The 44,294-nt window shown below is 74.1% G+C and carries 41 protein-coding genes and 1 pseudogene (1 of these 42 running past the window's edge); 25 read left to right on the top strand and 17 right to left on the bottom strand.

Annotated features, from left to right (window positions below; translation table 11 throughout):
- The 8 genes and pseudogenes from DAA34_RS06040 to DAA34_RS06070 all read left to right on the top strand — a co-directional run.
- On the top strand, positions 1-438 hold the 3' end of the coding sequence (locus tag DAA34_RS06040; RefSeq protein ID WP_106818046.1) for a GDP-mannose 4,6-dehydratase. Its footprint begins 522 nt before the window's first position; 438 of the gene's 960 nt are visible here — the last part of the coding sequence; its start codon lies off the left edge, out of view; the stop codon is at positions 436-438.
- Positions 435-923: pseudogene (locus DAA34_RS12665) on the top strand (glycosyltransferase); the annotation flags it as partial. The gene DAA34_RS06040 and the pseudogene DAA34_RS12665, both read left to right, overlap by 4 nt.
- A 283-nt stretch (positions 924-1,206) precedes the next feature.
- On the top strand, positions 1,207-1,539 hold the full coding sequence (locus tag DAA34_RS12670) for a glycosyltransferase (RefSeq protein ID WP_325027837.1): 333 nt from the start codon (positions 1,207-1,209) through the stop codon (positions 1,537-1,539).
- Positions 1,540-1,631: 92 nt separating this feature from the next.
- Positions 1,632-3,062, top strand: coding sequence for a sugar transferase (locus DAA34_RS06050; protein ID WP_234354135.1), 1,431 nt, complete (start codon positions 1,632-1,634; stop codon positions 3,060-3,062).
- Complete coding sequence (locus DAA34_RS06055; RefSeq protein ID WP_106818047.1) at positions 3,052-3,924, top strand: nucleotidyltransferase family protein; 873 nt, start codon at positions 3,052-3,054, stop codon at positions 3,922-3,924. The genes DAA34_RS06050 and DAA34_RS06055 overlap by 11 nt, the downstream gene beginning before the upstream one ends.
- Positions 3,917-4,237: a PqqD family peptide modification chaperone gene (locus tag DAA34_RS06060; RefSeq protein ID WP_106818048.1), complete on the top strand. Its 321-nt coding sequence runs from the start codon at positions 3,917-3,919 to the stop codon at positions 4,235-4,237. The genes DAA34_RS06055 and DAA34_RS06060 overlap by 8 nt, the downstream gene beginning before the upstream one ends.
- A gap of 4 nt (positions 4,238-4,241) precedes the next feature.
- Positions 4,242-5,267, top strand: a complete 1,026-nt coding sequence (gene trpS / locus DAA34_RS06065) for a tryptophan--tRNA ligase (RefSeq protein ID WP_106818049.1) — start codon at positions 4,242-4,244, stop codon at positions 5,265-5,267.
- A gap of 2 nt (positions 5,268-5,269) precedes the next feature.
- On the top strand, positions 5,270-5,782 hold the full coding sequence (locus DAA34_RS06070) for a 2'-5' RNA ligase family protein (RefSeq protein WP_106818050.1): 513 nt from the start codon (positions 5,270-5,272) through the stop codon (positions 5,780-5,782).
- A 43-nt stretch (positions 5,783-5,825) separates the two neighbouring features.
- Here DAA34_RS06070 and DAA34_RS06075 read toward each other — a convergent pair whose 3' ends face one another.
- On the bottom strand, positions 5,826-7,067 hold the full coding sequence (locus DAA34_RS06075) for a D-alanyl-D-alanine carboxypeptidase family protein (protein ID WP_106818051.1): 1,242 nt from the start codon (positions 7,065-7,067) through the stop codon (positions 5,826-5,828).
- Positions 7,068-7,075: 8 nt separating this feature from the next.
- Positions 7,076-8,239, bottom strand: coding sequence for a glycosyltransferase family 4 protein (locus tag DAA34_RS06080; protein ID WP_106818052.1), 1,164 nt, complete (start codon positions 8,237-8,239; stop codon positions 7,076-7,078).
- Positions 8,240-8,347: 108 nt separating this feature from the next.
- Here DAA34_RS06080 and DAA34_RS06085 point away from each other — a divergent pair, with 108 nt between their 5' ends.
- Complete coding sequence (locus tag DAA34_RS06085) at positions 8,348-9,490, top strand: mannose-1-phosphate guanylyltransferase (protein ID WP_106818053.1); 1,143 nt, start codon at positions 8,348-8,350, stop codon at positions 9,488-9,490.
- A gap of 74 nt (positions 9,491-9,564) precedes the next feature.
- On the opposite strand, the gene DAA34_RS06090 is transcribed toward DAA34_RS06085, so the two are convergent.
- Positions 9,565-9,882 (bottom strand): type II toxin-antitoxin system PemK/MazF family toxin, encoded by a 318-nt coding sequence (locus DAA34_RS06090; RefSeq protein ID WP_106818054.1) that lies wholly within the window; start codon positions 9,880-9,882, stop codon positions 9,565-9,567.
- A gap of 1 nt (position 9,883) precedes the next feature.
- Positions 9,884-10,117, bottom strand: a complete 234-nt coding sequence (locus DAA34_RS06095; RefSeq protein ID WP_106818055.1) for a YlcI/YnfO family protein — start codon at positions 10,115-10,117, stop codon at positions 9,884-9,886.
- Between the two features lie 98 nt (positions 10,118-10,215).
- Here DAA34_RS06095 and DAA34_RS06100 point away from each other — a divergent pair, with 98 nt between their 5' ends.
- From DAA34_RS06100 to DAA34_RS06155, 12 genes are all read left to right on the top strand, one after another.
- A complete protein-coding gene (locus DAA34_RS06100; RefSeq protein WP_106818056.1) occupies positions 10,216-12,141 on the top strand; it encodes a methylmalonyl-CoA mutase family protein in 1,926 nt (641 codons plus the stop codon).
- Entirely contained in the window at positions 12,138-14,330 is a 2,193-nt protein-coding gene (scpA, locus tag DAA34_RS06105; RefSeq protein WP_106818057.1) for a methylmalonyl-CoA mutase, read from the top strand. Before DAA34_RS06100 ends, scpA begins: the two co-directional genes overlap by 4 nt.
- Positions 14,330-15,334, top strand: a complete 1,005-nt coding sequence (gene meaB, locus DAA34_RS06110; protein WP_106819873.1) for a methylmalonyl Co-A mutase-associated GTPase MeaB — start codon at positions 14,330-14,332, stop codon at positions 15,332-15,334. Before scpA ends, meaB begins: the two co-directional genes overlap by 1 nt.
- A 51-nt stretch (positions 15,335-15,385) precedes the next feature.
- On the top strand, positions 15,386-16,600 hold the full coding sequence (locus DAA34_RS06115; protein WP_106818058.1) for an amidohydrolase: 1,215 nt from the start codon (positions 15,386-15,388) through the stop codon (positions 16,598-16,600).
- Between the two features lie 112 nt (positions 16,601-16,712).
- Complete coding sequence (locus tag DAA34_RS06120; RefSeq protein ID WP_199847430.1) at positions 16,713-17,741, top strand: BMP family lipoprotein; 1,029 nt, start codon at positions 16,713-16,715, stop codon at positions 17,739-17,741.
- A gap of 125 nt (positions 17,742-17,866) precedes the next feature.
- Positions 17,867-19,459: an ABC transporter ATP-binding protein gene (locus DAA34_RS06125; RefSeq protein ID WP_106818059.1), complete on the top strand. Its 1,593-nt coding sequence runs from the start codon at positions 17,867-17,869 to the stop codon at positions 19,457-19,459.
- A complete protein-coding gene (locus DAA34_RS06130; protein WP_106818060.1) occupies positions 19,456-20,571 on the top strand; it encodes an ABC transporter permease in 1,116 nt (371 codons plus the stop codon). Before DAA34_RS06125 ends, DAA34_RS06130 begins: the two co-directional genes overlap by 4 nt.
- Positions 20,568-21,887, top strand: coding sequence for an ABC transporter permease (locus DAA34_RS06135; protein ID WP_106818061.1), 1,320 nt, complete (start codon positions 20,568-20,570; stop codon positions 21,885-21,887). The genes DAA34_RS06130 and DAA34_RS06135 overlap by 4 nt, the downstream gene beginning before the upstream one ends.
- Positions 21,884-22,273: a cytidine deaminase gene (locus DAA34_RS06140; protein ID WP_106818062.1), complete on the top strand. Its 390-nt coding sequence runs from the start codon at positions 21,884-21,886 to the stop codon at positions 22,271-22,273. Before DAA34_RS06135 ends, DAA34_RS06140 begins: the two co-directional genes overlap by 4 nt.
- 167 nt (positions 22,274-22,440) lie before the next feature.
- Complete coding sequence (locus DAA34_RS06145; protein ID WP_106818063.1) at positions 22,441-23,337, top strand: PDDEXK family nuclease; 897 nt, start codon at positions 22,441-22,443, stop codon at positions 23,335-23,337.
- A 95-nt stretch (positions 23,338-23,432) separates the two neighbouring features.
- Entirely contained in the window at positions 23,433-24,746 is a 1,314-nt protein-coding gene (locus DAA34_RS06150; RefSeq protein ID WP_199847431.1) for a thymidine phosphorylase, read from the top strand.
- Positions 24,739-25,899 (top strand): adenosine deaminase, encoded by a 1,161-nt coding sequence (locus DAA34_RS06155; protein WP_106818064.1) that lies wholly within the window; start codon positions 24,739-24,741, stop codon positions 25,897-25,899. Before DAA34_RS06150 ends, DAA34_RS06155 begins: the two co-directional genes overlap by 8 nt.
- A gap of 16 nt (positions 25,900-25,915) precedes the next feature.
- On the opposite strand, the gene DAA34_RS06160 is transcribed toward DAA34_RS06155, so the two are convergent.
- Positions 25,916-26,740, bottom strand: coding sequence for an RDD family protein (locus tag DAA34_RS06160; protein WP_106818065.1), 825 nt, complete (start codon positions 26,738-26,740; stop codon positions 25,916-25,918).
- Positions 26,741-26,811: 71 nt separating this feature from the next.
- Here DAA34_RS06160 and DAA34_RS06165 point away from each other — a divergent pair, with 71 nt between their 5' ends.
- Positions 26,812-27,807, top strand: coding sequence for a stage II sporulation protein M (locus DAA34_RS06165; protein WP_106818066.1), 996 nt, complete (start codon positions 26,812-26,814; stop codon positions 27,805-27,807).
- A 12-nt stretch (positions 27,808-27,819) separates the two neighbouring features.
- Here the strand turns inward: DAA34_RS06165 and DAA34_RS06170 are convergent, their stop codons facing one another.
- Genes DAA34_RS06170 through DAA34_RS06200 form a run of 7 tightly spaced genes read right to left on the bottom strand, consistent with a single transcriptional unit; the run spans position 27,820 to position 34,548 of the window.
- Positions 27,820-29,115 carry a DUF58 domain-containing protein gene (locus DAA34_RS06170; RefSeq protein WP_106818067.1) on the bottom strand — a complete coding sequence of 432 codons (1,296 nt, stop codon included), beginning with the start codon at positions 29,113-29,115 and terminating at the stop codon, positions 27,820-27,822.
- Positions 29,115-30,146, bottom strand: coding sequence for an AAA family ATPase (locus tag DAA34_RS06175; RefSeq protein WP_106818068.1), 1,032 nt, complete (start codon positions 30,144-30,146; stop codon positions 29,115-29,117). The genes DAA34_RS06170 and DAA34_RS06175 overlap by 1 nt, the downstream gene beginning before the upstream one ends.
- On the bottom strand, positions 30,143-31,339 hold the full coding sequence (locus DAA34_RS06180) for a DUF4350 domain-containing protein (protein ID WP_106818069.1): 1,197 nt from the start codon (positions 31,337-31,339) through the stop codon (positions 30,143-30,145). The genes DAA34_RS06175 and DAA34_RS06180 overlap by 4 nt, the downstream gene beginning before the upstream one ends.
- Complete coding sequence (locus DAA34_RS06185) at positions 31,336-31,968, bottom strand: DUF4129 domain-containing protein (RefSeq protein WP_158707641.1); 633 nt, start codon at positions 31,966-31,968, stop codon at positions 31,336-31,338. Before DAA34_RS06185 ends, DAA34_RS06180 begins: the two co-directional genes overlap by 4 nt.
- The gene (locus DAA34_RS06190) at positions 31,965-33,059 is read right to left on the bottom strand and encodes a hypothetical protein (RefSeq protein ID WP_158707642.1); all 1,095 of its coding nucleotides are present in this window, start codon (positions 33,057-33,059) and stop codon (positions 31,965-31,967) included. Before DAA34_RS06190 ends, DAA34_RS06185 begins: the two co-directional genes overlap by 4 nt.
- Before the next feature lie 53 nt (positions 33,060-33,112).
- Positions 33,113-33,895, bottom strand: a complete 783-nt coding sequence (gene deoC / locus DAA34_RS06195; protein WP_106818071.1) for a deoxyribose-phosphate aldolase — start codon at positions 33,893-33,895, stop codon at positions 33,113-33,115.
- A 41-nt stretch (positions 33,896-33,936) separates the two neighbouring features.
- Positions 33,937-34,548 carry a uridine kinase family protein gene (locus tag DAA34_RS06200; protein ID WP_106818072.1) on the bottom strand — a complete coding sequence of 204 codons (612 nt, stop codon included), beginning with the start codon at positions 34,546-34,548 and terminating at the stop codon, positions 33,937-33,939.
- Positions 34,549-34,566: 18 nt separating this feature from the next.
- Between DAA34_RS06200 and DAA34_RS06205 the strand changes: the two genes are divergently transcribed.
- Entirely contained in the window at positions 34,567-35,271 is a 705-nt protein-coding gene (locus tag DAA34_RS06205) for a PH domain-containing protein (RefSeq protein ID WP_158707643.1), read from the top strand.
- Positions 35,272-35,293: 22 nt separating this feature from the next.
- On the opposite strand, the gene DAA34_RS06210 is transcribed toward DAA34_RS06205, so the two are convergent.
- Positions 35,294-37,048 carry a phospho-sugar mutase gene (locus tag DAA34_RS06210; protein WP_199847432.1) on the bottom strand — a complete coding sequence of 585 codons (1,755 nt, stop codon included), beginning with the start codon at positions 37,046-37,048 and terminating at the stop codon, positions 35,294-35,296.
- Positions 37,045-37,896: a purine-nucleoside phosphorylase gene (locus DAA34_RS06215; protein ID WP_106818074.1), complete on the bottom strand. Its 852-nt coding sequence runs from the start codon at positions 37,894-37,896 to the stop codon at positions 37,045-37,047. The genes DAA34_RS06210 and DAA34_RS06215 overlap by 4 nt, the downstream gene beginning before the upstream one ends.
- Positions 37,897-37,931: 35 nt before the next feature.
- Between DAA34_RS06215 and DAA34_RS06220 the strand changes: the two genes are divergently transcribed.
- Positions 37,932-39,410: an NAD(P)H-quinone dehydrogenase gene (locus DAA34_RS06220; RefSeq protein WP_106818075.1), complete on the top strand. Its 1,479-nt coding sequence runs from the start codon at positions 37,932-37,934 to the stop codon at positions 39,408-39,410.
- 49 nt (positions 39,411-39,459) lie between these two features.
- On the top strand, positions 39,460-39,789 hold the full coding sequence (locus tag DAA34_RS06225; RefSeq protein WP_106818076.1) for a hypothetical protein: 330 nt from the start codon (positions 39,460-39,462) through the stop codon (positions 39,787-39,789).
- Between the two features lie 79 nt (positions 39,790-39,868).
- On the opposite strand, the gene DAA34_RS06230 is transcribed toward DAA34_RS06225, so the two are convergent.
- From DAA34_RS06230 to DAA34_RS06240, 3 genes are all read right to left on the bottom strand, one after another.
- Positions 39,869-41,635, bottom strand: coding sequence for an acetyl/propionyl/methylcrotonyl-CoA carboxylase subunit alpha (locus tag DAA34_RS06230; protein WP_106818077.1), 1,767 nt, complete (start codon positions 41,633-41,635; stop codon positions 39,869-39,871).
- 60 nt (positions 41,636-41,695) lie between these two features.
- Positions 41,696-43,189: a DUF4153 domain-containing protein gene (locus tag DAA34_RS06235; protein ID WP_106818078.1), complete on the bottom strand. Its 1,494-nt coding sequence runs from the start codon at positions 43,187-43,189 to the stop codon at positions 41,696-41,698.
- Between the two features lie 110 nt (positions 43,190-43,299).
- A complete protein-coding gene (locus DAA34_RS06240) occupies positions 43,300-44,049 on the bottom strand; it encodes a VWA domain-containing protein (protein WP_234354137.1) in 750 nt (249 codons plus the stop codon).
- Positions 44,050-44,294: the final 245 nt, after the last annotated feature.

Here is a 44,294-nt window from a genome sequence, read left to right on the forward strand (position 1 = left end):
CTCGTGCTCTACAACCACGAGTCGCCGCGGCGGCCGGAGAGCTTCGTCACCCGGAAGATCACCGCGGCCGTCGCGCGGATCGCCCAGGGGTCGGACGAGGTCCTCGCGCTGGGCAACCTCGACGCCCGCCGGGACTGGGGCTGGGCGCCGGACTACGTCGACGCGATGGTCCGGGCGGCCGAGCACGAGGCCGCCGACGACTACGTCATCGGGACCGGCCGCTCGCACTCGGTGCGCGAGCTCGTCGCCGCCGCGTTCGCCCGTGTGGGGATCGAGGACTGGGACGGGCGGGTGCGCATCGACCCGCGGTTCGTCCGCCCCGTCGACGCGACCGAGCTCGTCGCCGACGCGACCCGGGCGCGCACCCGGCTCGGCTGGGCCCCGACCATGGGGTTCGTGGAGATCGTCGCCCGGATGGTCGAGGCCGACCTGCGATGAGCCGGCCCCCGGTCGCGATCGCCCACGACTACCTCACCCAGCGTGGTGGGGCCGAGCGGGTCGTCCTGGCGATCGCGCGCGCGTTCCCCGGCGCTCCCGTCCACACCTCGGTCCACGAGCCGGACGGGACCTACCCCGAGTTCGCCGAGCTCGACGTCGTCACGACCCCGCTGCAGCGGGTGGGCCCGCTGCGGCGCGACCCCCGGCGGGCGCTGCCGGTGCTCGCGCCGGTCGTCTCGCGCCACCGGATCGAGGCCGACCTCGTCGTCGCGAGCAGCAGCGGGTGGGCGCACGGGTTCGACACCGACGGCGCGGTGCTCGTCTACTGCCACGCCCCCGCGCGGTGGCTCTACCAGTCCGAGAACTATCTCGGCGGGCCCCGCTGGCGCTCCCCGAAGGGCATCGCGCTCGCGGCGCTCGACCCGTGGCTGCGCCGCTGGGACGCCGCGGCCGCGGCCCGTGCCGACCGGTACCTCGCGAACTCCCGGGTCGTCCGCGACCGGATCCGTGCGGCGTACGGCATCGACGCCGAGGTGCTGCCCCCGCCGTTCGGGGTCGACGCCGACGGGCCGCTCACGCCCGTGCCGGAGCTCTCCGGCTGGGCGGAGGAGGGGTACCTGCTCGTCGTGTCGCGCCTGCTGCCGTACAAGAACGTGGACGCGGCGATCGAGGCCGTCCGGGGCGCCGACCACCGGCTCGTCGTCGTCGGCGACGGACCGCTGCGGGAGGAGCTGGCCGCCACCGCCCCGCCGAACGTCCGGCTCGTGCGTGACCTCACCGACGCCCAGCTGCGCTGGGTGTACGCCCACGCCCGTCGCCTGCTCGCCCCCAGCCTCGAGGACTTTCGGTCTCACCCCGCTCGAGGCAGCGGCAGCCGGCGTCCCGACCGTCGCCCTGCGGGGTGGCGGGTACCTCGACACGGTGCTGGAGGGCACGACCGGGGTCTTCGTCGACGAGGTGACCCCGCGGGCGATCGCCGCCGGGATCGACACGGCCGAGCAGATCCCCTGGGATGCCCCCACGATCCGGGCTCACGCCGCCGGCTTCGGGGAGGAGCGCTTCGCCGAGCGGCTGAGGCAGATCGCCGCCGACCTCGGCTGATTTCTGGTATTGGCAGTAATCGTCAGTGCCATTGCTTACCCTGACCCGGGGCTCGTGACGACACGCACGAGGAACGACGTCGAGGAGATGGCATGAGGTTCGGCACGAGCCGACGCATCTCGCGAACCCTCCTTGCCCTCGTGGACTCCCTCCTCATCGGCCTGACGATCGTGCTCGGGATCCTCGCGCGCGGGGCGCTGCCGTTCCTCGGTCGGGCCAACGACATCGGCCAGATCGCCGCGACCGCTGCGCCCGCCCTGCTCCTGGGGTGGGCGTGCGTCATCTGGCTGCGGGGCGGGTATCCGCGCCGCAACGACGCCACCGACACCAGCGACTACACCCGGGTCGTCCTGGCGTCGCTCACCTTCGCCGCGATCGTCGGGATCGGGTGCTACGTCCTGCAGTTCCCGCTCTCGCGAGCCTTCTACGTCATCCTCTTCGGGGTCGGCACGCCGCTGCTCGTCCTCGGCCGGGTCCTGCTCAACCGGGTCGTCCACCTCGCGCGCAAGCGGGGCGTCATGCGCGAGCGGGTGCTCATCGCCGGGACCCCGATCAAGGTCGACGACATCGCCGCGGTCCTCGAGCGCGAGTCCTGGCTGGGGTATGAGGTCGCCGGGGCGCTCGTGCCCACCCGCTTCGACGGCGGGACCGGCACCGGCCGGACCGCCGGCGGCATCGAGGTCCTCGGCACCCCGGACGCGGTGCCCGACCTCGTCGCCCGCGGTGACATCGGCGCGGTGATCTTCGCCGAAGGGTCGTTCCCGTCGGCGACGGCGTTCCGGCGGATGGCCTGGGCCATGGAGCCCCACGACGTCGAGATGATCGTCGTCCCGGCCCTCACCGACGTCTCGAGCGAGCGGCTGGCGATCCGCCCGGTCGCGGGCCTGCCGCTCGTCCACGTCGAACCGCCCCAGAGCGCGCGGGCCCGTCGGATGGTCAAGCGGGTCTTCGACGTCGCCGGGGCCAGCGCGCTGATCGTGCTCCTCTCGCCGGTCCTCCTCGCCGCGGCGCTCGCCGTCCGCCTCCACGACCGTGGGCCCGCCCTGTTCCGGCAGCAGCGCGTGGGTCTCGACGGGCGCACCTTCGAGTGCCTGAAATTCCGGAGCATGGTCGTCGACGCCGACCGGGCGCTGGAGGAGCTGCGGGAGCAGAACGAGACCGACGGCGTGCTGTTCAAGATGGCCCACGACCCCCGGGTCACCCGACCCGGGCGGTTCCTGCGCCGGTACTCCCTCGACGAGCTGCCCCAGCTGTTCAACGTCGTGCGCGGGGAGATGTCCCTCGTCGGCCCGAGGCCGCCGCTGCCGAGCGAGGTCGAGGAGTACGGCGCGGACGTCCGGCGCCGGCTACGGGTCCGTCCGGGGATGACCGGCCTGTGGCAGGTGTCGGGGCGCTCGGACCTGTCGTGGGAGGACACCGTCCGCCTCGACCTCTACTACGTCGACAACTGGTCGATGCTCCAGGACCTCTCGATCCTCGCCCGGACCTTCAACGCCGTCGTCGGGGGCCGCGGTGCCTACTGACGGGGTCGACATCCCGCTGTCCGTCCGGGTCGCCGTCGCCCATGCGGTGGCGCAGCACCTGGCCGACGAGGTCGGGGCGGACGTCCTGCACGTCAAGGGCCCGGTCCTGCATCCCTCCCTCGCGGTGCACCGGGGCGGCAGCACCGACGCCGACGTCCTCGTGCGCCCGGAGCACGTCGCTTGGCTCATCGACGTCATGCGGCGCCACGGCTGGGCCGTCGTCACCGACTTCCGTACCGGGTCGGTGTTCGAGCACGCAGCGACGCTGCGTCACCGCGTCTACGGGTACGTCGACGTCCACCGGCACTTCCCCGGCTTCGGGGTCCCGCCGTCGGTCGCGTTCGACCGCCTGTGGGGCGACCGCGGCACGACGACGGTCGCCGACCGCGAGGTACCGGTCCCGTCGATCGCGGCTCAGGCGCTGCTTCTCGTCCTCCACGCCGGACGGGGGGCCGAGTGGGAGGGGCAGCAGGACGTGCGGACCGCGTGGCACGACGCCGACCCAGAGGCCCGTGCCGCGGTCGCCGCGCTGCGGGACGAGCTCGACGCCGGGATGGCGTTCGCCGTGGCGGTCGGGGACGACCCCGGCGACGCCCCCGACCTCGCGCTCTGGCAGTCCTTCGCTCCCGGAGCGACGCGTACCGAGCAGTGGCGCGCCCGGATCGCCGCAGCCCCGGACCGCCGCAGCGCCCTGCGCATCATCCTCAGCGCGGCCCTCGTGAACACCGACCATCTCGCGATGGAGCTCGGTCGCCGTCCGACGCCGCGCGACGTGCTGCAGGCCCAGGCCGGCCGGGTCCGGCGCGCGACGAGCGAGCTGCGGCAGGTCGCGGCGGCCCGCGTGCGGAGGCGCCGTGGCTGAGCCCACCACCCGCTACGCCGCCCCCGCCGACCTCGCCCGGGTCGAGAGCAGCGACCCGTCGTACGACGGCGTGCTCTTCCTCGCCCGCCTTCCCGACGGGCCGATCCACCACCTCAACGGGGCCGCCGCGATCGTCCACGACGTCGCGCCCGGACGGTCCGCCGAGGAGGTGGTGACCGCGGTCGCGCAGGCGGTCGGGCTCGACCCGGCGCGCGTCGACGCCGACGTCCGAGCGTGCCTGGCCGACCTCGAGGCCCTCGGTCTCCTCGACCGGGTGGAGACTCCGCCGGAAGAGCGCGTCACGGGCGGCTGACAGAATGGCCGGCATGGCGCAGACCCCGACCAGCCGTCCGCGCATCCTCTCGGGGATGCAACCGACGAGCGACTCCCTCCACATCGGCAACTACATCGGGGCGCTGACGAGCTGGATCGGGCTGCAGGACGACTTCGAGCCCTACTTCTTCGTCGCCGACCTGCACGCGCTCACCGTGGCGACGGACCCGGAGGTCGTCCGGCGCCGCACCCGGCTCACCGCCGCCCAGTACATCGCCGCGGGCATCGACACGGACCGGTGCGCCGTCTTCTGCCAGAGCCATGTGCGCGAGCACGCCGAAGTCATGTGGGTCCTGTCGTGCCAGACCGCGATGGGCGAGATGGAGCGGATGACGCAGTTCAAGGACAAGGTCGCCAAGGGGCAGAAGGCGAACGTCGGCCTGTTCACCTACCCCGTCCTCATGGCCGGCGACATCCTCCTCTACGACGCGCAGCGCGTGCCGGTCGGTGAGGACCAGCGCCAGCACCTCGAGATCACCCGCGACCTCGCGGTCCGCTTCAACCAGCGCTTCGGCGAGACCTTCGTCGTCCCCGAGCCGCACATCCTCAAGCAGTCCGCGAAGATCATGGACCTGCAGGAGCCGACGGCGAAGATGAGCAAGACCTCCTCGTCACCCAAGGGGATGATCGACATCCTCGACGACCCGAAGCGCATCGCGAAGAACATCCGCTCGGCGGTCACCGACGGCGAGGGCGAGGTCCGCTACGACCCCGAGGGGAAGCCGGGGGTGAGCAATCTGCTCGTCATCCACTCGGCGCTGTCCGGCACTCCCGTGGACGAGCTGGAGCGCCGGTTCGAGGGGCAGGGCTACGGGTCGTTCAAGGGTGAGGTCGCGGACGTCGTCGTCGATGCGGTGGCCCCGTTCCGGGAGCGGATCGAGGAGCTCACCTCCGACCCCGCCGAGCTGGACCGGATCCTCGCGGCGGGTGCCGAGCGCGCCCGGACCGTCGCCGCAGCGACGATGGATCGGGTGCGGGAGGCTGTCGGGCTGCTGGCGGCCGGGGTCTGACCGTGCCCGTCGTCGGCGTCGCCGTCGCCGTGCCCGAGCCGTGGGGGACGACGCTGCGGCGCAAGCGAGCCGTCTACGGCGATCCGCAGGCCCGGGCGGTGCCGCCGCACGTGACGCTGCTGCCCCCCACGGAGATCGAGGACCCGCAGCTGCCGCCCTTCCTCGAGCACCTCGACGGGGTCGGTGGGCGGCACGCGCCGTTCGTCATGACGCTGCGCGGGACGGGGACCTTCCGGCCGGTCTCGCCCGTCGTCTTCGTGCAGGTCGCACGGGGGATACCGGCGTGCGAGCAGCTCGAGCGGGACGTGCGCTCCGGCCCGGTCGCGCGGGACCTCGACTTCCCTTACCACCCGCACGTCACCGTCGGGCACCACCTCTCGGACGACCAGCTCGACATCGCCTTCGACGATCTCGCCGACTTCCTCGCGGAGTTCGAGGTCACCGCGTTCGAGGTGTACGTCCACGACGGCGACGGGGCGTGGCGCACCCATCGCCGGGTGGAGCTGCGCGGGTGACCGACGCGTGCGGCAGGGCTCAGACCCGGCCGCAGGCGCCGCCTCAGCCCCGAGCGCGGCGGTCGGTGCGGCGGCCCCGCTCGAGCGCTGCCCCGGCGAGGACGACGCCGAGGAGGGCGACGCCACCGAGCCAGGCGAAGGACCTGACCACGGGATCCCGCGACCCGGTGGGCGGGCGGTCGGCCGCGACGACCCCCGTGTGACCGCCGACGGGCGCCGCGGCGGGGCGTCCCGCCCGGGAGGCCCGGGTGGTCGGCCCGGGCGCGGGGGCGGCCGGGTCGGGCGTGCCCGGGGCGACGAGGGTGCCCACCGGCCGGAGCCGGCCGGCGTACCGGGCCGCCCACGTGTGCAGCCGAGCGGCCGGCCGCCAACCGCCCTCGAGGCCGTGCAGCTGCGCGACGAGGATCGACCGGCCGCCCCGCCGGACCACCGTGACGAGGGAGTGCTGCGCGGCGGTGGTGTAGCCGTTCTTCACGCCGTAGGTCCCCGCGTAGTTCCACAGCATCGGGTTGTGGTTGCTGATCGTGAAGCGCTCGCGTCGTCCACCCTTCCCCGGCCCGGCGGGGAAGCGGGCCGTCCGGCGCGCGACGTGGGCGCGGAACCGGGGGCTGCCCATCGCCGCCCGGGTGATGAGGGCCAGGTCGTAGACCGAGGTGCGCTGCCCCGGCGCGTCGAGCCCCGAGGGGTCGCCGGCGGCGGTGTCGAAGGCGCCGAGCTCGCGGGCCGTCTCGTTCATCGCCCGCAGGGTCTTGGCCCGCCCGCCCGCGACGCGCGCAAGCATGTACGCCGCGTCGTTGCCGGAGGACAGCAGGAGCGCGTCGTACAGCTCCCGACCCGAGTACGTCTTCCCCGGCAGGATCCCGACCCGGGTGCCCTCCGCCTGCACGTCCGAGGGCATCGCCCGGTAGCGCTTCTCCGGCGTGATCACCGGCAGCAGCGTGAGCGCCGTGAGGATCTTCAGGGTGCTCGCGGGCAGGAGCCGGGCGTGCGGCGCCTTCGCGGCGAGGACCTCCCCGGTCTCGAGATCGACGGCGATCCAGGAGACGTTCCTCACCCGTGGCGGCGCCGGCACCCCGGAGCCGCGGTAGACGACGCCCCGGGCCGACATCGCCGACCCGCCGACGCAGTGCGGGGCGCACACGATGCTCGGGCGCGGCAGCGTCGGGCGCCGGTCGGGCGTCGTCGCGGCCTGAGCGGGGGCGGGGACGGCGTGTGCCGGGGCGCTGGCCGGGACGAGGAGCAGGAGGGCGGCGAGCAGCGACAGTGGCCGGGCGGTGCGGGGCACGGGGAGGATCAGGCGGCGGTGCGGTGCTCGTCGATCGTCGTCGCGTAGTGGCCGACGAGCTGCTCGGTGAGGGCGCTCCAGGACCGGTTCCGCACCCGCTCGAGCCCCGCGGCACCCATCGACTCCCGCAGCGCGGCGTCCTCGACGAGGGCGGTGCTCCAGCGCCGCAGGTCGCCCGAACGGTCCGGGTCGAAGTGGTACCCCGTGACGCCGTGGGCGACGAGGTCCAGCGGGCCGCCGACGCCGGGGGCGACGACCGGCAGCGCCATCGCGGCGGCCTCCTGGAGGGTCTGGCCGAAGGTCTCCTTCGTCCCCGTGTGGACGAAGACGTCGAAGGCCGCGTACGCCCGGGCGAGCTCCTCCCCGCTGCGCTTGCCGAGGAAGACCGGCGGCAGGTTCGGGCGGCCGGACTGCCGGGCCACCGCCTCGGACAGCAGCGCGCCGATCTCCGTCCGGCTGGGGCCCTCGCCGACGATGACGATGCGTGAGCCCGGGATCGTGGCGAGCTCGACGAGCCGGTGCAGCTCCTTCTCGGGGGCGATCCGCCCGACGTAGCCGAGGAGGACCTCGCCGTTCGGGGCGAGGGTGCGGCGCAGGTCCTTCGTCTCCTGGTCGTCCTTCCACCTCGGGGTGAACAGGGTGGTGTCGACCCCCCGGCCCCACAGCGCGGTGCGCGGGATCCGGCGGGCGCGCAGCTCGTCGAGCGTCGGCTGGCTGGGGGCGAGCGTGCGGCCGGCCTTCTCGTGCAGGCCCCGGATCCAGCGCCACGTGATCTCCGCGGCCCCCCGACCGATGGGACCCGGACCGTGCTGCTGGACGTAGCTCGGCATGTCCGTCTGGTAGATCGCGACGCTGGGGATGTCCATGTGCTCGGCCGCCTGGAGACCACGCGCGCCGACGAGGAAGGGCGAGGCGGCGTGAAGCACGTCGGGCCTGAAGTCGCGCAGCGTGCGGGTGAGGGCGGCCGTGGGGATGCCGGCCCGGAACCCGCGGACGGTGAACCCGGGGATCGTGCGGACGAGGTGGCCGGCGAAGGAGCTCGGGCCGGGGCCGGGGGCGATGATGACCGCCTTGTGGCCCTGCTCGCGCAGGCACTCGGCGACCCGACACACGCTCGTCGTCACGCCGTTGAGCTGGGGCAGGAACGACTCCGTGACGATCGCAACGCGCATCTGATCAGCATCTCCCGGCTCGATGGCCCGCGATCGACGATGGGGTGACCCTCCGGTGAAGGTTCCGTCGCCGCGAGGTCGGACGCTGGGGACGTTACCGTCTGGGCCATGACGAACAGCGGGGTGAGCACGGGTCCGGGCGCGCCGGGGGAGGGCGTCGCGACGGGCCGAGGGGTCGAGTCGTTCTGGGCGGTCGTCCCGGCGGGGGGTGCGGGGACTCGCCTGTGGCCGGCGAGCCGGGCCTCCTCGCCGAAGTTCCTTCACGACCTCACCGGCAGCGGCCGGTCGCTCATCCAGGCCACGGTCGACCGGCTCGAGCCCGTCGTCGGCGACCGGGTCGTCGTCGTCACGGGGGCGGTCCACGAGGCGGCGGTCCGCGAGCAGCTCCCGGGGCTGGGCGATGGACAGCTGCTGTGCGAGCCGTCCCCGCGGGACTCGATGGCCGCGATCGGCTGGGCGGCCGCCGTGCTCGAGCGCCGGGACCCGGACGCGATCATCGGATCCTTCGCCGCCGACCACGTCATCGGCGACCTGCCGGTCTTCCACGACGCGGTGCGCGAGGCGGTCGACGTGGCGCGCTCCGGACGCCTGGTGACGATCGGCATCGAGCCGACCTTCCCCTCGACCGGCTTCGGGTACATCAAGATGGGCGCCCCCATCCGCGGCACCCGGATGGCCCGGAAGGTGCGCCAGTTCGTCGAGAAGCCCGACGCCGACCGAGCGGCGCGCTACCTCGCGACGGGGGAGTTCCGGTGGAACGCCGGGATGTTCGTCGTCCGGGCCAGCGCCCTGCTCGACCTGCTCGCGCAGTGGCATCCTGACCTCGCCGCGGGACTGCGGCGCCTGGCGGCCGAGCCGGACCAGCTGGAGACGGTCTGGCCCGCCCTGGAGAAGATCGCCATCGACCACGCGGTCGCCGAGCCCGCGGCCGACGAGGGGAACGTCGCCGTCGTCCGCGGCGACTTCGGCTGGGACGACATCGGCGACTTCCGGTCGCTGCGGGAGATCCTCACCGCGCAGGGGGCGAACGAGTCGCTGACGGTGGTCGGGGACGCCGAGCAGGTCGAGGCGATCGACGCGAGCGGGCTCGTCCTGCGCGGCACGGACCGGCTCGTCGCGCTCGTCGGGGTGCAGGACGTCGTCGTCGTCGACACCCCGGACGCCCTCCTCGTGACCACCCGCGACCGCGCGCAGGACGTGAAGAAGGTCGTCGCGCGTCTCAAGGAGAACGGCCGCACCGACCTCACCTGAGAGCCCGCCCGCCCCGTCCCGTCGCCGGAGCGGGTGCGAGCACGCGAGAGATGCGGACGAGCGCGACCGCCGGCTCAGTCGGCAAGGAGGTCGAGCTCGAGGTCGAACGCGAGGACGACGGCGACGGCCAGTGCGTGCTCCTGGTCGGGGCGGAGGAAGCCGATCGTCCTGCCGAGCGAGGCGGTCGGGATGGTCACCGTGTTGTCGAGCGCGGCGGCACTCCCCTCCTCCAGCCCGTTGTCGGGTCCGAGCGCGACCTCGCTCGAGAGCCCTTTCACGGTGGAGGTGATGGGCGCGACCGTGACCTTCGTCATCGATGCGCGCGCAGCCTGGCGGGTGAGGACGAGGACGGGCCGGGTCTTGTCGAGCCGCGCGAGGCAGATCTCGCGCACGTCAGCGGTCGACGTCGAGGTGGTCGATGGTCCAGCGGACGAGACCATCGAGATCGTCGTCGGGGCCGCGTCCGGCGAGGGTGCGGGCGTCGGCGAGCGCCGCCTGGAGGCGCATCTCCCGCTCGAGTGCCTGGGACACGAGAGCGGCCCGGCTCGGTGCTACCCCGGCGGCGACGCTCCGGTCCAAGAAGGCGACGACGTCATCGGGCAGGCGGACGGCGATCTGGGTGCTCACGTCCTCACCATATCGGACTGCATCCCACTTCGGGATGCAGTCGCGACCGGGTGAGACGGGCCCCCGCGGGGTGAGGGTGCCGGAATAGAGTGCGCCCCATGGCCGATCAGATCCGGCTCGCCGAGGGATTCGACCCCGCGAGCACGCAGGAGTGGCGCGAGCTCGTCGCCGCCGTCGTCAACAAGGGCCGCCCGGAGGACGCGCACCTCACCGGTGAGCAGGCCGAGGAGAAGCTCCGCAGCCATCTCGTCGGCGACCTGACGATCGACCCCCTCTACCGCCGTCCGGAGCACCCGGTCCCGCTCGGGCTGCCGGGCTCCATGCCGTTCACCCGTGGCACCGGCCCGCGGGATCCCGGCACGCCGTGGGACGTCCGGCAGCTCCACGAGGACCCCGACGCCGCCGCGACGAACGCCGCCGTGCTCGCCGACCTCGAGAACGGCGGGCACTCGGCCTGGGTGCGGACCGGGCCGGACGCGATCGACCCCGCCGACCTGCCCCGGGTCCTGGAGGGCGTCCTGCTCGACCTCGCGCCCGTCGTCGTCTCCTCGACCGACGACCAGGACGCCGCCGCGCACGCCCTGCGCGCCGTCCTCGAGAACGCGGCGATCACCCCCGACCAGGCCCGGGGCAACCTCGGGCTCGACCCCGTCGGACGCGCCGCCGCGCGCGGCGGGACCACCGATCTCGGCACGCTCGCCGAGCACGTCCGCTGGAGCCTCGACCGCTTCCCCGGGGTGCGGGCGATCACCGTCGACGCCCGCTGCTGGCACGACGCGGGCGCCGCCGAGACCGACGTCGTCGCGCTCGCCGTGTCGACCGGCGTCGCGTACGTCCGCCACCTCGTCGAGCAGGGCGTCGACGCCGCCGACGCGTTCGCCCAGATCGAGTTCCGGGTCCCCGCGACCGCCGACCAGTTCCTCACGATCGCCGTCCTGCGCGCCCTCCGCCGGGTCTGGGCCCGCGTCGGCGAGCTCGCCGGCGTCCCCGAGGACGCCCGCGGTGCCCGCATCCACGCCGTCACCGCGTGGCGGATGCTCACGACGACCGACCCGTGGGTCAACGTCCTGCGCGGCACCCTCGCGTGCTTCGGGGCGGCGGCCGGCGGGGCCGAGGCGATCACCGTCCTCCCCTACGACCACGCCATCGGCCTGCCCGAGGCCTTCTCGAGGCGCCTGGCGCGCAACACCCAGTCGCTGCTGGCCCAGGAGAGCCACGTGGGGCGCGTGGCGGACCCGGCCGGTGGCTCCTGGTACGTCGAGTCGCTCACGGACGAGCTCGCGCAGCACGCGTGGACCCGGGTCGAGGAGATCGACGCGGCCGGAGGCGTTCGTGACGCCGCCGTCCTCGCCGACGTCCGCGCCCGCATCGAGGCGACCTCCGCCGAGCGGCTCACCGCGCTGTCGACCCGCCGCCAGCCGCTCACGGGCACCTCGACCTTCCCCCTCGCGCACGAGGAGACCCCGGCCCGCCGCCCCCGTCCGCGGGCCCCTGCGGTCGGCGAGGACGCCCTGCGCCCCTGGCGCGACGGCGAGGTCTTCGAGGCCCTCCGCGCCCGCGCGGCACGGGCGAGCACCCCGCCGACGGTGCTCCTCGCGGCGCTCGGCACCAGGCGCGACTTCGGGGCCCGGGAGACCTTCGCCTCGAACCTCCTGCGCGTCGCCGGCATCGAGCCGGTGCTCGCCGAGGGCCTCGCCGGCGCCGAGCTGGGCGAGGCCTTCCGGGCCGCGGGCACGACCATCGCGATGCTGTGCTCCTCGCCCAAGGGGTACGAGGCCGGCGCGGCCGCCGCGGTGGAGACGCTGCGGGATGCCGGTGCGGCGACGGTCCTCCTCGCGGGCCGGGCCGCCGAGGCCGGGGACGCCGCGATCGACGGTTCCGTCCGCGACGGGGACGACGTCGTGGCCCTCCTCTCCGGGCTGCTCGACGAGCTCGGGGTCCCCGCCCCCGGGGCCGAGGGCGCCCCCAGCCCCGCCGACGCGGCCACCCAGACCGGACCGACCACCGAAGGAGCGCAGGCATGAGCACGATCCCGTCCCTCAGCGGTGCCGGCCTCGGCGACCCGACCCCCTCGTCCGACGCGCAGCAGCGCTGGGACGCCGCCTCCGCAGCGATCGAGGGCGCGGGCGTGGCGTGGGAGACCCCTGAGAAGATCGACGTTCCGCCGGTGCTCACCGACGCCGACACGGCCGACCTCGACTTCCTCGACACCGTCCCGGGCAAGGCCCCGTTCCTGCGTGGCCCGTACCCGACGATGTACGTCAACCAGCCGTGGACGATCCGCCAGTACGCCGGGTTCTCCACCGCCGAGGAGTCGAACGCGTTCTACCGCCGCAACCTCGCCGCGGGGCAGAAGGGCCTGTCGGTCGCCTTCGACCTCGCGACGCACCGCGGGTACGACAGCGACCATCCCCGTGTCGAGGGCGACGTCGGCATGGCGGGCGTGGCGATCGACTCGATCTACGACATGCGCACCCTCTTCGACGGCATCCCGCTGGACCAGATGAGCGTGTCGATGACGATGAACGGTGCGGTCCTGCCGGTCCTCGCGCTCTACGTCGTCGCGGCCGAGGAGCAGGGGGTGAGCCCGGAGCAGCTGAGCGGCACCATCCAGAACGACATCCTCAAGGAGTTCATGGTCCGCAACACGTACATCTACCCGCCCGAGCCGTCGATGCGGATCATCTCCGACATCTTCGCGTTCACGAGCGAGAAGATGCCGCGGTTCAACTCCATCTCCATCTCCGGCTACCACATGCAGGAGGCCGGGGCGACGCAGGACCTCGAGCTCGCGTACACCCTCGCCGACGGCGTCGAGTACATCCGCGCCGGTCAGGCGGTCGGGCTCGACGTCGACAAGTTCGCCCCGCGGCTGTCGTTCTTCTGGGCCATCGGGATGAACTTCCACATGGAGGTCGCCAAGCTGCGCGCCGCCCGCCTGCTGTGGGCGCGCCTCGTCCAGCAGTTCGAGCCGAAGAACCCCAAGTCGCAGAGCCTGCGGACGCACAGCCAGACCTCCGGCTGGTCGCTCACCGCCCAGGACGTCTTCAACAACGTCGTCCGCACCTGCGTCGAGGCGATGGCCGCGACGCAGGGCCACACGCAGAGCCTCCACACGAACGCGCTCGACGAGGCCATCGCCCTCCCGACGGACTTCTCCGCCCGGATCGCCCGGAACACCCAGCTCGTGCTCCAGCAGGAGTCGGGCACGTGCCGGGTCATCGACCCGTGGGCCGGCAGCGCGTACGTCGAGAAGCTCACCCACGACCTCGCCCAGCGCGCGTGGGAGCACATCACCGAGGTCGAGGAGGCGGGCGGGATGGCCAAGGCCATCGAGGCCGGCATCCCGAAGATGCGTATCGAGGAGGCAGCCGCCCGCACCCAGGCGCGGATCGACTCGGGGCAGCAGCCGGTCATCGGTGTCAACACGTACGTCGTCGACGAGGACGAGCCGATCGAGGTCCTCAAGGTCGACAACGCCCGCGTCCGCGCCGAGCAGATCGCCAAGCTCCAGCGGCTGCGCGCCGAGCGCGACGACGCCGAGGTGACAGCAGCCCTGCAGGCCATCACCGCCGGCGCCCGCGCCGAGGGCGGCCGGGACATGTCGAGCAACCTCCTCGCGCTGTGCATCGACGCAGCCCGAGCGAAGGCGACGGTCGGGGAGATGTCGGCCGCGATGGAGGAGGTCTTCGGTCGGTACACCGCGCAGATCCGTACGATCTCGGGCGTGTACCGCGACGAGGCCGGGCAGGATTCCGCCGTGACCGAGGCCCGCCGGGTCGTCGAGGAGTTCGAGGAGGCCGAGGGTCGGCGCCCGCGCATCCTCGTCGCGAAGATGGGCCAGGACGGCCACGACCGCGGCCAGAAGGTCATCGCCACGGCGTTCGCCGACCTCGGGTTCGACGTCGACGTGGGCCCGCTGTTCCAGACGCCGGCCGAGGTGGCGCGTCAGGCCGTCGAGGCCGACGTCCACGTCGTCGGGGTGAGCTCGCTCGCCGCGGGCCACCTCACGCTCGTGCCGGCGCTGCGCCGAGAGCTCGATGCTCTCGGCCGCGAGGACCTGATGATCGTCGTCGGTGGGGTCATCCCCGAGCAGGACTTCGACGAGCTGCGGGCCAACGGTGCCGACGACATCTACCCGCCGGGCACCGTCATCTCGCAGGCGGCCGTCCGGCTCGTGCAGGCCCTGTCGGCCCGCGCCGCGTCGGCCTGATCCCGGTGGACGTCGCCGCCCTCGCGGACGGCGTGCGGGCCGGGTCCCGCGCGCACGTGGCACGCGCGATCACGCTCGTGGAGTCGAAGCGGACCGACCACCGGGTCGCCGCGCGCGAGCTCGTGAGCGAGCTCGTCGCGGCTCCCGGGTCGACCGTCGGCAGCGGACTGCGGGTCGGGATCTCCGGCGTGCCCGGGGCGGGAAAGTCGACGGTCATCGACGCGATGGGCACCCGCCTCGTCGAGCGCGGGGAGAAGGTCGCGGTCGTCGCGGTGGACCCGAGCAGCAACCGCACGGGTGGCTCGGTCCTGGGGGATCGCACCCGGATGGCGTCCCTGACGAGCCACGAGAACGCGTTCGTGCGGCCCTCGCCGTCGGGCAACCACCTCGGCGGGGTCGCGCGGGCGACGCGGGAGTCGATGCTCGTCCTCGAGGCCGCCGGCTTCGGCGTCGTCATCGTCGAGACGGTCGGCGTCGGCCAGTCCGAGGTCGCCGTGTCGGAGATGGTCGACACCTTCCTCATGCTCGCCCTGCCCCGCAGCGGTGACCAGCTCCAGGGGATCAAGCGCGGGATCCTCGAGCTCGCCGACGTCATCGCCGTGAACAAGGCCGACGGTGAGCACGCCGGGGAGGCCAGGGTCACCGCGCGCGAGCTCAGCGGTGCGATGCGGCTGATGAACCCCTCGCCCGAGGCCCGGCGGCCCCCGGTGATCGCGTGCAGCGCCCTCACCGGCGACGGGCTCGACGAGGTGTGGCAGGCCGTCCTCGACCACCGCACCCACCTCGAGGAGAACGGCTCGCTCGAGGGACGGCGTGCGCAGCAGCAGCACGAGTGGATGTGGGCGATGGTCGACGCGGCGCTGCGCGACGACGTCCGCCGGGACGAGGCGGTGCGGGCGGTCCTGGCCGAGGTCGAGCCCGGCGTCCGCGACGGGTCCGTCTCGGCGGTCGACGCGGCCGCACGCGTCCTCGAGGCCTTCCGGCCGGGCTCGACGCTCGGCTGACCCGCCGTCGGCGCGGTGGGCGGGGCGGGTGGGCGTACCCTGCGCCCTGAGATGAACGAGATCCCCGTGCTGCCCGAGACCACCGTCGCATCGGTGATCGCGGGCGTACTCCCGGAGCTCGTCACCATCCGCCGGGACATCCACGCGCACCCCGAGCTGTCGCGCGAGGAGACCCGCACGACCGCGCTCCTGCGCGGCCGGCTCGACCGGGCGGGCACCCGCGTCACGCCGATGCCGCGCACCGGTCTCGTCGCCGACATCGGCGCGCGCGAGCCACGCCTGCGGATCGGCCTGCGCGCGGACATCGATGCCCTGCCCGTCCAGGAGCGCACCGGGCTCGACTGGGCCTCGACCGTCGACGGGGTGTGCCACGCGTGCGGCCACGACGTCCACACCACCGCGCTGCTCGGCGCCGCCCTCGTGCTCGCCGAGCTCGAGGACGTCCTCATCGACGCCGGGATCGCGGTCCGCTGCCTCTTCCAGCCTGCCGAGGAGGCCATGCCCGGCGGGGCGCACGAGGTCGTCGAGGCGGGCCACATGGGCGGGGTCGACCGGGTGTTCGCCCTGCACTGCGACCCGGGTCTCGACGTCGGCTCGATCGGGCTGCGCGAGGGGCCGATCACCGCCGCCAGCGACCTCGTCGAGGTCCGGCTCACCGGCCGCGGCGGGCACACCTCGCGGCCGCACCTGACCGAGGACCTCACGTTCGCGCTCGCCAAGATCATGACCGAGGTGCCCGCCGCGCTGTCGCGCCGCCTCGACCCCCGCTCGGGCGTCGCGCTCGTGTGGGGCGTCGTCGAGGCCGGGGTCGCGCCGAACGTCATCCCTGCCCACGGCCGGGCCCTGGGCACGCTCCGGGTGCTCGACCAGTCGGTGTGGGAGGGGATCGAACCGCTCCTGCGCGAGATCGTCACCGCCCAGAGCGCGCCGTACGGCGTCCGGGTCGACCTCCGGCACACCCGGGGCGTGCCCCCCGTCGTCAACGACGTCACCGCGATCGCCGACCTCGGTCGGGCTGCGCTCGCCGCCGGGCTGACCCCCGTGCCGACGGCGCAGTCGCTCGGTGGCGAGGACTTCTCCTGGCTGCTGGCGCAGGCGCCGGGCGCCATGGCGCGGCTGGGAACCCGGGCGCCGGGAGGCCGGACGTTCGACCTCCATCAGGGCGACCTCGTCGTCGACGAGCGCGCCCTGCCGAACGCGGTCGGCCTGCTGGTCCACCTCGCGCTGGGCGCGGCCCGCGATGCACGGCAGCCCGCGTCGCGGTAACGGTTCCGTCGCAGTCCGGCCGCCAAGGCGAACCTGGCGGCGTGAGAGCCGTACCGTGGACGGGATCGGCACCCGCCGTGCGCTGCCACCCGTTCGACCAAGGAGTACCCCTGTGCGTTCCCCGATGAAGCTCGCTGCGGCCCTGTCCGTCTCCGCGCTCGCGCTCTCCGCCTGCGGTGGCGGTGGCGAGGACACGACGGCCGGCGAGGCGACGTCCGACGTCAAGGCCTGCATGGCGTACGACGTCGGCGGTCGCGGCGACCAGTCGTTCAACGACTCCGCCGCCAAGGGCCTCGACAAGGCCAAGGACGAGCTCGGCGTCACCACCGACGAGGTCGAGGCCAAGCAGGGCGACAACGACGCCGCCCGCGAGGACCGCCTCAACACCCTCGTCGACGACGGCTGCACGAACATCATCGCGGTCGGCTTCATCTACGGCAAGGCCGTCGGCAAGGCCGCGAAGGCCAACCCGGACGTCCACTTCGCGATCATCGACGACGCCTCGAAGGACTCCGCCGGTGACAACGTCGCGCAGCTGACGTTCGCCGAGCAGGAGGGCTCCTACCTCGTCGGCGCCGCCGCCGCCCTCAAGAGCAAGACCCACAAGGTCGGCTTCGTCGGTGGCATGGACGTCCCGCTCATCAACAAGTTCGAGGCGGGCTTCGAGGCCGGCGCGAAGGCTGTCGACCCGAAGATCGACGTCCAGGTCAAGTACCTCGCCGACGACGGCTCGGGCTTCGCCGACCCGGTCAAGGGCGAGGCCGCCGCCGCGGGCATGTACGACAAGGGCGCGGACGTCGTCTACCACGCGGCCGGCGGCTCGGGCACGGGCGTGTTCAAGGCGGCCAAGAAGGCGAACAAGATGGCGATCGGCGTCGACTCCGACCAGGCCAAGACGGCCGAGGCCGGCCTGCGGAGCGTCATCCTCACGTCGATGGTCAAGAACGTCGACGTCGCCGTCTTCGACTACATCAAGGCCGCGACGACGGGTGAGAACAAGGCCGGCAACATCGTCTACGACCTCAAGCAGGACGGCGTCGGCTACTCGACGACCGGCGGCCGCGTCGACGACATCAAGGACAAGCTCGAGGGCTACAAGAAGGACATCATCGACGGCAAGGTGACCGTCCCCGAGAAGTGACGGTCCCCGCCTGACGGGAACCACCCGGACCCGCCCGACGCACCCGCGTCGGGCGGGCCCGCTTGTAGAGTCCTCCCTCGCGGCCCCTCCCGGCCCGCCCCACCCGCAGCGCTGCAGGAGCGTGGATGAGCACGAGCACCGTCGCCCCGAACGAGGCCGTCGTCCCGGAGTCGGATGTCGCCGTCGCCGTCGAGGGCATCACCAAGCGCTTCCCCGGCGTCGTGGCGAACCACGACGTCACCTTCGCCGTGCGGCGGGGCACCGTCCACGCCCTCGTCGGGGAGAACGGCGCCGGCAAGTCGACCCTCATGAAGATCCTCTACGGCATCCAGCAGCCGGACGAGGGGACGATCACGGTCGACGGACGGCGCATCACGCCGAAGAACCCCGCCGACGCGATCGCCGCCGGTGTGGGGATGGTGTTCCAGCACTTCATGCTCGCCGACAACCTCACGGTGACCGAGAACGTCGTGCTCGGGGCCGAGAAGCTGCACGGCATCGGCGGTGCGGCCCGCGCCGAGATCGTGCGGATCTCCGACCAGTACGGCCTCGGGGTGGACCCCGACGCGCTCGTCGCCGACCTGGGGGTGGGCGCCCGGCAGCGGGTCGAGATCCTCAAGGTGCTCTACCGGGGGGTGAAGGTCCTCATCCTCGACGAGCCGACCGCGGTGCTCGTCCCGCAGGAGGTCGACGCGCTCTTCGCCAACCTCGCCGAGCTCAAGCGCGAGGGTCTGACCGTCATCTTCATCAGCCACAAGCTCGACGAGGTCCTCTCGGTCGCCGACGCGATCACCGTCATCCGCCGCGGGACGACCGTCACGACGATCGACGATCCGAGCACGATCGGTTCCCGCCAGCTGGCCGAGCTCATGGTCGGCTCCGAGCTGCCGACCCCGCAGACCGAGGAGTCGACCGTCACCGACCGGGAGATGCTCCGCATCGACGGCGTGAGCCTCGCCGGCGGGGCGGAGGTCGGACGTGACCTGCTCTCCGACATCTCCTTGACGATCCACGCCGGCGAGGTCGTCGGCATCGCCGGGGTCGAGGGCAACGGGCAGCAGGAGCTCGTCGAGATCGCCATGGGGATGCGCGAGCCGACCGCCGGTCGCGTCCTCCTGGGCGAGACCGACGTCAGCGACTGGGGCGTGCGCGAGATCCGCGAGGCCGGCGTCGGCTACATCCCGGCCGACCGCCACCGCCAGGGCATGCTGCTGGACGCCCCGCTGTGGGAGAACCGGATGCTCGGGCACCAGACCCAGGAACCGAACGGCGCGCATGGGATGCTGCGCAACCGGGCCGCCCGCAAGGACACCGAACGGATCGTGCGCGAGTACGACGTCCGCACCCCGGGCGTGGACGTCACCGCGGGATCCCTGTCCGGCGGGAACCAGCAGAAGCTCATCATCGGCCGCGAGATGTCCCACGACCCCGTCGTCCTCGTCGCGAGCCACCCGACCCGCGGCGTCGACGTCGGAGCCCAGGCGGCGATCTGGGACCACCTGCGGGCCGCTCGCCGGGAAGGCCTCGGCGTCCTGCTCGTCAGCGCCGACCTCGAGGAGCTCATCGGCCTGTCCGACACGATCCACGTCATCCTCCGAGGCGCGATCACGGCGACCTTCGACGCCGACGTCGTCACGAGCGAGGACCTCGGCGCGGCGATGACGGGGGCCGGGACCGCCGCAGCCACCGACCCGACGACCACGGAGGCCGCCCGATGACCTCGATCCACCCCGCCCTGCGGAGGCTCGGGCTCTCGCTCGCGGCGCCGCTGCTCGCGCTCGTCGTCGCGATCGTCGTCACCTCCCTCGTCCTCCTCGCGGTCGGCGACCCTGTCGGCGACGTGTGGGGGACGATGTTCAGCGTTCCGAAGCCCCGGGTGCTCTCCTCGATCGTCAACAACGCGATCGTCTACTATCTCGCGGCCATCGCGGTCGCCATCGGCTTCCGGATGAACCTCTTCAACATCGGCGTGGAGGGCCAGTACCGCGTCGCGACCTTCGTCGCCGCCCTCGTCGCCGGGCAGGCGTTCCTCCCGGGGATCCTCAACGTCGTCCTCGCGATCCTCGTGGCGATGCTCGCCGGTGGGCTCTGGGCGGCGGTGCCGGCCCTGCTCAAGGTCTACAAGGGCGTGAGCGAGGTCATCGCGACGATCATGCTCAACGCGATCGCGCTCGGCGTCGTCGCGTACGGGCTCAAGCGGTTCGGCCAGCGCGAGGCGGGGTCCAACACGCGCACGACGACGACGATCCCGGAGTCGTCCCAGCTCGACGGCCTGCAGCTGATCCCCGGGTCGCCGCGGCCGGTCTACACGCTCGTCGTCCTCGCCGTGCTCGCCGGGTTGGCCTACTGGTTCGTCCTCGGCCGTACCCGGGTCGGCTTCGACCTGCGCGCGACGGGTCAGTCGGAGACGGCGGCCGTGGCCAGCGGCGTCAAGGTCCGGCGCATGGTCGTCGGTGCGATGGTGGCCTCGGGCGCGGTCGCGGGCCTCATCGGCATGCCGGCCCTCTTCGGCGCGGACCACGCGTACGGGGACAACTTCCAGGCCGGGCTCGGGTTCCTGGGCATCGGGATCGCCCTGCTCGGGCGCAACCACCCGGTCGGCATCGCGTTCGCCGCGCTGCTGTGGTCCTACCTCGACAAGCAGAGCGACAGCCTCCAGGTGAAGGACATCTCGCCCGAGATCGTCGGGATCACCACCGCGGTCATCCTCCTGGCCGTGGTCATCGCCTACGAGATCGTCCGACGCCTCGAGCGACGCCTCGAGCAGGCCGACGTGGCCCGCCAGCTGCCGGACCAGCCCGCCCCGACGAACGCAGGAGCGACCGCGTGAGCACCGCCGCGACGAGGACGTCCGACCGCGTGACGTCGAAGAGCGCCGGAGGGCGCACCCGCTCCCGCTCCCTGCCCGTGTGGGCCGTGCCCGCGGCGATCCTCGCCCTGATCGTCGTGCTGTCGGCGGTCAGGGCGCTCACCGGTGTCGAGGACGTGCTGTCCTCCGGCACGATCGCGGCGGCGATCACCTTCGCCATGCCGATCGCGCTCGCGGGCCTGGGCGGCCTGTGGTCCGAGCGCGCCGGCGTCGTCAACATCGGGCTCGAGGGAATGATGGTCCTCGGGACCTTCGGCGCGGCGTTCGGCGCCCTCCACGGCGGGCCGTGGGCCGGGGTGCTCGGGGCGATCCTCGGCGGGCTCGTCGGTGGGCTCGTCCACGCGGTCGCGACCGTCACCTTCGGGGTCGACCACATCGTCTCCGGCGTGGCGCTCAACATCCTCGCCGTCGGTGCGGCCTCCTACCTCGCGGCCCGCTTCTTCTCCGGCACCGCCGGGGGTGGCGCGACCCAGTCCCCGCCGCTGCCGCAGCTGCCGACCCTGACCGTGCCGGGGCTGTCGGCACCTCTGCTGTCGCTGGAGCAGAAGGGGGTCTTCCTCGTCTCCGACCTGGCGGCGATCCTGCGCGCGCTGACGACGGGCGTCTCCGTCCTCACCTTGCTCGGCCTGCTGATCTTCGTGGCGACGTGGTGGATCCTCTGGCGGACCCCGTTCGGCCTGCGGCTGCGCTCCTGCGGGGAGGCGCCGGCGGCGGCCGAGTCGGTCGGCGTCAACGTCTACCTCCACAAGTTCGTCGCGGTCCTCGTCTCCGGCGGGCTCGCGGGTCTCGCGGGCGGCTTCCTCGCGATGGTCGCGGCGAACCAGTTCAAGGAGGGCCAGACCGGTGGGCGCGGGTACATCGCGCTCGCGGCGATGATCTTCGGCAACTGGCGGCCGGGCGGGCTGCTCGGCGGGTCGGCGCTCTTCGGGTACACCGACGCCGTGCAGCTGCGCGGCGGGGGCACGTCCATCCACGCGCTCTTCCCCCTCCTCGCGGTCCTGCTGCTCGCGTTCGGGGTATGGCGCCTGGTGGGCGCGGCGCGGGCGCCGCGTCCGGTCGGCGGGTGGCGCGCGGCGACCCGCTTCGTCGGCGCCCTCGTCATCCTCGTGATCGGTCTGCTGTTCGCGGTGCTGTACGTCGTCACGGACTCGGTCCCCGGCGAGTTCACGAACTTCGCGCCGCACCTGATGACCCTGCTCGTGCTCGCGTTCGCCAGCCAGCGGCTGCGGATGCCCGCGGCGGACGGGCAGGTCTACCGCAAGGGTGAGGTGCGGTGACCCCCGACTGGGAGGCGCTGACCGCCGCGGCGGAGCAGGCCCGGGCGCGGGCGTACGCCCCGTACAGCGGGTTCCCGGTCGGGGTGGCGGGCCTGGTCGACGACGGCCGGGTGGTCACCGGCTGCAACGTCGAGAACGCCTCGTACGGCGTGGGGCTGTGCGCGGAGTGCGGGATGGTGAGCGCGCTCGTCGCCAGCGGCGGTGGACGGTTGGTCGCCGTGTCGTGCGTCGGGCCGGCGGGCTCGGATCCGCTCATGCCGTGCGGCCGGTGCCGCCAGCTGCTGTGGGAGCACGGCGGCCCGGACTGCCTGCTGCGCACCCCGGAGGGCATCCTGCCGATGTCACAGGTCCTCCCGCAGGCCTTCGGCCCGGCCGACCTCACCTGACGGCCGCCCCCGTCGCTCGCCGAGATACCGGTTTCGGTCGTCGTGGAGGCCGTGACAGAGCCTTAATCCGTATCTCGGTGGTGCACAGGGGTGCCGTCGATCGAGCTCGGGTCCACAGCGGCCGGTCAGCGGTGGGACGCCGGGGTCGCTCCGGGCACCGTCGACCCGTGCCTGCTCGACCCACACCGCTCCCGCCCGAGCTCGCAGACCGCGCGTTCACCCTCGCAGAGGGCCTGGACGCGGGCGTCGGCATCGGCCGCATGCGAGGATCCGATCTCTTCCGCCCGACCGCCGGGGTCAGGTCGGCCTCCCCGTGCCCGGACCTGCGGTCGCTCGCCGCTGCGACCGCCCTCGGGCTGCCCCGTGGGACCGCCTTCTCCCACGCCACCGCCGCACTGCTGCTCGGGCTGCCCGTCCCGTGGGCGGTGGCGCGGGCGCCCGGCCCTCTCGACGTCATGCGGGAGACCGATGCCGCGCCCATCCGGCGCCGGGGATGTCGGTTTCACCGCGGGCTGGAGCGCCGCCGGGTGATCGAGGTCGGGGGGCTGCTCGTCACCTCTCCGATCGACACCTGGTTGGACCTCGCCGTGTGCTGGGGCCGGACTGACCTGGTCGTCCTCGGGGACGCGATCGTCGCGGCCGGATGGGCGAGCCCGCAGGTTCTCCGTGCGCGGGCCGAGGCAGGTCGCGGACGCAGGGGGATCCGAACAGCACGTGCCGCCGGAGATCTTGTTCGCGTCGGATCCGCCTCTCCGCAGGAGAGCCGGTGCCGGTGCCTGTTCGTCGACGAGGGCCTGCCCGAGCCACGGCTCAACGTCGAGCTGCGCGACCCGTACGGCTTCCACGTCGCGACCGTGGACTTCCTCTGGCGGGAGTCGAAGGTCGTCGGCGAGTATGACGGGGACCAGCACCGGACCGATCGCCGAGCGTGGCGGTACGACCGCGCCCGGCGGGCCCGGATCGAGGACCTCGGCTGGACGTACGTCGAGATGGACGGCGACTCACTCCGACCCGGACCCGTCCAGGACGCTCTGCTCGCCCGCCTCCGTCGCCTGCTCCTGTGACCGTACCGAGCCGCCGAGATGCCTTTTTAGGCTGGCATGAGGCGTCGGTCGGCACCGAAATCGATATCTCGGGGCAAGGCGGGCAGGATGGGCGGATGACCGAGCAGATCGACGTCGTCGACGTCATCAGGACGAAGCGGGACCGCGGCACCCTCGACGACGCGCAGATCGACTGGGTGATCGACGCCTACACCCGCGGCGTGGTCGCCGACGAGCAGATGAGCGCCCTGGCGATGGCGATCCTCCTCAACGGCATGGACCGGCGCGAGATCGCCCGCTGGACGGCCGCGATGATCGCCAGCGGCGAGCGCATGGACTTCTCCGGGCTCGGCCGTCCGACCGCCGACAAGCACTCGACCGGGGGAGTGGGGGACAAGATCACCCTCCCGCTGGCGCCGCTCGTCGCGGTCTTCGGCGTCGCCGTCCCGCAGCTGTCCGGGCGCGGGCTCGGCCACACGGGCGGGACCCTCGACAAGATGGAGTCGATCCCCGGCTGGCGCCCCGACCTGTCGACGGAGGCGATGCTCGCCCAGCTGCGCGACGTCGGTGCCGTCGTCTGCGCGGCTGGCTCCGGCCTCGCGCCCGCCGACCGCAAGCTCTACGCGCTGCGCGACGTGACCGGGACGGTCGAGGCGATCCCCCTCATCGCCAGCTCGATCATGAGCAAGAAGATCGCCGAGGGCACCGGCGCGCTCGTCCTCGACGTCAAGGTCGGCAGCGGCGCCTTCATGAAGACCGAGACCGACGCCCGGGAGCTCGCGCGGACGATGGTCGCGCTCGGCTCCGACGCGGGCGTGCGGACCGTCGCCCTGCTCACCGACATGTCGACCCCGCTCGGCCTCACCGCGGGCAACGCGCTCGAGGTCCGCGAGAGCCTCGAGGTCCTCGCCGGGGGCGGACCGGCCGATGTCGTCGAGCTCACCGCCGCCCTCGCGGTCGAGATGCTCGCCGCTGCCGGGCGGCCCACCGACGAGGCGGAGGTCCGCGCCGCGCTCGGCGACGGTCGGGCCATGGACGTGTGGCGGGCGATGATCCGGGCCCAGGGCGGCGACCCCGACGCCGAGCTGCCGACCGCGAGGGAGACCCACGTCGTCACCGCCCCCGCCGACGGGGTGCTCGAGCGGCTCGACGCCCTCGCCGTCGGGGTCGCCGCGTGGCGCCTGGGCGCCGGCCGCGCCCGCAAGGAGGACCCGGTCCAGGCCGCCGCCGGGGTCGAGCTGCACGCCAAGCCAGGCGGCGAGGTCCGCGCCGGCCAACCGCTGCTCACCCTCCACACCGACACCCCCGAGCGCTTCGACCGTGCGCTCGCCGCCCTCGAGGGCGCGTGGGAGCTCGCCGCACCGGGCACGGCGCTCGAGCCCCGCCCCCTCGTCATCGACCGGATCGCCCAGGAGGCCCCGCATGCGTGAGACCACACCGACCACCGACAGCGTCGACGTCTGGGCCCGCGCCCCGAAGGTCCTGCTCCACGACCACCTCGACGGCGGCGTGCGCCCCGCGACGGTCCTCGAGCTCGCCGACGAGACCGGGCACGACCTGCCCGTCTCCGGCAAGGACCGGACGGCCGGGGGCCTGGCAGCGTGGTTCCGCTCGGCGGCGGACTCCGGCTCGCTCGAGAGCTACCTCGAGACCTTCGCGCACACGGTCGGGGTCATGCAGACGGAGGCCGCGCTCGTCCGCGTCGCCCGCGAGGCCACCCTCGACCTCGCCCGGGACGGCGTCGTCTACGCCGAGATCCGGTACGCCCCCGAGCTGCACGTCGCCGGCGGTCTGGAGCTGCCGGCCGTCGTCGAGGCGGTCAACGCCGGCTTCCGCGAGGGGGAGGCGCAGGCGGCCGCCGAGGGCCACGGCATCCGCATCGGGGCGCTGCTCACGGCGATGCGGCACGCCGCGAAGTCCCGCGAGATCGCCGAGCTCGCCGTCCGCTACCGCGACGCGGGGGTCGTCGGCTTCGACATCGCCGGCGCGGAGGCGGGCCACCCGCCGACCCGGCACCTCGATGCGTTCGAGTACCTCCGCCGCGAGAACGCCCACTTCACCATCCACGCCGGGGAGGCCTTCGGGCTGCCGAGCATCTGGGAGGCGATCCAGTGGTGCGGTGCCGACCGGCTCGGCCACGGCGTCCGGATCGTCGACGACATCCGCGTCGGCGGTCCCGACGGCCCGACCGTCACCGAGGACATCGACGCCGCGCTCGCGGCCGACCCGGCGGACCTCCACCTGGGCCGCCTGGCCGCGTACGTCCGCGACCGCCGCATCCCCCTCGAGATGTGCCCGAGCAGCAACGTCCAGACCGGGGCGGCGCCCTCGATCGAGCAGCACCCGATCCGCGTCCTCGACCGCCTCCGGTTCCGCATCACCCTCAACACCGACAACCGGCTCATGTCCGACACCTCGATGTCGAAGGAGGCCGGGCTGCTCCACGAGGCGGCGGGCTGGGACCTCGCCCGGCTGCAGTGGGTGACGACCAACGCGATGAAGTCGGCGTTCCTGCCGTTCGACGAGCGCCTCGCGGTCATCGAGGGGACGATCAAGCCGGGCTACGCCGCGCTCCTGGCCTGAGTGGCCGGGTGAGGGCTCAGGCGACCGGGTCGGCCGGCACGACCCGCTCGCGCAGCGCCGTCTCCCGCCGCAGCCGGCCGGCGTCGCGGGTCCGCCGCTCGGCGAGGACGGCGGCGAGGACGGCCTCCCGGGGTGTCCCGGCGGGCGGGTTCGGCGACACGTACGGCAGCACCCGGTCGATGAGGTCGGACCCGAGGACCTCCCGCGCGGCCGGGGACATCCCGGCGGCCCGGCCGAGGAACTGCCGCAGCGCGACGGCCAGGCCCGGCGGCAGCTCGGCGACGTCGGCGTCCCGCGCCCAGGCGGCGAGCTCGGGCGGCATCGGCACCGGCTGCGCCATCCGCAGCGAGACCCGGTCGTGGATGACGTACGTCCCGGCCGCGAGGTCGCCCAGGCGCTTCCCCCGCCGGTTGAGCAGCGCCGCGACGATCGCGACCATCCCGAAGGTCAGCCACAGCTCGACCCATCCGACGAGGGCCCGGGTCACCGCGTGCCGGGTGACGATGGGGCCACCGTCGTCGCGGACCGTGCGCAGCCCGACGGCGAGCTTGCCGATCGTCCGGCCGCGTGTGATCGCCTCCCACCCCGCGGGCCACACGACGAACCAGAAGACGACGAACAGCAGCGTGAGGGTCGTGCCGACCGCGGTCGACGACGAGCCGATGACGAAGGCGAGACCGACGGTGGACCCGGTGGCGAGGACGTAGAGGACGACGAGGTCGATGAGGGCCGCGCCGATCCGCGCGGGCAGGGAGGCGACCGGCATCTCGACGGCGACCGCCTCGCCCGTGACGAGGTCGTCGCCGAGGTACGAAGCCGGTGCCGACACCCCCGCGGTCATGCCGCCGAGTCTGGCACGTCGCGCAGGGCGGACCACGCCGTCCCGGGCGCGGGCAGCCCTAGGGTGGGCGTGTGGATCTCGACGCCTTCGTCGCCGACCGGTACCCGGCGTGGGAGCGGCTCGACGAGCTCTCCCGCCGCCGCGGCCTCACCTCGGCGGAGACGGACGAGCTCGTCGACCTGTACGAGCGGGTCTCCACCCACCTCTCGCTCGTCCGCAGCACGAGCCCCGACCCCGGCCTCGTGTCCTACCTCTCGGCGGTGCTCACCCGCGCCCGGCTCACGGCGAGCGCCCGCCGGACGACCTCGTGGGGCGACGTGGCGCGCTTCTTCACCCACACCTTCCCCGGCGCCCTCTACCGCACCCGGCGGTGGTGGATCGCGACGACCGTGCTCAACGTGGCGGCCGCCGTGGCCGTCGGCTGGTGGGCGGTCGGCCACCCGGAGTTCTTCGCCGAGCAGATGACGCAGGAGGAGATCGAGGCCTACGTCGGCACGGACTTCGAGAACTACTACAGCGAGTTCCCCCACCACGAGTTCGCGGCGCTCGTGTGGACGAACAACGCGTGGGTGTCCGCGCAGGCGATCGCCTTCGGGGTCCTCGGTCTCCCCACGCTCTGGGTGCTCTTCCAGAACACCGTCAACGTCGGCCTCGCCGGCGCGTTGATGATCAGCCACGGCCGGGGCTCGCTGTTCTTCGGCCTCATCCTCCCGCACGGCCTGCTCGAGCTCACCGCCGTCTTCGTCGCGGGGGCGACCGGGCTGCGGCTGTTCTGGTCGTGGATCGAGCCCGGGGACCGGACGCGCGCGCAGAGCTTTGCTGCCGAGGCGCGGTCGGCGTTCGCCGTCGCCCTGGGGCTCGTCCCGGTGCTCCTCGTGTCCGGGCTCATCGAGGGGTTCGTCACCCCGTCGTCCCTGCCCACGTGGGCCCGGATCGTCGTCGGGGTCGTCGCGGAGACGGCCTTCCTCGCGTACGTCGTCGTCCTCGGCCGACGGGCCGCGCGGGACGGGGCCACCGGCGACCTCGACGAGGTCGACCGCGGCGCGAGCGTGCCGACGCTCGGCTGACGCGGCCCCTGCTCAGAGCAGGCCGTGCCGCTTGAGCATGAGGTAGTGGTCGGCCAGCCGGGGCGGGAGCTCGTCCGGCGAGGCGTCGACGACGCTCGCCCCCAGCCGCTCGATCGCGGTGGCGGTGCGTCGGCGGAGCATGAGGGTCCGTTCGGCCGCTGCGGCCGCGTACGCATCGCCCGCGGAGCCGCGGACGGCGGCGAGCGCCTCGACGCTCGGGTCGGCGACCGAGGCGACGACGACCCGGTGGTGCGCGACGAGGGCGGGCAGGACGGGCAGCAGCCCCTCCTCGACGGCGGCGGGCTCGAGCGCGGTGAGAAGGACGACCAGACCCCGACGGTTGCCCCGCCCCGTGAACGCGGACACCAGCCGCGGCCAGGACGCCTCCAGGAGCACCGGGTGGACCGGCGCGAGGTCGTGGATGACGTCGGCGAGGACCTTCGTCCCCTCGGCGCCGCCCGTGCGCACCCGGACCTCCTGGTCCCCGGCGACGACCTCGACGCGGTCGCGCGCGTGCCCGGCGAGGGCGACGAGCAGGAGCGCGGCGTCCATCGCGGAGTCGAGCCGAGGGACGTCGCCGATCCGCCCCGCGCTCGTCCGCGAGGCGTCGACGACGACGATGATCCGCTTGTGCTGCTCCGGCTGCCAGGTCCGCACGACGAGGTTCCGGCGCCTGGCGGTGGCCCGCCAGTCGATGCTCCGGACGTCATCGCCGTCGACGTAGTCGCGCAAGGAGTCGAACTCGGTTCCCTGGCCGCGGGTGCGGCTCGCGGCCCGGCCGTCGAGCTGGCGGAGCACGGCCAGCCGGCTCGGGACGTGGCGCCGGGCGGGGAAGGGGTGCAGGGCACGGACGCGCCCGGGCAGCTCCCGGGAGTGCTGGCGGCCGGCGAGCCCCAGCGGTCCGCCGGTGCGGATCGTCACCCGGTCGGCACGCACGTCGCCGCGTCGGGTGGGGACGAGCCGCTGGCGCAGCCGGACGCGTTCGCCCGCACGCACCCGGAGGCGATGGTCCCGGGGAACGAGCCCCGCGCTGGGCTGCCAGGCGTCCCGCAGCCGTCCGGTGACCCGTCGACGCAGCGGGTTCGTCACGAGCAGGTTCGCCCCGAGCGGCTCGCCGAGACGGACACGGTCGCCCTCGGGCTCGCGGACGACGACCAGCCGGCGCGGCGACGGTGCGAGCCCGACGTCCAGCGCCACGAGCAGGAGGCACAGCAGCCACCACCACCGCACGCTCGCGTACCCCGGCCAGATGACCGTGGGCACGAGACCGAGCGCGACGAGGGCCGCCGCGCGCCAGGAGAGGTACATCAGCGGGGGACCGGCACCGCACCGAGCGCACTGCTGAGGACCGAGCCGACCCCGACTCCCTCGAGCTCGGCCTCGGGCCGGAGGGAGAGGCGGTGCGCGAGCGTGCCGTGCGCGAGCGCCTTGACGTCGTCGGGGGTGACGAAGTCCCGACCCGAGAGCCACGCCCAGGCTCGGGCGGTCCCCATGAGCGCCGTCGCGCCGCGGGGGCTCACCCCGAGGGACAGGGACGGGGAATCCCGCGTCGCGCGGGCGATGTCGACGATGTAGGCCGCGACCGCGGGGTCGATCCGCACCCGACGGACGGCCGCCTGGGCCTGCGCGAGGTCGTCGGCCGAGGCCACGGGACGCACTCCCGCCGCGCCGAGGTCGCGCGGGTCGAAGCCGCTCGCGTGCCGGACGAGGATCTCCACCTCGTCCTCGCGTGGCGGGAGCGGCAGCGTCACCTTGAGCAAGAAGCGGTCGAGCTGGGCCTCGGGCAGGGGGTAGGTGCCCTCGTACTCGACGGGGTTCTGCGTCGCGGCCACCATGAACGGGCTCGGCAGCGGCCGCGGCGTGCCGTCGATGCTCACCTGCCGCTCCTCCATCGCCTCGAGCAGGGCCGACTGCGTCTTCGGCGGCGTCCGGTTGATCTCGTCGGCAAGGAGGAGCTGGGTGAAGACCGGACCCTCGCGGAAGGTGAAGTCAGTGTCCCGCTCGTCCCACACGAGCGAGCCCGTGAGGTCGCCGGGCATGAGGTCCGGGGTGAACTGGACCCGCTTCGTCGTGATGTCGAGGGCGGCGGCGAGGGACCGGACGAGCAGCGTCTTCGCCACGCCGGGGACCCCCTCGAGGAGGACGTGGCCGCGGCAGACGAGCCCCAGGAGGAGCCCGGTGACCGCGGCGTCCTGCCCGACGACGGCCTTGGCGACCTCCGCCCGCACGTCGAGCAGGCGGCGGCGCACGTCGTCCTGGGGGACCGGGGCCGGGGGGCCGCTGGGTGGGGCATCGGGGCGCGTGGCGTGGGCACCGCGCGGCTGGGGGGTCTCGGTCATCGGTGGCGCACTCTCTTCTCGAGGTCGGACAGGTCGGTCGCGAGCCGGGCCAGCGCCGGGTCGGAGTCGGGGACGGGGCCGAGCAGCCGGTCGTGGACGACGCGGGGCTCGAGCCCCGAGAGCGCGGCGGCAGGCTCCAGCAGCGCCTCCACCGGCGCGCCGGGGTCGGCGGCCAGGGCCGAGCGCAGACGGGTGGTCGTCGCCGTGCGCAGGATGGCCGTCATCCGGGCCCGGTCGCGGGAGCGGCGGTAGAGGCGGGCCCGGCTCGTCGTCGTCTCGCTCGCCCGGACGACGACGGGCAGGGGCTCGGTGACGACCGGGCCGAGGCGCCGGCCCCGGGCGATGCCGAGGACGACGACGGCGCTGGCCAGCAGCAGCATCGCCGGGCCGAACCACGCAGGGACGACGGACGGCGTCTCCTGGCCCGCCACGAAGAGGTCCTCGGGTGCCGAGAGGTACCAGACGAGCCGGTCGTCCCGGCCGAGCGCCCGGACGGCCACCCCGGCGTGCGCGGACTCACGGATCTGGCCGTTGCGGAGGATCTCACGGGCGCCCAGGATCGTCGTCTCCGGGCGTCCGTCGGCCGCGGGCACCGTCACGAGCGCGCCCGCGGGCCCGGTCGACCCCGCCGGCGCGCCCGCCGCCGACCCGGGCTGGGGGAAGCACACGCGGACCCCCTCCGCGCCCGGCCGGGCCCGGTACAGCGCGGTCGAGGCGGTGAGCGCATCGCCAGGCCGGACGAGGGGGCTCTCGCACCCCGCCTCGAGACGCCCGACGCTCGAGGTCGTCCGGGTCGAGACGGGGACACCCAGCGCCTCGATCTGGCGCGAGCTCGGCCCGACGACGACGAGATGGTCGGCGCCCCGCGAGGCCGCGAGCACCCGCCCGACGTTCCCGGGCGCAAGGTCGGACGGGTCCCCGACGAGGACCGTCACCCCCGCGGTGTCGGCACGCTCGAGATCGGCGAGCGAGCCGACCACCTGGACGTCGACGCCGTGGTCGTCCAGGACCCGGGCGAGCGCCATCGTGCCGTCGTGCTCGGGGTTGGCGGGGTCGTCGGGGCGCTCGGACCGACCGCTGTCCCGGGTGACGAGCGCGAGGAGGGCGGCCACGGCGAGCGGTACGACGATCCAGAACAGCGCTCGCCGCAGCGTCGGGGGGAGAACGGTCCGGCGCCCGGCCGCTGCGCTCACGGCGTCTCCCGCGGGAGCTCGGGGCGGGTCCTGGAGAGACGGGCGTCGAGGTCGAGGACGGACCCGGCGACGTCGGGGCCGACGTGCTCGCGGCCGTAGCGAACCCGGTCGAACGATCGTGCCGCGGTCTCGAGCGCATCACGGTGGTCGGGGAACACCGGGCCGAGGAGCCGGGCGATCTCGTCGGCGGTGCGACCGGGCGCCCCGTCGAGCAGGGTGCGCTCGTCGGCCCCCACGGCGATCGCCCGGTAGGCATCGAGCGTCGCCTCGTCGTTCCGGCCGGCCGACAGGTGGGCCCGTGCCCGACGGCGGTACTCCTGCGCCCCCACGCCCACCTCCTCGAGGACGGCGCCCTGCTCGTCATCCCGGCCGACCCGCCGGTCCCGGCGCAGCACGAGCACGATGAGCACGAGGAGGGCGAGGACGACGAGTCCGACGACGAGCAGCGTCGCCCAGGGCGGCAGCCCGCCCCCGGGCCCCGACCGTGAGGACAGCAGGTCCTGCAGCCGGTCGAGGATCCGCTCGACGACCGACCGCCGGTCGCTGTAGACGCCCTTCTCGAGCTCGCGTGCGAGCCAGTCGCGCGCCTGGGGCGAGTCCGGGTCGAGCGGCGGGTCCTCGAGCCTCACGTCGGTGGGCCGGGCCGGGTCCAGGGCTCCGGCGCGCCGTGGAAGACCGTCTGGACGAGGGCGACGTCGAGGCCCTCCTTCCGGATGCGTTCGTCGATGTAGAGCATGACGTCGCTCCCGGCGCTGAAGGGCACCGTGAGCGCCAGGCTCAGGAGGAGGGCGAGCGCGACGACGACGCCGATGAGGGCCGGGGCGCGGTCGCCGTCGACGCCGAGGAGGGCGAGGACGATCGCCCCGATGAGGACGAGGGGGAAGTACACGATCTGCTGGACGAACCCGACGAGCAGCGAGGTGAGGAAGCGGATGCCGATGATCTTGAGCACGCTGCGCCGGGACAGGGCCAGGGAGCGGCGGACGGCGGCGAGGGGTCCGAGCCGTTCGACGACGACCGCCACGGGCGCGAAGGCCACGCGTGCCTGCAGGTAGAGGCTCCCGGCGACGAGGACGGCATACACGGCGACGAGGAGGACGACCCCGGCGACGAGCAGCCCGTCCGACTCGGTCTGGACGCCGGCGATGGCCAGGGCGGCCGGGACCGCGAGCAGGAGCGCCATGAGGAGAAGGCTCACGAGGGCGAGCCCCAGGTACAGGAGGACGAGCGCGAGCAGGCGGCCCCGGACGGCCCGCCACGTCCCTCCGAGCGACGCCCGCCGCCCGAGCATCCCCTCGGTCAGGACGGGTCCCATCGCCGCGGTCTGCAGCGCGACGACCGCGAACATCACGACGGTGAGGACCGCCACGCCCGCCAGGAGGGTCTCGTCCGGGCCCGTCCCGCTCGTGCGGGAGAACCAGGTCGCGAGCCCGATGGCCGGGAGCGCGATGATCGCGAGGACGAGCATCGCCGCACCGACGGTCGGGGTGGGGTTCGCGCGGATGGCCTTCGTCACGGCCCCGTACACGTCACCGAGTGTCAGCGGGCGCAACGGGGCGATCCCGGGGCGCAGGTCCGGTCGGAATACGGGCTGGTCCTCGGAGCCCGGTGGGAACCCCTGCTCCGCGCCGGGCGGCAGGCCTCCGGTGGCCGCGCCCGACCCGTTCTCCGGCGCGGCCGATGCGGGCGCGCCCGGTGCGACCCACGGTCCCTGCGTCACGATGTGCTCCCCCTGCGTGCTGGTCGGCGGCCCGGCTCTCGGGCCGCCCCGCGTCAGTACCCGGTCTGCTCCGTCACCAGGACCGGGTCCGTCCCAGCGGTCGGCACGACGAGCGTGCCCTCGGCCTGGCGCTGCTCGGCCTCGGCGACGAGCGCGGTCGTGCTCGAGGTCCCGATCCGGGTCGCTCCCGCCGCGAGCATCGCCAGCAGCGTGTCGACGTCCCGGACGCCCCCGGACGCCTTGACCTCGATCGGCTCGGGCGTGGCGGCCCGCATGAGGGTGACGTCCGCGACGGTCGCGCCGCCCCCGGCGAACCCGGTCGAGGTCTTGACGAAGTCCGCGCCGGCCTCGGCGGCCAGACGGCACCCCGTCTCCTTCTGCTCGTCCGACAGCAGCGACGTCTCGAGGATGACCTTGAGGATGCGGTCCTGCGTGTGCGCGACCTCGACGACCGCGGCGATGTCGTCCCGGACCCGGTCGTGGTCCCCGCCGCGCAGCCGCCCGATCGCCAGGACCATGTCGAGCTCGGTCGCGCCGTCCTCGAGCGCCTGCCGGGACTCGGCGACCTTGGCCGTCGTGGACGTCGACCCGTGCGGGAACCCGATGACGGTGCAGACGCGGGTGCCCGAACCGGCCTCGCGCAGGTGCGCGGCGACGTCCGCGACGTCGCCGGGGCGCACGCAGACGCTCCACACGCCGGCCTCGGACAGCCCGTCGAGCGCGCCGAGGACGTCCTGGGGCGTGAGCTCGGGCTTGAGGAGCGCGTGGTCGACGAGGCCGGCGACGTCGGCCGCGGTGAGCACGGCGCCGGGGGCGTAGGGCGAGCGGTGGTCCATGGCGGCCACCCTATCGACGGGGCTCGACGACGGACGTCGCGTCACCTGCCGTGAGCAGCCTCGAGGGCGGCGGCGACCCGGCCCGGTGAGGCCGGGGTGGCCCCGGCCTGCACGAGGCGGTCGACGACGCGCGGCTCGACCCGGTGCAGGGCCAGGCCGCGGCGGAGCAGCAGCAGGGGCGGCTTGCGGGCCTCGCGCAGGTCGCGCACGAGCCGCAGGAGCGCGGTGAGCGCGCGAGGGCGGGTGACGCACCACGCGGAGGCGAGCAGGCCCCGCTCGCGCAGCGGGCCGACGAGCTCGGCGACGAAGATCCCCTCGGCGAGGACCGGGGCGCCGGGTGCCGTCGCCACGGTCCGGGTCCCGGTACGGCGGCTGGTCGAGATGTCGTAGGACGGGACGCGTGCCCGGCCGGTGCGGACGAGCTCCTCGAGCGCGGCGATCGCGTCCTCGGCGTTCCAGGAGCGCGGGTCGTCCCAGTCGACCGCGTCGAGGTCGCTGGAGCGGGGGAGGCCGGGCTCGTCGCCGTCACGGTAGAAGTCGTCGAGGCGCACGACGCACCACCCGTGCCGCCGGGCGAGCCGGTCGGCCAGGCGCGACTTGCCCGCCCCGCTGGGTCCGCCGAGGAGGACGACGACGGGTTCGGGCGGCAGCACCCGCGTAGTGTAGGCGCGATGCCCCTGCCGTCGCGCTCGAGCGAACCCGCCGGATCATGGGGCCGACCCGTGCTCGTCCTGCGGCAGTGGCCGACGGTCGTCGGCGGGGTCGTCGCCGTCCTGGCCGGCGCCGCGCTCGCGCTGTCCTCCCTCGCGGCGCGTGAGCCGTTCCCGCTCGTCTGGTGGGGTCTGGCCCTCGCCGGTCTCGGCTGGTTGCTCGCTGCCGGACCGCGGCTGGCGGTCCACGACCGCGGCCTGGTCATCCGCAACCCGCTGCGGACGGTCCGCGTGCCGTGGGAGCGCTTCGACCTCGCCACCGCGCGGTGGGTGCTCATCGTGTGGGCCGGTGACGTCAAGCACGAGGTGTTCGGCATCGTCTCGCACGCCGATCGCTCCGCCGGACGGGCCGGGTCGCCGACGGGCGGGGTGCTCGGTGGCGGTCGGCTGGCCGGCGCAGCGGACGAGCTGAGCGGCCGTCCCGGGGAGCGGGCCGCGCGCCCGAACGCCGGGCCGGGCCGGGACGCCCGCGGCCGGGTCACCCCCGGGGCCGCCGCCGCGCTCCTCACCGGCGCGCACGAGGACTGGGCCGAGGGCGTGGCCGAGGGAGTGCTCGTCCCGGACCCGGACGCCCGCGTCACGCGGAGCGTCGACCCGGTCGGGGCGCTCGCGGTCCTCGCCGTCCTCGCCGGGGCGCTCGGGATCACCGCCGCGATCCTCGCCTGAGGGCGGCCGGCCCGGTCCGGGCTCAGACGCGGGTCAGCGCCGCCGTCGCGGACCGGACCCGGCGCAGCCGGTCATCGGCCCGCCCCCGTGCCGCGGCGAGGTCCTCCCGGCCGACGACGGGTTCGATCGCCTCGAGGTAGACCTTGAGCTTCGGCTCGGTGCCCGACGGGCGGACGATGACGCGCGTGCCGTCCTCGAGGAACCAGCGCAGGCCCTCGGTCGGCGGCAGGACCGCCCCGTCCGCGCCGGGCCGGGGGTCGCGGAGGTCGTCCACCCGGGTCACGGCCGTCCCGGCGAGCTCGGTCGGCGGCGTCGCGCGCAGCCGGTCCATCACCGTGGCGATGAGGGCGAGGTCATCGACCCGGACGGAGAACGCGTCGGTCGCGTGGACGCCGTGCTGCTGGGCGAGGTCGTCGAGGACGTCGAGCAGCGAGCGGCCCTGGCTCTTGAGGATCGCGGCGAGCTCCGCGACGACCAGCGCCGCGGTGATCCCGTCCTTGTCGCGGACGACCTCGGGCGCGACGCAGTACCCGAGCGCCTCCTCGTAGCCGTAGTGCAGGCCCTCGACGCGGGCGATCCACTTGAAGCCCGTGAGGGTCTCGACGTGGCGGACCCCGACCTGCGCCGCCATCGAGGCGAGGAGCCGGGAGGAGACGATCGAGCACGCGAGGACGCCCCCGTCCGGGACCCCCCGGACGATGAGGTGCGAGGCCAGCAGCGCCCCCAGCTCGTCGCCGCGCAGCAGCCGCCAGCCGCCCTCGACCCGCGCGTCGGGCACCGCGGCCGCGCAGCGGTCGGCGTCCGGATCGCTCGCGACGACGAGGTCGGCCCCGATCTCCCGGGCCCGGGCGAGGGCGAGGTCGAGCGCGCCGTCCTCCTCGGGGTTGGGGAAGGCGACGGTCGGGAACGCGGGGTCGGGCTGCGCCTGCTCGGTGACGGCGATCGGCTCGGGGAAGCCCGCCTCGGCGAAGGCCCGCCGCACGGTCTCGCCGCCGACGCCGTGCAGGGCGGTGTGGACGACGGTGAGCTCGCGGGGGGCGCCGAACTCGGTCACGCCGACCGCCCGCTCGAGGTAGGCGTCGAGGACGTCATCGCCCGCGACCTCCCAGCCGTCGTCCGCCCGGGGGACGTCGGCGACCCGCGCGACGGCCGCGATGCGCCCGGCGATCTCCACGTCGACCGGCGGGACGATCTGGCTGCCGTCGCCGAGGTAGACCTTGTACCCGTTGTCGTCCTTGGGGTTGTGCGAGGCCGTGACCATGACTCCCGCGTCGGCGCCCAGGTGGCGGATGGCGAACGCGAGCACCGGCGTCGGCAGCGGCCGGGGGAGGACGATCGCCCGGCAGCCGGCGGCGGTGAGGACCGCGGCGGTGTCACGGGCGAAGTCGTCCGACCGGCGGCGAGCGTCGAGACCGACGACGACGGTCGGCCTGTCCGGCGCGTCGTGCCGCGCGAGCAGCCACGCGGCCAGACCCGCGGCGGCCCGGATGACGACGGCGCGGTTCATCCGGCGCGGGCCGGCACCGATCGTCCCGCGCAGCCCGGCCGTGCCGAACTCGAGCATCCCGGAGAAGCGGTCGGCGATCTCGGCGCGCGCGGCAGCCGCGACCGGCCCGCCCCGCTCCGAGAGGTCGACGAGCTGGTGCAGCTCGCCGCGGGTCTGCGGGTCGGGGTCGTCGTCGATCCACTCGCGCGCCGCGGCGAGGAGGTCGTCGGTCACGACCTCGCTCGCCCCGTCACCGTGACGGCCGACGTACGAGCCCCCCTCGCCGCTCATGCCGCGTCCTCGACGATCGCGCGGACGACGTCGGCGACGAGCCGGCCGCACCGGTCGGCGGCGGCCCGGCCCGCGGCGACGACCTCCGCGTGCGAGAGCGGGTCCGGCGAGATCCCCGCGGCGGCGTTCGTCACGAGGGAGATGCCCAGGACGTCCATCCCGGCCTCGCGGGCGGCGATCGCCTCGAGCGTCGTCGACATCCCGACGAGGTCACCGCCGATGATCCCGGCCATCGCGACCTCGGCCGGCGTCTCGTAGTGGGGTCCGCGGAACTGGACGTAGACGCCCTCGTCGAGCCCCGGGTCGACCGACCGCGCGAGCTCCCGCAGCCGCGGGGTGTACAGGTCGGTGAGGTCGACGAAGGTCGGCCCCTCGAGGGGGGAGTGCGCGGTGAGGTTGATGTGGTCGCGGATGAGCACCGGGGTCCCGGGACGCCACTCCGGTCGCAGGCCGCCGCAGCCGTTCGTCAGGACGATCGTCGACGCGCCGCAGGCCGCTGCGACCCGGACGGGGTGCACGACGGCGCGCACGCCACGGCCCTCGTAGAAGTGGGTGCGCGTGCCGAAGACGAGCACCCGCGCGTCGTGCCCGGAGACCCGGACCGAGCGGATCGTCCCGTGGTGGCCGGGCACGGCGGCGGGGTGGAAGCCCGGAACATCGGTGTTGGGGATCTCCGCGATCGTGTCGCCGACGAGGTCGGCCGCGCTCGCCCAGCCCGACCCGAGGACGAGGGCGATGTCGTGCCGCTCCGCACCCGTCCGCCGGGTGATGACGTCGGCGGCCTCGCAGGCCAGGGCGGTGGGGTCGGAGTCGTGCTCCGCCGTGGTCGTGGGCAGATCGCTGCTCATCTGCGCAGGCTAACCCGGGGTGGTTGGATGAGGCGGTGACCACACCGGCCGGCCCCAGCACCGTTCCCTCGCGCGTCGTCGTCGTCGGGGGTGGCCCCGGCGGCTACGAGGCCGCCCTCGTCGCGGCCCACCTCGGTGCGAGCGTCACCGTCGTCGACAGCGACGGCCTCGGTGGCGCGGCGGTCCTCACCGACTGCGTGCCGAGCAAGGCGCTCATCTCGACCGCCGACTACATGGCGCAGTTCGACAAGGCCGCCGACCTCGGGGTCGCGCTCGTCGACGACGACGGCGACGAGATCGCCGACTCGTCGGCCGAGCTGGGCGCGATCAACCGCCGGATCCTCCGGCTCGCGAGGGCGCAGTCGGCCGACATCGAGGGGCGCCTGAAGGAGGTCGGGATCGCGGTCGTCCACGGCCGCGGCCGCCTCGCGGGTCCGGGCACGGTCGAGGTGCTCGACGAACGGATCGACCCCGTCGAGCCGGTCGAGGGAGCGCCCGCAGACGCGACCGACGCCGCGCCGGCGCGGACGCTGCAGGCCGACGTCGTCCTCCTGGCCACGGGGGCGACCCCGCGGACGATGGCCACCGCCGAGCCCGACGGGGAGCGCATCCTCACGTGGCAGCAGGTGTACGCGCTCAGCGAGCTGCCCGAGCACGTCGTCGTCGTCGGCTCCGGTGTCACGGGGGCCGAGCTCGCCGAGGCCTACCTCGGGCTCGGCGCGAAGGTCACCCTCGTCTCCTCCCGCGAGCGGGTCCTGCCCGGCGAGGACCCCGACGCGGCGCAGCTCATCGAGGACGTCTTCCGCGGACGCGGGATGGAGGTGCTCTCGCGGTCGCGGATGTCCTCGGTCGTCCGGGACTGCGATCGTGTGCTCGTGACGCTCGAGGACGGGCGCACGATCGAGGCCTCGCACGCGATCCTCGCCGTCGGCTCCGTCCCGCGGACGGCCGACCTGGGCCTCGAGGACGTCGGCGTGGCGACGAGCCCGAGCGGGCACATCACCGTCGACCGCGTCTCACGCACCACCGTGCGCGGGGTGTACGCGGCCGGTGACTGCACGGGCGTCCTGCCGCTGGCCTCCGTCGCCGCGATGCAGGGGCGGATCGCGATGGCCCATGCGCTCGGCGACGCCGTGGCCCCGATCGACCTGCGCGTCGTCTCCGCCAACATCTTCACCGACCCCGAGATCGCCACGGTCGGGGTCTCCCAGAAGGACGTCGACGAGGGCACGGTCGAGGCGGAGGTGGCGGTGCTGCCGCTGCCGCGCAACCCGCGGGCGAAGATGCTGGGGATCCGCGAGGGCTTCGTCAAGCTCTTCTGCCAGCCGAACTCCGGGACGGTGCTCGGCGGGGTCGTCGTCGCCCCGCGCGCGTCGGAGCTCATCTACCCCGTGACCCTGGCGGTCCAGCACCGGCTGAACGTCGACCAGATGGCGAGCACCTTCACCGTGTACCCGAGCCTGTCGGGTTCCATCGCGGAGGCGGCCCGTCAGCTGCACCCCACCCGCGACTGACCGCGTCGCCCACCGACCACCCCCGACCGGACCGACGAAGGAGACCACGATGCCCGAGCAGGACCCGAGCGAGAACCTCGTGCCGAGCAGCATCGACGACGCGCAGCCCGCCCCTGCGGACCGCGACGGCGACGGCGTGCCGTCACCCAACCCGCTGCCCGGGACGGGAGACCCGGAGCCGGGCGACGACGTCGACGCCGTGACCCCGGGTGAGGGCAAGGGCGGCGCCCCGCAGGAGACCCCCGGCGTCCCGAACGTCCGCACCCGCCCCGAGTCGTCCGACGGCGAGCCGGCGGAGAGCGGCCCGGGCTCGTCGGGGCGCACCCACCTCGGCGGCGACGTCGACGGCGACCCGCAGACGCACACGACCGTGCGCTGAGGGACTCGCCCCCACCCGCCGACGACGAGGGCCCCGCACCGGATCGGTGCGGGGCCCTCGTCGTGGCCCGGGCCGGACGTCAGTCCTTGAGCTCGCAGAGGACGGCGCCGCTGCTGACGGTCTCGCCGATCGTCGCGTTGAGCCCGGTGACCGTCCCCGCCTTGTGGGCGTTGATCGGCTGCTCCATCTTCATCGCCTCGACGACGACGACGAGGTCACCCTCGGCGACCTCCTGGCCCTCCTCGACGGCGCACTTGACGATGGTGCCCTGCATCGGCGCGGTCACGGCGTCGCCCGAGGCCGCAGCCCCCGCCTTGCCGCCACCGGCGCGCTTCGGGGCCTTCTTCTTCGCCGTGCCGCCCCCGCCGCCGAGCGAGAGCCCGCCGGGCAGGACGACCTCGATGCGGCGACCGCCGACCTCGACGGTGACCTTCTGGCGCTCCTCGGGCTCCGCAGCCTCGCCCGCGCCGCCGGAGAAGGGAGCGATGTCGTTGACGAACTCGGTCTCGATCCAGCGGGTGTGCACCGAGAACGCCTCGTCCGGGTCCGCCGGGGCGAACGCCGGGTCGGAGACGACCTTGCGGTGGAAGGGCAGGACCGTGGCCATGCCGTCGACGACGAGCTCGTCGAGGACGCGGCGGGACCGCTCGAGCGCCTCCTGGCGCGTCCGGCCGGTGACGATGAGCTTGGCGACCATCGAGTCGAAGGCGCCGGCGACGGTGTCGCCCTCGACGACACCGGCGTCCCAGCGGACGCCCGGCCCGGAGGGGACGCTCATCCGCGTCACGGTGCCGGGGGCCGGCAGGAAGCCGCGTCCGGCGTCCTCGCCGTTGATCCGGAACTCGAAGGAGTGGGCGTGCGGCGTCGGGTCGCCGAACGAGAGGGCCTCGCCGTCAGCGATGCGGAACTGCTCCCGGACGAGGTCGATGCCCGTGACCTCCTCGGTCACCGGGTGCTCGACCTGGAGGCGGGTGTTGACCTCGAGGAAGGAGATCGTGCCGTCCTTGGCGACGAGGTACTCGCAGGTCCCGGCGCCGACGTAGCCGGCCTCCTTGAGGATCGCCTTCGACGCGCGGACGAGCTCGTCGTGCTGCTCGTCGGTGAGGAACGGGGCCGGGGCCTCCTCGACGAGCTTCTGGTTGCGGCGCTGCAGGGAGCAGTCACGGGTGCTGACGACGACGACGTTGCCGTGCTGGTCGGCCAGGCACTGGGTCTCGACGTGGCGCGGGCTGTCGAGGAACTTCTCGACGAGGCACTCGCCGCGGCCGAAGGCGGTCACGGCCTCGCGGACGGCGGAGTCGAACAGCTCCGGGATCTCCTCCATCGTCCGAGCGACCTTGAGGCCGCGGCCACCGCCGCCGTAGACGGCCTTGATCGCGATGGGCAGGCCGAACTCCTGGGCAAGGGCGACGATCTCGTCCGCGTCCTTGACGGGGTCCTTCGTGCCCGGGGCGAGCGGGGCGTTCGCCTTGACGGCGATGTGCTTGGCCTTGGCCTTGTCGCCCAGGGCGTCGATCGCTGCCGGGCCGGGGCCGATCCACGTCAGACCGGCGTCGATGACCTTCTGGGCGAACTCGGCGTTCTCGGACAGGAAGCCGTAGCCGGGGTGGACGGCGTCCGCGCCCGACTGCTTCGCGACCTCGATCAGCTTGTCCTGGAGCAGGTAGCTGTCACCCGGGGTCGAACCGCCGAGGGCGTACGCCTCGTCCGCGACCTTCACGTGCAGGGCGTCGCGGTCGGGGTCGGCGTACACGGCCACGGAGCTCAGGCCGTGGTCGGTGCAGGCGCGGGCGATGCGGACGGCGATCTCGCCGCGGTTCGCGATGAGGACTTTGCTGATGGCCATGGGCGGCAGCCTAGCCCGCCCCCCGGTGCCGCGACCGGGTCGGTTCGAGGGGTGGGCGCACTAGTACCGCGCCGACCCGGAGGCGCAGGCGGGGGCACCGGCCGGGGCCGCGGCGAGGGCCGTTCGGGCCCGGTGACGGGCGAGGTTCCACCCGAGCAGGCCGTCCGCCGAACCACGGTTCTCCGCGAGGCCGGCGACGGCGCGTGCGCAGCTCTTCACCGGCTCCGGGAGGTCGCTGCCCAGCACGGTCGGCGCGGCGTCGTGGCCGAGCTGGCCCAGGTGGACCGCGTCGATCCGGCCGGTGTCGTGGAAGCGCGCGATGTTCCGCTCGGCGACGAATGCCGGCACGTTCCCGCAGGACCAGAGGGCGACGAGGGCCGCCCCGCTCGCCAGTGCGGTCCGCCCCAGGTGGGCTCGCAGCGCCGGTCGGACGATGGTGACCAGCGTCGCGACGAGCAGCAGCCCGAGCCAGATCTCGATGAGGTCGGCCGAGACGCGCGTGACGGTCCAGACGAACGCCCCCTGGTAGAGCGCCATCCGGTGCAGCGCCGAGGCGACGAGGGTCAGCCCGAGGACGCACAGCGAGCCGAGCATGACCTGCATCGTCATCCGGTCGCGTGGTCGGTCGGCGCGGCCCCACGTCCGCACCCCGGCGACGAGGCCGAGGACGAGGGCGGTCGCGAGGGTCAGCTGGGCGAACCCCTGCCGGGCGTACTCGGCGTACGTCAGGCCGGTCGTCGCCAGCACGTACCCGTGCCCGCCGACCATCCCGGCCGTCTGGGCGATGAGAAAAGCCGTGAGGACGGTGAGCGCGACGCCCACGGGGATCTGCCACTCCAGCGGCGGGATCCGGCGCGCCGTCAGTGCGCCGGGCCGGGCGGCGTCGACGGCCGGCGGGTTGATGGCGAGGTACAGGCCGGCAAGCAGCACGGCGGCGACGGAGATCCCGACGACCGCGCGGGCGAGGAGCAGCGCGTCGACCGATGGGACGAGCCGCCCCGCCCACGAGCCGAGGACCGCGTCGGCCGAGGCGAGCAGCCCGCCGAGGACGACGAGGACGGCGAGGCTCGCGACGGTCGTCCGCAGCACCGCCACGCCGTTGCGCATCCGACCGAGCGCGCTGGCCGTCCGGCCCAGCAGAGGCAGGCCGCGCAGGGCGGCCAACGGCCAGGCGAGCGCCGAGAGCACCATGCCCACGACGTGCGTCGCTCCGGTGCACGCGACGGCACCGAGCACGAGCGCGACGAGCAGCGCGACGACGGGGTACGTCATGTCGTCCCGCAGCACGGTGGGCAGGATCAGCAGGAGTCCGAGGGCGACCGTCAGCAGGGACCAGCGGCTCCACCGGCGCGGCGAGGCGAGCCACATCGCCGCGGCACCGGCGAGGAGGGTGACGAAGGCGCCGAGGCCGACGCGGTGACCGGGGACGGCGATCGCGGCGAGCAGACCGACGAGGGCGGCGACGAGGACCAGCCGGGGCTGGGGCGCCGTGACCCGCTCGGCCCATACGTCACGGGCTCGGGCGGAGGACGCGGGCGGCGGGGTGACGGACATGGCCGGACGGTACCGAGTCGAGCGGGAAGGCACCGGGGAGCGGGCTGGGGGCAGGCTGGACGCGCACGGGTGGCGCGGCCGGACAACCGTGGACCGCCGGGGCGACCGGCTCAGACGGGCATGAGGCGGCTGACGAAGGTCCGCAGCTGCTCGATGGTGCGGACCTCGTGCATGTCGACGACCGCGGAGTACGCCGAGGCGACCGAGTCGCCGGAGTCCCACTGGCCCACCGGCTCGGGGTTCAGCCACAGGACCCGGCGGGACCGGGCGACGATCTCCCGGAGCGCGTCGACGTTCGGGTCCGTCCCGTTCGTCCGGGCGTCGCCGAGGACGAGCACCGTCGTGCGGGGGGTGAGCGCGTCGCCCCAGAGCTCGATCATGTCGGCCAGGGCGGTCCCGTAGTCGCTGCTCCCGTGGTGACGCGCCATCGTCGCCGTCGTCGCGACGAGCGCGCGCACGTCGTCCCCGGGTGCGCTGGCGCGGACCTGCTCGGTGATCTCGTCGACGGTGTTGACGAAGCCGAAGAAGCGCACCCGACGGAACCGACCCGACAGCGCCCGCAGCAGCAGCATGGAGAACCGGCTGAAGGCGAGGACCGAGCCCGACATGTCGCACAGCAGGACGACATCGGGCCGGGTGCGGTGTCGGCGGCGGTACACCGGTCGGACGGGGACGCCTCCGGTCGCCATCGCGGCCCGGAGGGTGCGCCGGATGTCGACGGCACCGCGCGAGGCCCGCTTCTGCCGGGCGGCGAGCCGGGTCGCCAGGCGCCGGGCGAGCGGGTCGATGAGGGCCTCGAGCTCGGCGGCCTCGGCGCTCCCGGTGAGGAGGAAGTCGCGGCGCTCGGCGGAGGGGCGCACCCCGTGGCGGGACAGGCGCTCGGTGCCCCGCGCCTCGGCGTTGCGGCGGGTGGCCTCCGTCTCGACCCGGCGCCGGGAGGGGGCCGCCCCGGGCCGCGCCCTTACCCACCGCCCACGGTGCCGGCGAGGCGGGTCTTTTAAAACTCTTAGTCTCCCGCCCACGAGAAAGAGGAGGAAGGTAGTGGGTGGCGGTGTGACGGAAGAGAAAAAAAGAAGACGACAGATAGTAGGTGTAGTGATGAGGA

This window comes from Janibacter massiliensis, assembly GCF_900289115.1.
Classification (GTDB): domain Bacteria; phylum Actinomycetota; class Actinomycetes; order Actinomycetales; family Dermatophilaceae; genus Janibacter_A; species Janibacter_A massiliensis.

What these genes read in the sequence shown, in the direction of transcription:
- DAA34_RS06050 (WP_234354135.1), top strand. Translation starts at nt 1,632, where the DNA reads ATGAGGTTCGGCACGAGCCGACGCATCTCGCGAACCCTCCTTGCCCTC.
- deoC (WP_106818071.1), bottom strand. Translation starts at nt 33,895, where the DNA reads ATGGACCACCGCTCGCCCTACGCCCCCGGCGCCGTGCTCACCGCGGCC.
- DAA34_RS06150 (WP_199847431.1), top strand. Translation starts at nt 23,433, where the DNA reads ATGACCGAGCAGATCGACGTCGTCGACGTCATCAGGACGAAGCGGGAC.
- DAA34_RS06175 (WP_106818068.1), bottom strand. Translation starts at nt 30,146, where the DNA reads ATGACCGAGACCCCCCAGCCGCGCGGTGCCCACGCCACGCGCCCCGAT.
- scpA (WP_106818057.1), top strand. Translation starts at nt 12,138, where the DNA reads ATGAGCACGATCCCGTCCCTCAGCGGTGCCGGCCTCGGCGACCCGACC.
- DAA34_RS06130 (WP_106818060.1), top strand. Translation starts at nt 19,456, where the DNA reads ATGACCTCGATCCACCCCGCCCTGCGGAGGCTCGGGCTCTCGCTCGCG.
- DAA34_RS06115 (WP_106818058.1), top strand. Translation starts at nt 15,386, where the DNA reads ATGAACGAGATCCCCGTGCTGCCCGAGACCACCGTCGCATCGGTGATC.
- DAA34_RS06085 (WP_106818053.1), top strand. Translation starts at nt 8,348, where the DNA reads ATGACGAACAGCGGGGTGAGCACGGGTCCGGGCGCGCCGGGGGAGGGC.
- DAA34_RS06210 (WP_199847432.1), bottom strand. Translation starts at nt 37,048, where the DNA reads ATGAGCGGCGAGGGGGGCTCGTACGTCGGCCGTCACGGTGACGGGGCG.
- DAA34_RS06100 (WP_106818056.1), top strand. Translation starts at nt 10,216, where the DNA reads ATGGCCGATCAGATCCGGCTCGCCGAGGGATTCGACCCCGCGAGCACG.
- DAA34_RS06230 (WP_106818077.1), bottom strand. Translation starts at nt 41,635, where the DNA reads ATGGCCATCAGCAAAGTCCTCATCGCGAACCGCGGCGAGATCGCCGTC.
- DAA34_RS06205 (WP_158707643.1), top strand. Translation starts at nt 34,567, where the DNA reads ATGCCCCTGCCGTCGCGCTCGAGCGAACCCGCCGGATCATGGGGCCGA.
- DAA34_RS06125 (WP_106818059.1), top strand. Translation starts at nt 17,867, where the DNA reads ATGAGCACGAGCACCGTCGCCCCGAACGAGGCCGTCGTCCCGGAGTCG.
- DAA34_RS06155 (WP_106818064.1), top strand. Translation starts at nt 24,739, where the DNA reads ATGCGTGAGACCACACCGACCACCGACAGCGTCGACGTCTGGGCCCGC.
- DAA34_RS06225 (WP_106818076.1), top strand. Translation starts at nt 39,460, where the DNA reads ATGCCCGAGCAGGACCCGAGCGAGAACCTCGTGCCGAGCAGCATCGAC.
- trpS (WP_106818049.1), top strand. Translation starts at nt 4,242, where the DNA reads ATGGCCGGCATGGCGCAGACCCCGACCAGCCGTCCGCGCATCCTCTCG.
- DAA34_RS06235 (WP_106818078.1), bottom strand. Translation starts at nt 43,189, where the DNA reads ATGTCCGTCACCCCGCCGCCCGCGTCCTCCGCCCGAGCCCGTGACGTA.
- DAA34_RS06160 (WP_106818065.1), bottom strand. Translation starts at nt 26,740, where the DNA reads ATGACCGCGGGGGTGTCGGCACCGGCTTCGTACCTCGGCGACGACCTC.
- DAA34_RS06170 (WP_106818067.1), bottom strand. Translation starts at nt 29,115, where the DNA reads ATGTACCTCTCCTGGCGCGCGGCGGCCCTCGTCGCGCTCGGTCTCGTG.
- DAA34_RS06215 (WP_106818074.1), bottom strand. Translation starts at nt 37,896, where the DNA reads ATGAGCAGCGATCTGCCCACGACCACGGCGGAGCACGACTCCGACCCC.
- DAA34_RS06080 (WP_106818052.1), bottom strand. Translation starts at nt 8,239, where the DNA reads ATGCGCGTTGCGATCGTCACGGAGTCGTTCCTGCCCCAGCTCAACGGC.